General features: G+C 44.0%; 61 protein-coding genes, 1 pseudogene and 1 riboswitch (1 of these 63 only partly in view). Of the genes and pseudogenes, 36 read left to right on the top strand and 26 right to left on the bottom strand.

Features of this window, described 5'->3' with window-relative positions:
- On the top strand, positions 1–2044 hold the 3' portion of the coding sequence (locus tag T541_RS20775) for a sensor domain-containing diguanylate cyclase (protein ID WP_026653149.1). It extends 116 nt beyond the left edge of the window; 2044 of the gene's 2160 nt are visible here — the last part of the coding sequence; the start codon falls outside the window, past its left edge; it ends in the stop codon at positions 2042–2044.
- A gap of 40 nt (positions 2045–2084) precedes the next feature.
- Here T541_RS20775 and pta read toward each other — a convergent pair whose 3' ends face one another.
- The gene (gene pta / locus T541_RS0113060) at positions 2085–3068 is read right to left on the bottom strand and encodes a phosphate acetyltransferase (protein WP_026653148.1); all 984 of its coding nucleotides are present in this window, start codon (positions 3066–3068) and stop codon (positions 2085–2087) included.
- A gap of 253 nt (positions 3069–3321) precedes the next feature.
- On the opposite strand from pta, the gene T541_RS0113055 reads away from it, so the two are divergent.
- Entirely contained in the window at positions 3322–3558 is a 237-nt protein-coding gene (locus T541_RS0113055; protein ID WP_026653147.1) for a hypothetical protein, read from the top strand.
- Between the two features lie 8 nt (positions 3559–3566).
- On the opposite strand, the gene T541_RS0113050 is transcribed toward T541_RS0113055, so the two are convergent.
- A complete protein-coding gene (locus T541_RS0113050) occupies positions 3567–4184 on the bottom strand; it encodes a YgjV family protein (RefSeq protein WP_278247050.1) in 618 nt (205 codons plus the stop codon).
- A 97-nt stretch (positions 4185–4281) separates the two neighbouring features.
- Here T541_RS0113050 and T541_RS0113045 point away from each other — a divergent pair, with 97 nt between their 5' ends.
- The 8 genes from T541_RS0113045 to T541_RS0113010 all read left to right on the top strand — a co-directional run bounded on the left by T541_RS0113045 (position 4282) and on the right by T541_RS0113010 (position 11043).
- Entirely contained in the window at positions 4282–4923 is a 642-nt protein-coding gene (locus tag T541_RS0113045; RefSeq protein ID WP_026653145.1) for a phosphoribosyltransferase family protein, read from the top strand.
- A gap of 93 nt (positions 4924–5016) precedes the next feature.
- Positions 5017–6300: an aminotransferase gene (locus T541_RS0113040; RefSeq protein ID WP_026653144.1), complete on the top strand. Its 1284-nt coding sequence runs from the start codon at positions 5017–5019 to the stop codon at positions 6298–6300.
- 63 nt (positions 6301–6363) lie between these two features.
- Positions 6364–6933, top strand: a complete 570-nt coding sequence (locus T541_RS0113035; RefSeq protein WP_026653143.1) for a hypothetical protein — start codon at positions 6364–6366, stop codon at positions 6931–6933.
- 12 nt (positions 6934–6945) lie between these two features.
- Entirely contained in the window at positions 6946–7893 is a 948-nt protein-coding gene (locus tag T541_RS0113030) for a GTP-binding protein (RefSeq protein WP_026653142.1), read from the top strand.
- A 14-nt stretch (positions 7894–7907) separates the two neighbouring features.
- Positions 7908–9815 (top strand): TIM-barrel domain-containing protein, encoded by a 1908-nt coding sequence (locus T541_RS19600; protein ID WP_051538246.1) that lies wholly within the window; start codon positions 7908–7910, stop codon positions 9813–9815.
- 52 nt (positions 9816–9867) lie between these two features.
- Positions 9868–10203: a DUF1622 domain-containing protein gene (locus T541_RS0113020; protein ID WP_051538245.1), complete on the top strand. Its 336-nt coding sequence runs from the start codon at positions 9868–9870 to the stop codon at positions 10201–10203.
- A gap of 95 nt (positions 10204–10298) precedes the next feature.
- On the top strand, positions 10299–10583 hold the full coding sequence (locus T541_RS0113015; RefSeq protein WP_026653140.1) for a hypothetical protein: 285 nt from the start codon (positions 10299–10301) through the stop codon (positions 10581–10583).
- 181 nt (positions 10584–10764) lie between these two features.
- The gene (locus T541_RS0113010) at positions 10765–11043 is read left to right on the top strand and encodes an HU family DNA-binding protein (protein WP_026653139.1); all 279 of its coding nucleotides are present in this window, start codon (positions 10765–10767) and stop codon (positions 11041–11043) included.
- 69 nt (positions 11044–11112) lie between these two features.
- On the opposite strand, the gene T541_RS0113005 is transcribed toward T541_RS0113010, so the two are convergent.
- Positions 11113–12000 (bottom strand): LacI family DNA-binding transcriptional regulator, encoded by an 888-nt coding sequence (locus T541_RS0113005; RefSeq protein ID WP_026653138.1) that lies wholly within the window; start codon positions 11998–12000, stop codon positions 11113–11115.
- Positions 12001–12141: 141 nt separating this feature from the next.
- Between T541_RS0113005 and T541_RS0113000 the strand changes: the two genes are divergently transcribed.
- From T541_RS0113000 to T541_RS21425, 7 genes are all read left to right on the top strand, one after another.
- Positions 12142–13239 (top strand): hypothetical protein, encoded by a 1098-nt coding sequence (locus T541_RS0113000; RefSeq protein ID WP_026653137.1) that lies wholly within the window; start codon positions 12142–12144, stop codon positions 13237–13239.
- 13 nt (positions 13240–13252) lie between these two features.
- A complete protein-coding gene (locus T541_RS0112995) occupies positions 13253–14932 on the top strand; it encodes a glycoside hydrolase family 13 protein (protein ID WP_026653136.1) in 1680 nt (559 codons plus the stop codon).
- Entirely contained in the window at positions 14929–16380 is a 1452-nt protein-coding gene (locus tag T541_RS0112990) for a sugar ABC transporter substrate-binding protein (protein ID WP_026653135.1), read from the top strand. The genes T541_RS0112995 and T541_RS0112990 overlap by 4 nt, the downstream gene beginning before the upstream one ends.
- Before the next feature lie 20 nt (positions 16381–16400).
- The gene (locus tag T541_RS0112985; protein ID WP_026653134.1) at positions 16401–17687 is read left to right on the top strand and encodes a carbohydrate ABC transporter permease; all 1287 of its coding nucleotides are present in this window, start codon (positions 16401–16403) and stop codon (positions 17685–17687) included.
- The gene (locus tag T541_RS0112980) at positions 17684–18511 is read left to right on the top strand and encodes a sugar ABC transporter permease (RefSeq protein ID WP_026653133.1); all 828 of its coding nucleotides are present in this window, start codon (positions 17684–17686) and stop codon (positions 18509–18511) included. The genes T541_RS0112985 and T541_RS0112980 overlap by 4 nt, the downstream gene beginning before the upstream one ends.
- Before the next feature lie 114 nt (positions 18512–18625).
- Positions 18626–18719, bottom strand: a riboswitch (cyclic di-GMP riboswitch).
- A gap of 193 nt (positions 18720–18912) precedes the next feature.
- On the top strand, positions 18913–19092 hold the full coding sequence (locus T541_RS0112975; protein WP_026653132.1) for a hypothetical protein: 180 nt from the start codon (positions 18913–18915) through the stop codon (positions 19090–19092).
- A 13-nt stretch (positions 19093–19105) separates the two neighbouring features.
- Positions 19106–19258: a hypothetical protein gene (locus tag T541_RS21425; RefSeq protein ID WP_155839523.1), complete on the top strand. Its 153-nt coding sequence runs from the start codon at positions 19106–19108 to the stop codon at positions 19256–19258.
- Here T541_RS21425 and T541_RS0112965 read toward each other — a convergent pair.
- Positions 19230–19634, bottom strand: a complete 405-nt coding sequence (locus tag T541_RS0112965) for a hypothetical protein (protein WP_026653131.1) — start codon at positions 19632–19634, stop codon at positions 19230–19232. The genes T541_RS21425 and T541_RS0112965 overlap by 29 nt on opposite strands.
- Positions 19635–19888: 254 nt before the next feature.
- Between T541_RS0112965 and T541_RS0112960 the strand changes: the two genes are divergently transcribed.
- From T541_RS0112960 to T541_RS0112945, 4 genes are all read left to right on the top strand, one after another.
- Entirely contained in the window at positions 19889–20719 is an 831-nt protein-coding gene (locus T541_RS0112960) for a hypothetical protein (protein WP_026653130.1), read from the top strand.
- A gap of 24 nt (positions 20720–20743) precedes the next feature.
- Positions 20744–21328 carry an SOS response-associated peptidase gene (locus tag T541_RS0112955; protein ID WP_026653129.1) on the top strand — a complete coding sequence of 195 codons (585 nt, stop codon included), beginning with the start codon at positions 20744–20746 and terminating at the stop codon, positions 21326–21328.
- 18 nt (positions 21329–21346) lie between these two features.
- Positions 21347–21757 (top strand): peptide deformylase, encoded by a 411-nt coding sequence (locus T541_RS0112950; RefSeq protein ID WP_026653128.1) that lies wholly within the window; start codon positions 21347–21349, stop codon positions 21755–21757.
- Between the two features lie 121 nt (positions 21758–21878).
- The gene (locus T541_RS0112945; protein ID WP_026653127.1) at positions 21879–22391 is read left to right on the top strand and encodes a nitroreductase family protein; all 513 of its coding nucleotides are present in this window, start codon (positions 21879–21881) and stop codon (positions 22389–22391) included.
- A gap of 40 nt (positions 22392–22431) precedes the next feature.
- Here T541_RS0112945 and T541_RS0112940 read toward each other — a convergent pair whose 3' ends face one another.
- The 5 genes from T541_RS0112940 to T541_RS0112920 all read right to left on the bottom strand — a co-directional run bounded on the left by T541_RS0112940 (position 22432) and on the right by T541_RS0112920 (position 25986).
- Entirely contained in the window at positions 22432–22647 is a 216-nt protein-coding gene (locus T541_RS0112940) for a hypothetical protein (protein ID WP_026653126.1), read from the bottom strand.
- A gap of 89 nt (positions 22648–22736) precedes the next feature.
- Complete coding sequence (locus T541_RS0112935) at positions 22737–23180, bottom strand: flavodoxin domain-containing protein (RefSeq protein WP_026653125.1); 444 nt, start codon at positions 23178–23180, stop codon at positions 22737–22739.
- 13 nt (positions 23181–23193) lie between these two features.
- Positions 23194–24006: a hypothetical protein gene (locus T541_RS0112930; RefSeq protein WP_026653124.1), complete on the bottom strand. Its 813-nt coding sequence runs from the start codon at positions 24004–24006 to the stop codon at positions 23194–23196.
- A gap of 34 nt (positions 24007–24040) precedes the next feature.
- Positions 24041–25015 (bottom strand): hypothetical protein, encoded by a 975-nt coding sequence (locus T541_RS0112925; RefSeq protein ID WP_026653123.1) that lies wholly within the window; start codon positions 25013–25015, stop codon positions 24041–24043.
- 188 nt (positions 25016–25203) lie between these two features.
- Positions 25204–25986 (bottom strand): aminoglycoside N(3)-acetyltransferase, encoded by a 783-nt coding sequence (locus tag T541_RS0112920; RefSeq protein WP_026653122.1) that lies wholly within the window; start codon positions 25984–25986, stop codon positions 25204–25206.
- Positions 25987–26146: 160 nt separating this feature from the next.
- Between T541_RS0112920 and T541_RS0112915 the strand changes: the two genes are divergently transcribed.
- Positions 26147–26767, top strand: a complete 621-nt coding sequence (locus tag T541_RS0112915) for a hypothetical protein (RefSeq protein WP_026653121.1) — start codon at positions 26147–26149, stop codon at positions 26765–26767.
- A gap of 24 nt (positions 26768–26791) precedes the next feature.
- Here T541_RS0112915 and T541_RS0112910 read toward each other — a convergent pair whose 3' ends face one another.
- The gene (locus tag T541_RS0112910; protein WP_155839522.1) at positions 26792–27316 is read right to left on the bottom strand and encodes a hypothetical protein; all 525 of its coding nucleotides are present in this window, start codon (positions 27314–27316) and stop codon (positions 26792–26794) included.
- A gap of 262 nt (positions 27317–27578) precedes the next feature.
- Here T541_RS0112910 and T541_RS19595 point away from each other — a divergent pair, with 262 nt between their 5' ends.
- Entirely contained in the window at positions 27579–28580 is a 1002-nt protein-coding gene (locus T541_RS19595) for a glycoside hydrolase family 43 protein (protein WP_051538244.1), read from the top strand.
- A 42-nt stretch (positions 28581–28622) separates the two neighbouring features.
- On the opposite strand, the gene T541_RS0112900 is transcribed toward T541_RS19595, so the two are convergent.
- Positions 28623–29393: an HD domain-containing protein gene (locus tag T541_RS0112900; protein WP_026653119.1), complete on the bottom strand. Its 771-nt coding sequence runs from the start codon at positions 29391–29393 to the stop codon at positions 28623–28625.
- Positions 29394–29637: 244 nt separating this feature from the next.
- On the opposite strand from T541_RS0112900, the gene T541_RS0112895 reads away from it, so the two are divergent.
- From T541_RS0112895 to T541_RS0112850, 10 genes are all read left to right on the top strand, one after another.
- Positions 29638–30486: a MurR/RpiR family transcriptional regulator gene (locus T541_RS0112895; RefSeq protein ID WP_026653118.1), complete on the top strand. Its 849-nt coding sequence runs from the start codon at positions 29638–29640 to the stop codon at positions 30484–30486.
- A 147-nt stretch (positions 30487–30633) separates the two neighbouring features.
- Entirely contained in the window at positions 30634–32088 is a 1455-nt protein-coding gene (locus T541_RS0112890) for an ABC transporter substrate-binding protein (RefSeq protein WP_026653117.1), read from the top strand.
- A 66-nt stretch (positions 32089–32154) separates the two neighbouring features.
- Positions 32155–33069: a carbohydrate ABC transporter permease gene (locus T541_RS0112885; protein ID WP_026653116.1), complete on the top strand. Its 915-nt coding sequence runs from the start codon at positions 32155–32157 to the stop codon at positions 33067–33069.
- A gap of 20 nt (positions 33070–33089) precedes the next feature.
- Positions 33090–33956, top strand: coding sequence for a carbohydrate ABC transporter permease (locus T541_RS0112880; protein ID WP_026653115.1), 867 nt, complete (start codon positions 33090–33092; stop codon positions 33954–33956).
- A gap of 19 nt (positions 33957–33975) precedes the next feature.
- Positions 33976–34869, top strand: a complete 894-nt coding sequence (gene murQ, locus T541_RS0112875) for an N-acetylmuramic acid 6-phosphate etherase (RefSeq protein ID WP_026653114.1) — start codon at positions 33976–33978, stop codon at positions 34867–34869.
- Complete coding sequence (locus T541_RS0112870; RefSeq protein WP_026653113.1) at positions 34853–36013, top strand: anhydro-N-acetylmuramic acid kinase; 1161 nt, start codon at positions 34853–34855, stop codon at positions 36011–36013. The genes murQ and T541_RS0112870 overlap by 17 nt, the downstream gene beginning before the upstream one ends.
- A 78-nt stretch (positions 36014–36091) precedes the next feature.
- Positions 36092–37231: an exo-beta-N-acetylmuramidase NamZ domain-containing protein gene (locus tag T541_RS0112865; protein WP_026653112.1), complete on the top strand. Its 1140-nt coding sequence runs from the start codon at positions 36092–36094 to the stop codon at positions 37229–37231.
- Positions 37232–37245: 14 nt separating this feature from the next.
- Complete coding sequence (locus T541_RS19590; protein WP_051538243.1) at positions 37246–38136, top strand: N-acetylglucosamine kinase; 891 nt, start codon at positions 37246–37248, stop codon at positions 38134–38136.
- A gap of 2 nt (positions 38137–38138) precedes the next feature.
- Complete coding sequence (gene nagZ / locus T541_RS0112855; RefSeq protein ID WP_026653111.1) at positions 38139–39713, top strand: beta-N-acetylhexosaminidase; 1575 nt, start codon at positions 38139–38141, stop codon at positions 39711–39713.
- Positions 39710–40375: a TVP38/TMEM64 family protein gene (locus tag T541_RS0112850; RefSeq protein ID WP_026653110.1), complete on the top strand. Its 666-nt coding sequence runs from the start codon at positions 39710–39712 to the stop codon at positions 40373–40375. The genes nagZ and T541_RS0112850 overlap by 4 nt, the downstream gene beginning before the upstream one ends.
- Positions 40376–40384: 9 nt before the next feature.
- Here the strand turns inward: T541_RS0112850 and T541_RS0112845 are convergent, their stop codons facing one another.
- On the bottom strand, positions 40385–41056 hold the full coding sequence (locus T541_RS0112845; RefSeq protein ID WP_026653109.1) for a hypothetical protein: 672 nt from the start codon (positions 41054–41056) through the stop codon (positions 40385–40387).
- Between the two features lie 279 nt (positions 41057–41335).
- On the opposite strand from T541_RS0112845, the gene T541_RS0112840 reads away from it, so the two are divergent.
- Positions 41336–41929 (top strand): Hpt domain-containing protein, encoded by a 594-nt coding sequence (locus tag T541_RS0112840; RefSeq protein ID WP_026653108.1) that lies wholly within the window; start codon positions 41336–41338, stop codon positions 41927–41929.
- A gap of 57 nt (positions 41930–41986) precedes the next feature.
- Here T541_RS0112840 and T541_RS0112835 read toward each other — a convergent pair whose 3' ends face one another.
- A complete protein-coding gene (locus T541_RS0112835; protein WP_026653107.1) occupies positions 41987–43132 on the bottom strand; it encodes an ATP-binding protein in 1146 nt (381 codons plus the stop codon).
- A 173-nt stretch (positions 43133–43305) separates the two neighbouring features.
- On the opposite strand from T541_RS0112835, the gene T541_RS0112830 reads away from it, so the two are divergent.
- Positions 43306–43869, top strand: a complete 564-nt coding sequence (locus T541_RS0112830; RefSeq protein ID WP_026653106.1) for a biotin transporter BioY — start codon at positions 43306–43308, stop codon at positions 43867–43869.
- Positions 43870–43901: 32 nt separating this feature from the next.
- Here the strand turns inward: T541_RS0112830 and T541_RS19585 are convergent, their stop codons facing one another.
- Both T541_RS19585 and amrA read right to left on the bottom strand, forming a co-directional pair.
- Positions 43902–44702 (bottom strand): biotin--[acetyl-CoA-carboxylase] ligase, encoded by an 801-nt coding sequence (locus T541_RS19585; RefSeq protein ID WP_034467109.1) that lies wholly within the window; start codon positions 44700–44702, stop codon positions 43902–43904.
- A 56-nt stretch (positions 44703–44758) separates the two neighbouring features.
- Positions 44759–46144, bottom strand: a complete 1386-nt coding sequence (gene amrA / locus T541_RS0112820; protein WP_026653105.1) for an AmmeMemoRadiSam system protein A — start codon at positions 46142–46144, stop codon at positions 44759–44761.
- A 126-nt stretch (positions 46145–46270) separates the two neighbouring features.
- Between amrA and T541_RS0112815 the strand changes: the two genes are divergently transcribed.
- Positions 46271–47281: a tyrosine-type recombinase/integrase gene (locus tag T541_RS0112815; RefSeq protein ID WP_026653104.1), complete on the top strand. Its 1011-nt coding sequence runs from the start codon at positions 46271–46273 to the stop codon at positions 47279–47281.
- Here T541_RS0112815 and T541_RS0112810 read toward each other — a convergent pair whose 3' ends face one another.
- The 11 genes and pseudogenes from T541_RS0112810 to T541_RS21665 form a co-directional block, all read right to left on the bottom strand.
- Entirely contained in the window at positions 47282–47653 is a 372-nt protein-coding gene (locus T541_RS0112810; RefSeq protein ID WP_026653103.1) for a response regulator, read from the bottom strand.
- A 103-nt stretch (positions 47654–47756) separates the two neighbouring features.
- Complete coding sequence (locus T541_RS0112805) at positions 47757–49421, bottom strand: AMP-binding protein (protein ID WP_026653102.1); 1665 nt, start codon at positions 49419–49421, stop codon at positions 47757–47759.
- A gap of 3 nt (positions 49422–49424) precedes the next feature.
- Positions 49425–50180, bottom strand: a complete 756-nt coding sequence (gene accA, locus T541_RS0112800) for a carboxyltransferase subunit alpha (RefSeq protein ID WP_026653101.1) — start codon at positions 50178–50180, stop codon at positions 49425–49427.
- 5 nt (positions 50181–50185) lie between these two features.
- On the bottom strand, positions 50186–51034 hold the full coding sequence (locus tag T541_RS0112795; RefSeq protein WP_026653100.1) for an acetyl-CoA carboxylase carboxyltransferase subunit beta: 849 nt from the start codon (positions 51032–51034) through the stop codon (positions 50186–50188).
- Positions 51034–52365, bottom strand: a complete 1332-nt coding sequence (locus T541_RS0112790; protein WP_026653099.1) for an acetyl-CoA carboxylase biotin carboxylase subunit — start codon at positions 52363–52365, stop codon at positions 51034–51036. Before T541_RS0112790 ends, T541_RS0112795 begins: the two co-directional genes overlap by 1 nt.
- Before the next feature lies 1 nt (position 52366).
- Positions 52367–52798: a 3-hydroxyacyl-ACP dehydratase FabZ gene (gene fabZ, locus T541_RS0112785; RefSeq protein WP_026653098.1), complete on the bottom strand. Its 432-nt coding sequence runs from the start codon at positions 52796–52798 to the stop codon at positions 52367–52369.
- 4 nt (positions 52799–52802) lie between these two features.
- The gene (locus tag T541_RS19580; RefSeq protein WP_034467106.1) at positions 52803–53243 is read right to left on the bottom strand and encodes an acetyl-CoA carboxylase biotin carboxyl carrier protein; all 441 of its coding nucleotides are present in this window, start codon (positions 53241–53243) and stop codon (positions 52803–52805) included.
- A 62-nt stretch (positions 53244–53305) separates the two neighbouring features.
- Positions 53306–54544 carry a beta-ketoacyl-ACP synthase II gene (fabF, locus tag T541_RS0112775; RefSeq protein ID WP_026653097.1) on the bottom strand — a complete coding sequence of 413 codons (1239 nt, stop codon included), beginning with the start codon at positions 54542–54544 and terminating at the stop codon, positions 53306–53308.
- On the bottom strand, positions 54537–55277 hold the full coding sequence (fabG, locus tag T541_RS0112770) for a 3-oxoacyl-[acyl-carrier-protein] reductase (RefSeq protein WP_026653096.1): 741 nt from the start codon (positions 55275–55277) through the stop codon (positions 54537–54539). Before fabG ends, fabF begins: the two co-directional genes overlap by 8 nt.
- Positions 55270–56205, bottom strand: a complete 936-nt coding sequence (locus tag T541_RS0112765) for an ACP S-malonyltransferase (RefSeq protein WP_026653095.1) — start codon at positions 56203–56205, stop codon at positions 55270–55272. Before T541_RS0112765 ends, fabG begins: the two co-directional genes overlap by 8 nt.
- An 8-nt stretch (positions 56206–56213) precedes the next feature.
- Positions 56214–56445 (bottom strand): annotated as a pseudogene (locus tag T541_RS21665) (enoyl-[acyl-carrier-protein] reductase FabK); the annotation flags it as partial.

The following is a 56445-nucleotide window of genomic DNA, read 5'->3' as shown; positions in this document are numbered from 1 at the left end:
TTCTAAGGATTTCATTGATGAAATAAGATCTATTGGTTTTAAGAGTCTTTCTGAAACAGAAGAATACTTTAATAGGCATGATACAGGTATCTATGAGGGACTTCTTGCGTTTGCGAAAGAGTGTGTTTCTTCAGGACAGGTTGAAGAAAAAGAGTTTGTTAATAACGGTGCATACTGTTGCCTCAAAATGAGATGTTGGATACCTGAAGAAGATAAGGAGCAGATAATCTGCAAGCTCTTATTACGCAATATGTCTAATAATTCTTTGTCTGAAAAAGTGTCAGAGCTTGATAAGTATTTAAGATATCTATATTCTTTCTATGATAATATCTGTACAATTGATGAGGACTTCAAGGAAATAAAGGCTTTATACAATAACGAGCGTTATGGAAAGGCTGATAAAAAAGACTTCGTTGATTTTGCAGATTTTACCAGTTTCTATGCAGAAAACTATATTCATCCGGATTCCAGGCAGATATTTATCGATTATTATTCCATTGATAGTATCAACCATCTATTTTCTGTTGAAAAAAATAATTTCCTGATCGCCTATTACAAAACAATTATGCCTGATGGAGCAGATGAGTGGAAGGCTTATCTCTTGCTAAGACGCATTATAGAAGGCAAGATGGTCTACTTTTTCTGTGTAAGAAGCGTTTGTACAGCGACTGAGCACATTCTTATTAAGGATGACTATGTTCAGCTGTTTAATAAGCTTCCTGTAGCATATTCTGTATTCCGCGTTGTTCTTGATGAGAATGAGCAGGTTTCGGATATCTATTGCATGTATGCAAGCGACCTGGTTTCAAAGGTAATGGAGCTGGATGAGGAAGTTCTTTTTGGAAAATCAATTATGTCTACCTTTAAGACCAAGAAGGAATTTTGGTGCGACATTCTTAAAGATGCTGCCTACAATGGTAAGAAGAGTAAGGAGACTATCTATATTCCTCACACAGGAAAATGGATTTCAGTAATTGTAGATCAGGCCGCAAGTAAAGGAAAAGTTGCAATAATTTTCGAGGATGTCACAAAAGAAAGAATGACATCTGAAAGGCTGGGCAGAGAGTGGCGTACAGATGACCTTATCATTAACTGTACGAAGCTTTTACACAGTGGAATGCCTTATGAGGAATCAATACAATCTCTTTTACAGACTGTCGGCGAAGCTATTGGTGGAGAGAGGCTTTACATTGTTGAAACTACTGATGGAGAGCACTTTAGTCAGACCTTTGAGTGGTGCGATGAAGGTGTTGAGACCAATATTGATAAATTCCAGAATCTTACCAGAGAGAATATGATCAACTGGGAAGATGAGTTTATTGGTGCTTTTAATATTATCATTGATAACCTTGAGAATCTGAAGGATAGCCATCCTAGAATGTATAGAATTCTTTCAGAATACAATATCAAAAACCTTGTAGAGGTGCCTATTTATGACGAGGGTCAGTTGATGGGCTATCTGGGTGCCACTTTACATAAGACAAATATTGGCTTTGATATCAGACAGCTGGTGGAGACCATTTCTTATTTCCTTTCATCTGTCATTAGTCGTAAAAGACTTTTGGATGAGCTTGAGGAAAAGAGTGTATATGACAGTCTCTGCGGCGTAAAGAACAGAAATGCCATGGAGCTTGTGGTGAAGAGGCTAAAAGAAAGACATTCAGAAGTTGGTATAATGTTTGCGGATGCAAATGGACTGAAACATGTAAATGATACTCAGGGTCATGAAGCAGGCGACAGGCTGTTAAAGCGTCTTAGCAAGATGCTGGAAAACGCCTTTGGAAAAGATTATGTATATCGTGCTGGTGGCGATGAATTCGTGGTTATAGCTACTAGATACGACAAGGATACGTTTGAAAAGATGTGTCTTGACGTAAGACAGCAGTTTGAAGATGCCGACGGTATTTCTGTTGCCACAGGCTGGGCCTGGTCATCATCCTCGGTAAACATTGAAGAGGTTACCAAGGAAGCAGATAAGGCCATGTATGAAGATAAGGCCAATTATTATAGGAAAAATAATAGAAGACGTGAAAGAAGCTCCTGATGAACAGGAGCTTCTTTTATCAATAACATATGTAATTAAATTACGCAAGAGCTGCAGTGATGATAGACATTGAGTAAACCTCAATAGCGTTGCATCCACGAGAAAGGTCATTGATTGGAGCATTAAGACCAAGAAGAATAGGGCCATATGCTTCAAAGTTACCCATTCTCTGAGCAATCTTGTATCCAAGGTTACCAGCGTTAATGTCTGGGAAGATAAATGTATTAGCATGTCCGGCAACAGCTGAACCAGGAGCCTTCTGCTTAGCTACCTTTGGAGAAACAGCTGCGTCAAACTGTAATTCGCCATCGATTGGGATATCAGGATATCTCTCCTGAGCCTTCTTAGTTGCGTTCTGCATCTTTGTTACTGTGTCGTCCTTAGCAGATCCCTTTGTAGAGAATGAAAGGAAAGCAACCTTAGGATCTACGCCAAATCTTCTAGCGCATCCAACAGTCTCGCCACAGATCTCAACAAGCTCATCCTCGTTAGGATTGATGTTGATACCACAGTCAGCCATTGCAATAACCTCGTTCTCGCCTGTAGCTGCAGGACGAACAAGGATAAAGCATGAAGAAACGATAGAGTTCTCAGGCTTTGTCTTGATGATCTGAAGAGCTGGTCTTACAGTATCAGCTGTTGAATATGTTGCTCCTCCGAGAAGACAGTCGCCAAGCCCCATCTTTACAAGCATTGTTCCAAAATAGTTAGTCTGCTTAAGAATAGGAATAGCCTTCTCAGGAGTCATTCCCTTGCTCTTTCTTAATTCGCAGAACTGCTCAACCATCTCATCGAACTTTTCGAAGTTCTCAGGGTCGATAATCTTAGCACCTCTGATGTTGTATCCAGCAGACTCTGCTGATTTAATAATCTCTTCCTCGTTACCTAAGAGAATTGGTTTAATAAAGTTTCCAGCCAGAAGTCTTGAAGCTGCCTCAAGAATTCTTGGGTCAGATCCCTCTGGGAAAACGATAGTCTTTGGGTTAGCCTTAAGCTTTTCAATCATATCACCAAATCCGTACATTTATTTATCCTCCTTTTTATCGGGTTTAATCTATGTAAGCGCATACATTTCTTAAGCGCAATTGGGATTATAGTCCTTATAAAATCAAAAAAACTTGATTTCAGTCAAAAATAGTGAAAAATATAGTGATAATTCCCAAAAAACATTGATTATTTTTTAACTATATTATATACTTTGACTATTTTTTAACTATAATAATCCAATCTGATTTGTGTTAGAATACTCTTATTATAACTGAAAGGAACGCTAACTTATGAATATGAATCCAATGATGCTTATGCAATTACAGCAAAGGCTTGGCCTTTTTCAGCAGGATCATCCCAAGGTAATGCCATTTTTCCAGGCTGTAGCAGCTAATGCTCTTGAAGAGGGCACTATCTGTGAGATGAAAGTCGTTACTCCAGAAGGCAAGACACTGGAATCCAATGTTAAGCTTACTGCTAATGATATCGAGACCCTTAAGATGCTTCACGATATCAACAAGCCTTGATAAGACAATTATAGCTCTTTTTCATAAAAACCGCCCTTGTCCACAAAGCCAACATGTGAAAGGTAAGCTTTGTGGTTGAGGTCGGAGCCTTTGTAAATAACCTTGCTTATTCCTTCCTGGGCAAGCTTTTCATATAAGAACTTTCCGATTGAAAAGTCCCTGTATTCTGGGATTGAATAGTCTAATAACAGTTCAAGATTCTTATCTTCTTTTTTTCCTACAGCAATTCCAACTGGTTTTCCATTATTGCAGATCATATAAGAAGCGTTAGCGCTATCAAAGTTTGTGTCAATTCCAGGGAAACATTTCTCGATGTCCTGACGATAGAGATCAACAAGATAGTTAAAAAGAGATCCGCGGTCATCAGTTTTAACAAAATCGTAGCTAACCTTGGTATTACTGAGTTTGATAAGGTAGTAAATGTTGATAAGCACAAGGCAAAGATTCATAAGAGCTGTTGGATATGAGTGGATAATAAACGCATAGATTGTGAAAATTGTGCTTCCGATGGTGTTAACTATTCTAAGCTTAACAACTGATACCATTAAGAATGATACCAGCACCAGAGCAGAGCCCAGATATCCAAAGGCTTCAATAAGTGTTGATGTGTTCATAAGTACCTCCAAAAACAAGAATAAACTTAATATTGTATCTTAATACACAATTAATGGTATTATTAATATGTATCTATTGTCTAGCGTAAATGCTTTAGGAGGGTAAAAAATGCAGGATTACCAAAAGCTCCAATACTCTAGAAACAGCAACGTAATAATGAGATATACCAAAGGACATTTTATTACTCCACATTCACATGTCAACTACTATATTGATATGTGCGATGCCAAGGCAAGAATGAAGGAAGCAAGAGCAGCCGGCGAGTCATTGGCTGAGATGTATATGTCTTCAGACGTTATTGATACTATTTTGTGTCTGAATGGCACAGAGGTTGTGGGCTCTTATATGGCTGACAAGCTCACTGAAGCAGGAATTCTTTCCATGAATTCCCATAAGACAATGTATATTACAGGACCTGAGTACACAGGTGATGGCCAGATCCTTTTTAGAGAGAGCAATCAGCATATGATAAGGGGTAAAAAAGTCCTTATCCTTATTGATTCTGCTACTACAGGCGGAACTTTAAGAAGTGCTCTTGAATCAGTAAGATTTTACCAGGGCGAGATCGTGGGAATTTCTGCGATTTTCTCAGTGGCTACACAGATTGAAAATATTCCGATCAGAGCTCTTTTTACAATGAGAGATCTTCCGGATTATGCTAGCTATGCTCAGGATTCATGCCCACTTTGCAGAGAGGCAGTTAAGATAGATGCCATCTGTAATGGCTTTGGTTATTCAACATTTCAATAATTATGCAAAAAAGCCTTTTCTTTTGAGAAAGATGTGGTAATGTATTTAGAAGAAACTAAATAAAAATAAGTAGTAAGTGCAGGGGAATTTATTATGAAAAAATACAGCGAAATGACTGCTGAAGAGCTTATTGCTGAAAAGACCAAGCTTTCTCAGGAGTACAAACAGTGGCAGGCCAAGGGACTTAAGTTTGACATGAGTAGAGGCAAGCCCTCAATTGAGCAGTTGAACCTTTCAATGCCTATCTTCGATATCCTTGATGGCAAATCACTTATGAAGTGCATGAATGGTGTAGAGACCAGAAACTATGGTTGCCTTGAGGGAATCGTAGAAGCACAGCACCTGATGGCTGAGATTATGGATTGTCAGCCAGAGCAGGTTATCGTATGTGGTAACTCATCTCTTAATATCATGTTTGATACTGTTGCCCGTGGCTACATGTTTGGCTTTGGCGGCTGCACTCCATGGTGCAAGCTGGACAAGGTTAAGTGGCTTTGCCCTGTTCCGGGTTATGACAGACATTTCGCTATTACTCAGCATTTCGGCTTCGAAATGATAAATATTCCTATGTTGGAAGATGGTCCGGATATGGACATGATCGAGGATCTTGTTTCTAAGGACGATTCCATCAAGGGTATCTGGTGTGTTCCTAAGTATTCTAATCCTCAGGGAATTGTTTATTCTGATGAGGTTGTTCGCAGAATGGCTAATCTTAAGCCTGCTGCTAAGGATTTCAGAGTATTCTGGGATAATGCCTACGCTGTTCACCATCTGTACAAGGAGAAGTGCAAGATTCTCAATATTCTTCACGAGTGTGAAGAGGCAGATAACCCTAGCCTTGCATTTATGTTTGCTTCTACTTCAAAGATTACCTTTGCAGGTGGAGGAATTGCAGCTATTGCCTGCAATAACTTAAACCGTCAGGAGCTCAAGAAGACTCTGACTGTTCAGACAATTGGTTTTGATAAGATCAATATGCTCAGACATGCCCGCTACTTTATGGACGTTGAGTCTGTAGAAGAGCACATGAAGAAGCATGCTAAGATCTTAAGACCTAAATTTGAGCTTGTTATAAGCACTATGGAGAGAGATTTGGCGCCAGCAGGCTGCGGATCATGGATCTCACCTAAGGGTGGCTACTTCATAACTTATGATGCACCTAAGGGTACAGCTTCACGTATCGTAGAGCTTGCTAGAGAGGCAGGAGTTATCCTTACTCCAGCTGGAGCACCATTCCCTTATCATATGGACCCTAATGACTCAGTAATAAGATTTGCACCATCATTACCTCCAATCTCAGAGTTGGAGCAGGCCGCAGATATATTTACCGTTTGTGCAAGGATTGCGTATATTGAAAGGCTTCAATATTCTAAGTAAAGTATGAAAAAACATCCGATTTATTATAGTTTAGTAGTTTTAACAGTGATTTTGGGAGGGTTATTGTGGTACTACAATGACCCTATTTTTGATGGAAAGAGCAAGGACGCAGCTTTGGATAGTACTAGCTCTTTTCTTGACGAAGAATTTTCCAAAGAGGCGGAGGCCATTCTGGAATCAGCGTTATTCAAGTCTTCCGAAGACGTGACAGTTATTACTGGTGAGGACGAGGATGAGCTTGTTATCGAAGTGATTTCTGCAGATGGCGGTGAAAAGAACTATACCTTTGTTTATTACGACGAGACATTTTCTGCTATTTATACCCCAGATCACTGGAAGATTATCGATTCTTATAAAATAACAAGTGCTTCTGATATGGAAGTGATCTGTCAGGCTCTGATAGACATTCACCCTGTTCATGGAGCTGATATGGTTAGCTACAGATCAGCCGATGATATGGCCTATGAATGGCTTCAGCACAATGTGGCCTATGAGTATCTTCCAGAAGACAACGCTTGGCGCGCAAAATGTAAGGACGTGGATTTTAACCCTGAGGATCAGGGCAAGACCTTCTATGAAATCTATGAAGAAAGAACTGGTGAGGAGTTCGACTTTAGTTTATTTGTAAATTAAAGGATATATAGAATGATAAAAGTTGACCTTGTGACTGGCTTTTTGGGGGCTGGTAAGACAACATTTATAAAAGAGTATGCTAAATTCCTGAAGGATTGTGGAGAAAAGATCTGCATAGTTGAGAACGATTACGGTGCTGTCAATGTTGATATGGTTCTTTTACAGAATCTGCTTGATGATAACTGTAATCTGGAGATGGTTGTAGGCGGAGATGGCAAAGATGCTCATCAAAGGCGCCTTAGGACCAAGCTCATATCGATAGGTATGAGTGGCTATGACAGAGTGATAATCGAACCTTCGGGAATTTTTGATATGGATGAATTCTTTGACATTCTCCACGATGAGCCACTGGACAGGTGGTATGAGGTGGGCAGTGTCATTGCTGTTGTGGATGCGACCTCTTGTCTGGAGGTCTCAGGAACCTCTGAGTACGTTTTTATGTCTGAAGTAGCTTACGCTGGCAAGATTATTCTTAGCAAAAGCGAAAATGCAGATTCTGACAAGATCTGTGAGCATATCAATTCGGTCATGGAAAAATATGACTGTAAATCAAGATTTGATGCTCATCAGGATTTCTTTTCCAATAAAATCAATGAATTTAATGAAGACGACTTTAAGAAGATTCTGGACGCCGGCTACAGAAAGGCTTCCTTCGTTAAGCTCCCTGTAGAAGAGGACGCCTATGATTCTCTTTTCTATTTTGATGTGGAGATTGGCACAGCCAGATTACAGGAAATCGTAAAAGAGCTATTTGCAAAGCCTGAAGTTGGAAGAGTGAGGCGAGTAAAGGGAGCTATAAATACTGACCAGGGCCAGATTGAAATTAACGCCACCAAAGAAATCACCAATATCACGCCGTTAAAGAGTGAAAAGAGTATATTGATAGTGATTGGAGAAAAATTAAATAAAGATTATATAAACAGCCTATTCGCTGATTATTGCTCAGTTGTAAGTTTATAAGGGAGAAAGAGGATATGATCAAAAGGTATAAAATAGGGAATCCAATTCCAACAGATTCAGTGGTAAAAGAAATTGAGATAGAGCAGGGAAACATCCCTTTTTGGAATGTTGACCAGAATGGTAAATCTATTTTTTGTTCTCTTGATGAGGATGAAGTTGTATATGGACTTGGAGAAACAATCAGAGGAATTAATAAAAGAGGATGGATCTATGTGAGCAATTGTTCAGATGATCCAAATCATACTGAGGATAAGAGATCTCTTTATGCTGCTCAGAATTTCTATGTTATATACAGTGCCAACAAGAGCCTTGGTATGTATGTTGATACTCCTGGAAAAGTCACATTTGATATTGGATATAGTGATCATGACACTTTCAAGATTACGTTTGATGATTTTGATGCGAACATATATGTAATTGAAGGAAATGGCGTAAAAGAGATTATCAAAGAATTCAGAGAGCTGATTGGCAGAAGCTATGTTGCTCCAAAGTGGGCCTTTGGTTTTGGACAGAGCAGATGGAGCTACATGAACGAGGACGAAGTTAGAGAAGTTCTTTCTGAGTATGAGAAGTGTGATATTCCAATAGACAGTATCTATCTTGACATTGATTATATGGAAAGATATAAGGACTTCACGATAGATAACGACCGTTTTCCTAAATTCCCAGAATTTGTCAGTGAGATGAAGGCTAAGGATGTTCATCTTGTTCCAATTATAGATGCCGGAGTTAAGATTGAAGACGGCTATGATGTATACGAAGAAGGCGTTAAGAACGACTACTTCGTTAAGAAAGAAGATGGAGAGCGCCTGGTTGCGGCTGTTTGGCCTGGCAAGGTACATTTCCCGGATTTCCTTGATGAAAATGCAAGAAAATGGTTTGGCCTTAAGTATAAGAGGCTTGTGGATATGGGAATTGACGGCTTCTGGAATGATATGAATGAGCCTGCTATTTTCTACACAGAGGATCATTTACAGGAAGTTTTCCAGAAAATCAAGTGCTACGAGAATCAGAATCTTGATATTAACAGCTTTTTTGACTTCAGAGGCTGTGTAGAGTCCATCAGTAATAACGATGAGGATTACAGAAGATTCTATCACAATTACAAGGGCCAGAAGATCAGGCACGACAAGGTCCACAACCTCTACGGCTACAACATGACAAGGGCTGCGGGTGAGGCCTTTAAGGAAATCGCTCCAGATAAGGAAATCCTCATGTTCTCAAGATCTTCTTATATAGGAATGCACAGATACGGCGGTGTTTGGTGCGGAGATAACAAATCTTGGTGGAGTCATCTTCTTCTTAATATTCAGCAGATGCCGGGACTTAACATGTGCGGATTCCTTTATTCTGGCGCAGATGTTGGCGGATTTGGCGCTGACGTTACAGAAGATCTGATGCTTAGATGGGTGGCCTTTGCAATATTCACACCATTGTTCAGAAATCACTCAGCTATGGGCACCAGAAGGCAGGAATTCTACAGATTTAAGAATAAAGAGGCCTTTAAGAATCTGGTGGAGCTTAGATATTCACTGATTCCTTACCTGTACGAGCAGTATCTTGAGGCCATTAATGGCAATAAGCTCTTGTTTACACCTCTTTCCTTTGAGTATCCAGAGGATAAAAGAGCTTTTGAAGCAGAGGATCAGCTCTTTGTGGGCGACAGCATAATGGTGGCACCTGTTTACAAGCAGAATACAACAGGTAGATATGTCTATCTTCCAGAGGAGATGAAGCTCTTTAGATTCAGGTCTTTTGAGGACTATGATGAAGAAGTCCTTGGAAAGGGCGATCACTACGTGAAGTGCGGATTAAATGAAGTCCTTATTTTTGTGAGAAAGGGCTGCGAACTTCCACTTTACAAGCCTGCTAAGAGAGTAGCTCTTTTGGATAAAGAACCAGCCAAGACAATCAGTTTTTGATGTACAATAAATATGTAGGGATAACTTTGTTTTAGCAAAGGAGGCCGGGAATATGGAGTCGATGTATCAAGGGGCAGAAGGGATGCTTCGGTATCTCGTTGAATTTTCAACGCTACTACTAGAGCTATTTGGTATCTGTATTTTGGTATTTACTGCGGTCAAGAGCTTTATCTTTTGGCTTAAGAAGGATGATTCCATCAGACTGCAGCTGGCGCAGGGAATTGCGCTGGCGCTGGAGTTTAAGCTTGGAGGAGAGGTTCTAAGGACTGTTGTGGTGCGAGAATGGGCAGAACTAGGCATTCTTGGCGCCATCATAATCCTAAGAGCCATGCTGACCTTCCTTATTCACTGGGAAATCAAGAACGAGAAAAAAGAGCTTGCAAAATAGAACAAACGTTCATATAATGATATTACATCGAACAGATGTTTATCGCCATAGGGACATCTGATTTGAGGAATATCGATGTAGAATGGTTTGTTGATATGAGTAGGATTATTGATAATGTAGATGTTATATGCGAGCACAAGGCAGACGGAAGCGTTATTCCTATGCGGTTTCGGCTGATGAACGAAGACGGCATTTATGAGGCTTACACCATCAAAGGGTATAGACAGATCTTTCGCAAGGAATGCTACACAACCCCAGATGGAGTCACGGTTTGCAGCAAGGATAAGGTGTACGAGTGCAGAGTGCTTATTCTTGACCTGTATAGGACGGTCCGACTGTACTTCAACACTGATAAATGCTCCTGGAGGATCGCGATTTAGGTTCATTTACTGGGTTAACAGCATGTTTTTTTAAATAATCCCACAAATATGGGAAGAAATGTTCATTTTTTGACGAGAAAGTGGTTGACACAAGGTTTTAAGTGGTATACGCTTTAATAGTAGTTTATTGTTCGTTAAAACAATAAAGTGTTTTCAAAAAACTTATGAGGAGGTTCAGAGAATGAACAAAACAGAATTAGTAGAAGCTATCGCAAAGCAGACTGGCCTTACAAAGGCTGCATCAGAGAAGGCTGTTAAGGCTTTCACAGAGACAGTTACTAAGGAGCTCAAGAAGAAGGGCAAAGTTCAGCTTGTTGGATTCGGAACATTCGAGACTGCTAAGAGAGCAGCTAGAACAGGTAAGAACCCTCAGACTGGCGCAGCTATCAAGATTCCTGCAGCTACAGTTCCTAAGTTTAAGGCTGGTAAGGCTCTTAAGGACGCTGTTAATAAGAAATAATTAAAACAAATAATTAGCCGGGGTGTATATTTAATATGCACCCTGGCTTTTTTGTTGCCCTTAATTTCATTAAATCTTGTATTCATGCTTGATATCAAATTTTCTTTCGAGAGCATTCATCATAATGCTCATGGCCAGATTGGCCTTTTTCTCCAGATCATTGTGTATAGATCTAAGGCCCACACCATAGGGCTGATCATTGTCATCCCCCGATATAACGAGAATATTGTCAGCTGGCGCATATTGCAAAAGAGCTGTACCTAAAAATGTACCCAGAGCCAGGAGCTTTTTGTTCTTTAAGGATGATAGCTCTTTTTTATTAAGCTCTGAAAAGATCAGGGCCCTTCCTTTTGGAACCGCTGATGAAATGTAGGTCTGATAGCCTTCATTGTGGTATTTGTCAGTTACCAGATAGAAATCCTTGCCTAAAGTGTCGCCGGCCTTATTTACAAGCTTCTCAATATCAGAGTGGATCTGGTAAAAGAGAAAGTCGTTGATCATCATATCAAGGCAGAGCACAGGAACGTAGTAGCTTCCAGAGATCTTCTTGAAATCATGCTCCTTAAGATCTATGGCGATGATGCCGTCTAACCCTTGAATTGGCTCGTATTCCTCAAGATCGGGCTCAATAGGAAGAAGGAGGCAGTTAAACTTCATTCTTCCGAACCTTTCTGCCAGCAGGTTAACAAGATTCATGATCTCGATATTCCTGGAGGGAGTAAGGGAATCCAGGCTATAGATAATGCCAAGAGAATAGGAATTCTTCTGGCTTCCTGTATTCTTATATTTCTCTGGAATGCTGTAATTAAGAAGATTGGCCACCTGAAGAACTTTTTTCCTGGTAGCTTCGCTTATCTTGGTGCCTTCCTTATCGTTTAATACATATGAAACTGTAGCCACTGAAACTTCAGCCTTTTTGGCGATATCTCTTACTGTTGCCTTCTTTTCCTGTGCCATGGTGTCTATCCTCGCTTGGGTTAACATGTTAACCTAATGGTATCAGAATTATCGGATGTTGACAAGAGGCTCCCAAAGTGTTATGAATAATTTATCAGTTAAGTTAACAAGGTTAACAAAATCCAAAACGGAGGGAATTTTATGAAAAAGGGAAGATTTTTGACTAGAGTAATGACACTTGTAATCAGCACAGTTCTTACAGTTTCTGCATTAACCGGTTGCGGAAGCAAGGCATCAGCAGAGGGTACAGACAATACCAACAGCGCTGGTGACACAATTACAGTAACATTCATGAACCAGGATGAAACTCTTGGAACAGCCACAACAACTTCAGGCGTAGCCCTTGATAAGTCAGCTTACGAGGCATTTGAAACAGTAGATGGCGCAGAATTCAATGGCTGGTTCGAGACACCTACATATCTTGAGAGCAGCAAAAAAGATCCATCAGTAGATACATTTACAAAGGACACCACACTTTACGGCGATTTCAGAAGCACAAACGTAACTGAGGATACACGTAAGTGGTATATCGCAGGCACTTCCACAAAGGGAACCCTTGCACTTAACAACTGGGCGGCTTCTCTATCTGATGAGGAAAAAGAGCAGTTTGAGCTTAAGGCAACAGGCAACACCAATGAATTTGTCCTTACAATAGATCTTTTCGAAGGCGATCAGTTCCAAATCATTCCTGATTGGTCATGGGATGGACAGAAGGGATTCGGCAAGTTCACTGATATTGACGAGTCTCAGATGGAGAACGCCGGAGGACTTGGCGGAACAGCAGATACATCTAATGTACAGGTTAAGGTTGATGGCAACTACACAATCACTCTTACAACAAACCCTGATAACGCAGCCCAGGACACACTTTCAATTGTTAGAAATTCAGATCCTTTGACAGATGGCGCAGAGGTTGAGAGTGAGCCATTTGCTCCAACAGAGGACACCAAGGTATTCGTAAAGGGCAGCTGGGTAGCTGACTGGTCAGATCTTCAGGAGCTCGATAGAGAGGCTGGAACTAACACTTACACAATCACAATGGACCTTAAAGCTGACACAGAGCTCTGCTTCTCAGTATTTGAGAAGGATGAGGACGCAGGAGTTGTTCTTAAGGAAGAGAATGTAACTTCTGACAAGGCTCTCCTTGCAGAAAACGGCAACAACATCCAGATCCTTGAGGATGGAACATATACATTCACAGTCAACCTCGATGATATGACTGTAGAAATTACTAAGTAATCGGGGGACCAGAATGAAACAGCATGCTTTACAACACATCGTGGATTCGGCGTATTGCTTCCCTGTGTCCAAGGATGAGATCACAATAAGGCTTAGGACCGCCACAGGCGACGTTGAGAGGGTCTGGGTTATCTACGAGAGCAAGTACAAGATCGCTCAGTCCCAGGAAAAGCTTGAGATGGCCAAGGCCTTTGAGGGTGAGCTATTTGACTACTACAGCGTGACCCTTAAGCTTAAGGACACGCGCCTTGCTTATGTTTTCTACATCTACGATGGCCAGGATTACTACTATTTCTCAGAGGACGGAGCCACCAAGGACTACGATTTTGAGAAGAGCTACTACAACTTTTTCCAGTACCCATACATCAACGAGGCAGATATTCTCGGCAAGGTTAACTGGTTAAGTAACGCCAGCTTCTACCAGATCTTCATCGACCGCTTCAACATCGGCGATAAAGACAAGGACATGAGCTATATCAACATGAAATGGGGCGATAAGCCCCTTCCCAAGAGCTTCGCAGGCGGCGATCTCAAGGGAATCATCGACAAGCTGGACTATATCAAGGGAATTGGCTGCGATGCCCTATATCTGACGCCAATCTTCAAGTCTCCATCCAACCACAAGTACGACATTGTGGACTATTTCCAGGTGGATGAACAGTTTGGCAACAGTCAGGATCTCCATACCCTGGTAAAAGAGCTACATAACCGAGGAATGAAGATCGTGCTGGACGCAGTATTTAACCACGTCAGCGAGCACAACGAGAAATTCGCAGATGTTGTCCAAAAGGGCAGAGAATCTGAGTATTTTGACTGGTTCGTGATAGACGGCGACCTGCCCACCAAGGAACCTCTTAACTACGAGGTTTTTGCAGGATGTAAGTACATGCCAAAGTGGAACACCTCTAACAGCGCTGTACAAGACTACCTGATGTCGATAGCTCTTTTCTACATCAATGAATTCGACATAGATGGCTGGCGCCTTGATGTATCAGACGAAATCAGCCACGACTTCTGGAGGAGATTCAGGAAGGAAGTGAAGGCAGCCAAGAAGGATGCGGTGATCATCGGCGAAAACTGGCATGATGCCTCCAACTACCTTAGGGGTGATCAGTACGACAGCATCATGAATTACGCATTTACTAAGGCAGCCCTTGACTATTTCGCATATAATAAAATGGATGCGGCCCACATGGCCCGCAAATTGAACGATATCCTTGCCCGCAACACAGATACTGTCAACGACATGATGATGAATCTTTTGGACAGCCACGATACAGACAGATTCTACAGTGAGGTAGGAGAGGACAATGACAAGCTTCACGCAGCGCTGGCTCTTTTGTACCTGTTCCCAGGCGAGCCTTCAATATTCTATGGCACAGAGGTCTATACCCCAGGCGGCTATGATCCTGACTGTAGACGGTGCATGGATTGGGAGGCTGCAGGCCAGGACCTTGAGGTAAAAGAGCTAATTAAGAAGCTTTCAGACGTCAGAAAGAAATGCGAGTTTTCTTCTGAAGGAACAAGAATCTATGCTTCAGAGGATGGAAGGCTTTTGTGCATCGAAAGACATGGGAAAAAGTCAGATGCAAGGCTCTACATCAATCAGACAGATAAACAGGGTATAGATAGAGAAATACAGGTAGATCCCATGGGATTTAAGCTGTTTGTAAACGGAGGAGAGATGGTATGAAGTATATGAAAAAAGCAATAAGCCTTGTGCTGGCATCATCTATGGTGGTAAGCATGGCGGCTTGCGGAAAAAGTACAGACAAGACTTCCGGGGATGCTACAAATGGAGACGTGATAACACTGCGAATACTGGAAAATGATACAGCTAAGCAGGAAGGATACCTTGATGAGCTTATAAATGCGTTCAATGAAGCCTACAAGGGCAAGGGAATCCAGGCTGTCGACGCCAATATGGACGAATACAGCAATCTGGCGGAAAACGGCCCTTATGGCTATGGCCCTGATGTTCTTTATCAGGCCAACGACAAGCTTATGACCTACGCAGAGGACAAGCATATCCTGGCTCTTAACAAGGACGACTTCGAGTGCGCAGCGTATACTCCAGATGAGGCATGGGATGCTTTCACAATTTCTGTGGATGGAAGCCAGTACACCTGCGCTGTTCCTGTAAATGTTCAGGAGCCTATGCTCTTTTATAGAAAAGACATGCTTCCAGAGGATTGGGAGCTTAGCTGGGATAATAACGGTAATCAGACTCCGGATTTCTTCGAGGATTTCAGCTTCCTTTATCGTTATTCCAAGCAGATCTACGATGAATCAAATGGCCAGAAGTTTGGCCTTGTTGCTCCTTGTAATGACCTTTATATGATGGCTGAGTTCATATTCTCCTATGGTGGATATGTGTTTGGCAAAGATGAGAATGGCCTTTATAACGCAGAGGACATCGGTTTTAACAAGGGCGAAGCTGCCAAAGGAATGCTTGCTCTTAGACAGTTTGCCGGTGTTATGAGCGAAGAGTGCATCGATGATTCCATTGGGCAGAACAGATACTCCAAGGTGGCAGATGGTACGTATTTCTGCTCTATATCTACACCTGACACATATGTCTTATTCCATGACAGACTTGTCGATGTTTATAAATCTGAGGGACTTGGTGACGAAGAAGCGGACCAGAAGGCCACAGAGAATCTTGGAATGATTGAGCTTCCACGCTCAATGCCTGGAGATGGAATTCTGTCAGGCGAGTCACCTGTAGTAGACACAGTTGTCATGGGCGGAGTTAATGGCTATGGAATTAGCGCCTATACGGAGCACAAGGAAGCCTGCATCGAATTCGTGAACTTCGCAACAAGCCATGAAATGATCAAAAAAAGATCAGAGATCTTAGGAATTGCGCCTACAAGATCAGATGTAGCCCAGGAAATGGGTGGCACAACCGAGATGATATTTGAAAGCCTCAATGCCGGCCACATTTACCTTATGCCTTCAATCAAGGCTGTAGACCAGATCTGGGACCCAATGCGCACGCTCCTTAGTGATGTGGCAAAGGACGCATTCCGTGAGAAAAACGGAGAGGCAATAAAATACCTGGATGACGCTACTATGCAGGATGCACTGGATAACGCATCAAACAGTATCTACGATGCGATCTTTACCCTGTCTAACTAAGTACCAAGGGAGCAAGACTTATGAAATCTAGCAAAATTAAGACCAAATGCTCCTATATCATCATGGGGCTTGGTCAGTTCCTATATGGACAGAGGATAAAGGGCCTTCTCTATATGGCTATACTTGCGCTTTATTTGTGGTATCTTTTCACCGCAGGTATCAGCGATATGGCAGGATTCTTCACTCTGGGAACGGTAGAGGGTGATCCCTGGTTGGGAATTAAGGGCGATGACTCAATCATAATGATGCTTAGAGGAATTCTCTCATTTATGATTTTCATCGCAGTGATTATCTTCTATCTCTCCAACCTAAAAGATATAAAGAATACAGAAAAGCTGGTGGAACAGGGCAGACCTGTTCCTGGCTTTTACAGATCACTGATTTCCTTTGTGGACAGGAAATTCTACGTTGTAGCTCTTTTCCTGCCTGTTGTGGGAGTCGCCATATTCAACGTCCTTCCAATCATATTCATGATACTCATCGCCTTTACCAACTACGGCGGAGATATCATTCCTCCTAAGCTTGTGGACTGGATAGGACTTGGGAATTTCAAGCAGATCCTCTCACTTTCAGGCATTAAGGATACTTTTGTTAAGATCCTTGGCTGGAACATCACCTGGGCTGTCTGCGCCACCGCCCTTAACTACTTTGGTGGTCTGTTCTTAGCTCTTTTGCTCAATAAGAACTGCGTAAAGGGCAAGACCTTCTGGAGAGCATTTCCAATCATCGCCTACGCGGTGCCAGGATTCATCACGCTTCTGGGCTTTAAGTTCATGTTCTCCTACGGCGGCCCCATCAACTATTACATTAAGATGTTCGGCGGCAACAGCATAGGCTTTCTTGATATCGACGCAGGCTGGATGGCCAGAATAATCGGCCTTCTCGTCAACGCCTGGATCTCGATTCCAACGTCCATGCTGCTGGCTACGGGAATTCTTTCTAATATGAATAAAGAGCTATATGAGGCAGCCAGCCTTGACGGCGCCGGAAGATGGAAGATGTTCACCAAGCTGACGCTGCCATTTGTGGTCTTTTCAACTACCCCAACCCTGATCACAAGCTTTGTGGGCAACTTCAACAACTTTGGCGTGTTCTACTTCCTAAGAGGCGGAATGTACCTTGACGACTACTTCCTGGCCAGCGACACGGACCTTTTGATCAACTGGCTCTACAACCTGTCCATAGACAACAACTACTATGGCATCGGAGCCGCTGTCAGCCTCATAATATTCATTATCACGTCCGTAATCTCTCTGACAGCCTACGTTAATTCATCAGCATTTAAGAAGGAGGATACATTCAGATGAAAAAAGAAAAGCTATCTGAAGTCATAATCACATATGTGGTTCTGATACTGGTTTCCTTCGTGTTTTTCTTCCCAGTGCTGTGGCTTGTCTTGGCTTCATTTTCCGCATCGGGATCAATCTACGATTTTGACGGATTCTTCCCAAAGAGCTATAGCGTAGCGACCTACGTTAAGCTATTTAGCGACACTGCCATGTACGATTACCCCAGCTGGCTTAGGAATACACTGTTCGTGGCTACATTTTCCTGCGTAATCTCTACGGTTCTGGTGATACTAACTGCCTACACCATGAGCCGCTTCAGATTCAAAATGCGTAAGCCCCTCATGAAGACCACCCTGGTCCTTAGCATGTTCCCAAGCTTCATGGGAATGACCGCTGTGTACCTGATCATGATCAACTTCAACATGATCAACAACCTCTGGAGCCTTATCCTGATCTATTCAGCCGGTGCTCCAATGGGATATCTGGTGCAGAAGGGCTACTTTGACACCATCAGCAATTCAATATATGAAGCAGCCAGAATCGACGGGGCGTCAAATCCAACCATATTCTGGAGGATCACACTTCCTTTGTCCAAGCCAATCCTGGTCTACACGGCACTGACCTCATTTGCATGGCCCTGGAGCGATTTCATCCTTCCTAACATGCTCCTCAAGAACCGAGACCTGTGGACCGTGGCTGTAGGGCTTACCCACCTTGGAGAGACTGAATTCTCAAGGTTCGCAGCTGGCGCCATATTTATCGCTGTGCCAATCGTAATCCTGTACTTCTCATTGTCCAGATTCCTTGTGGCAGGCGTATCCGACGGCGCTGTTAAGCAGTGATCACGATTGACATTCACTGAGATGAGATTGGGTAAAAGAACTATGAAATAAAGATTAATTAGAAAAGACGGCTACTGTTATATGAACAGCGGCCGTCTTATTTATATGTATAAGTTATATAACTGATATAACATATATATTATGCTGACATGTTAAAGTCCCTATAGCTTTGCGCCACAAGCTTTCGCTTGCTTTGCCCAATATTCAAGCCTGAATGAGTATATGATTTTTATAAACGGTTTGCAATACATTTTTGGATTAATTAACGGCGTTTATAGAGGGGACTTTGCGGACAAAGAGCTGGCTAAGAGGTTTTTGAAGAGCATAAAGTGATTTGAAGACAGTATTTGCCGATATTTGTTATATAATATAATATATAACGCTTTATTGGAGGGCAGCTCATGCGTTCAGAAGACGAAATCAGAAAAAAGCTTCAGGATGAAATCGACATTTATCTCACATGTCCCAAATTCTCAGTGGACGAACATGCGCATAACATCACTATGCTGGCGTGGGTAGTTGACGTGTCTGACCAGGAGCTTAGTGACATGATCCGAGACGCAGAGAGCGCATTTTCATGATAGGAGCGCATTTATGGATAAAAACCTACCATCAAAGCCCGCCAAAAAAGAAATCAAAATAGACCCCAACTCCAAAGTGGAGATCATTAAAAGAGCCCCCGATGAGCTGATTGCCATGGCTATCCGCGATACGCTTCTTAAAGATGAAGAAAAGCGAAAGCGATAGCTATAGCACAAATAATAATAACTAAAAAGAGCATTACTACTAAATCTCTTGTTAAGTAACAGTATTTGTCTGGTAAAACCTCAAAATCACCATCTTTATCTTCTTTAATGTGTACATCCAGATGATCTCCTGGTCTTAGGCTAGTCTCTGAAGTGTACACATTTTCTTTATACGTATTGCCTTTATAGCAGAACTCTACTTCATAGGTTTCGTAATATTCAAGACCATATCTGTAATGGTGTGTATCTGTTCCAAGACTTCTAATAACTTTTCCTTCGCAAACAACCGCCGTTTTAAACCTGATAATCTGAAAAAGATGCCAGAATACAAATGCGGCAACAAACGGAATACCTATTGCATATGATGCGTTTGACATTTTCTATTTGTTTCCCTCTAGTTTCAAAATGATAATTAACTATCCTACAGCCTTTCCTCATAAAAATCAATTGTATAAAACACCATCTGCAACATTTCCCAGCGCTCATCTGTATTATAATTAAAGGGTCTATGATAAACAGGACTCAAAAGGAGATTCGAAGATAGTGTTACACTTAACCATAAAACAATTCGCCAAACAGTTATATGGCGTAGTCTTTGCCATATTCCATAGATTCTAGGGGGAAAAGAACTTTGAAAAGGACCAGAAGATCTATTTCGGATATTTCCAAGCTGAAACTAGCGCTTTCACTAGCTTGCGGCGTTGCCTTGATATTTCTTTTAGCAGGTTGTGGGCGTAGCCAGGAGGAGAAGAACAACCAGGAGATCAAGGAAGCCATGCTGGGCAAGTGGGAGAGCCTTGATAAGGCCTATATCCTTGAAGTGGAGCAGGACCAGCGCCTGACCATCACCCAGAGCCTCTATAATAATGGAAAGCTGGTTCAGCAGAACAACGTCTATCGTGATGACTACGGCTATGCCAATGAACACCTGGATATGAGCTATGGCAACGCGTACTATCTTCTGTATGCTGGGGAAATGACGGCCTTTGCGCCTTTTTATATCGATGGCGACAAACTTCTATTTGAATATGAAGGTGAGTGGATCCGCTTTAATAAAGTCACAGAATCCGGCGCGGCCGCAGGTCATAGCGACCTGTACATCGATATGAGGCTTAAGATTATTGGATTCTGGGCTTCGAAGGATAGAGACTTCTTCCCGAACTTCATGAATGGCGATGGAAACGGTAAATTCATCCTGTGGCTTCCCAAGGGCACAGAGGACGGCCAGAGTGAAAGCGAGAGTGAATACTTTGAAATTACAGATATCGTCCCAGCTTCAGATCTTCCAGATGTAGATGCCAGGGGTCTTGATTACATCATAGTGACCCAGAAGGTTGATGAAATGGGCAATATAGTTGACGGCGAAACCATCTACTACCCTATGTCCTGTGATGATGACACACTGACAATTGTGTATGATGGTGCAATTAAGGAGTGCGAATGCTTGCTCCATGGATATTGATGGCGACAAGCCAAGAGAGGTCATATGTGCGGAAGATATATTTACAATGACAAGGTAACCAAAGAAATTCAAAGATATCTAGAGCTGGAAGGCTCATATACATATAACGACAGCGTCATAACTCCAGCCATGAACGCAGTATCCTTGGTAAAAGACAAAAAGCTTTCAGAAAGCATCGCGATAACAAGCCTATTCTGGGGAATTGTGGGCTATGACAAGAAGCTCATCATTAACGCTAAGTCAGAGTCTGTTGCTGACAAAACCTTGTTCGCAGACAGCTTCATGGCGCGAAGGTGCATATTGCCAGCCGCAGGCTTCTATGAATGGGACAAATCCAAGACCAAATACGAATTCAAAAGAGAAGATACAGGAAGCATCTACCTTGCAGGCCTGTACGACCTTAGTGACAACAAGGACTCCTTCGTGATCCTTACCACCTCTGCGAATGAGTCAATGAAGCCTGTCCACGATAGAATGCCAGTGATGATAGATAAAAAAGACGTCAAAGAGTACCTTTTGGACGCCTCATCAGCACTGGATATGATCAAACAACCAATGCCTCAGTTGGTTAAGTCCAGCGAATATGAGCAACTGAGCTTGTTTGATTGAGAAAGGAAATAGTGATAAATGGTAAAAGAAATAGTAAAAGACCCAATGTTCCTTCAGCAGAAATCAGATATAGCCACAAAAGCTGACAAACAAGTCGTCGAAGACTTGCTTGATACACTGCGCGCCAACCAGGATAGATGCGTTGGAATGGCCGCAAACATGATAGGCGTCCGCAAAAGAATCATCGTCGTAGCGATGGGACCCTTCATATTCCCCATGATCAACCCAGTGATTACAAAGAAAAGCGGAGAATACCAGACGGAGGAAAGCTGTCTTTCCCTGGAAGGCGTGAGACCTTGCACCAGATATAAAGAGATTGAAGTCGATTACCTGGACCAGGACTTCAAGCCACAGCACGGGAAATACAAGGATTTCACCGCGCAGATAATTCAGCATGAAATCGATCATTTCGAGGGAATCTTGATCTAAAAGCTGTTAAAATCCATTAATAAGAAATAACTTATTGCCATCAATAACCAAAATGTATTGGAAATCCATCTCCAATACTGTTAATACTAGTATGAATCAGTATAGAAAGGGGAGTTATACAATGGAATTTAAAGACGTAGTTAAGAACCGTTATTCATGCAAAAAATACAGCGACCGCAAGGTGGACAGAGCAAGACTCAACGCCATCCTTGAGGCAGGCAGACTTGCACCAACCGCCAAGAACCTTCAGGAACAGCGCATTTATGTAGTTGAAACCCAGGAGAACCTCGCCAAGATCGACAACGCGACTCCATGTCGATACGGCGCGCCAACAGTCCTTGTTGTGGCCTTTGATAAGAACAATATCTTCACATATCCAGGTGGCAAAAGAGATTCCGGCGTTGAGGACGCTTCCATCGTAGCAACCCACCTGATGTTGGCGGCAGCCAACGAAGGCGTGGACAGCTGCTGGCTCAACTTCTTCGACCCTGAGAAACTTGCGCAGGACCTGGGCCTTCCAGAGAACGAAGAAATCCTGATGCTCCTTGATCTTGGCTATGCGGCAGAGGGTGCAGGCCCTCTTGACAACCACAACAGTAGAAAAGAGCTATCAGAGACAGTAAGTTATATTTAAGAGAAGTTGTGGCAATTCTATGAGAATAAAAAAGCAGGGGTCAATTCCCCTGCTTTTTTTGTGCTTCTTGTATTTTATCTAGATATTCCATGGCTTTTTCAGACATCTGAGTATTGAATGACATCTTTGATCCACAATGTTCGCATGTTATCTGCGCACCCATGAAATCTCGTGGAATAGCAATGGGCTTACCACATGATGGACATGGAACACTGGCTACTCTTTGAAGTTCTCTTTCTGGCCTATTATCTGGCATCTTCAATCCCCCTAAAATAAAAGACATCTATTTACAAAATATTATAATTCTAACAGACACTATTGCGCCACCATGGGTAATCCTCAATTTCAGAGATTCTTATAGAATTCCACAGCGCCGCTTATTTCGTCTTCTGTAGGATGGCCTTTCTGAATGCCGCCTACTAGCTTGAATGGACCGAAGGTGTCGAAGCCTTTGCACATATAGCGGCCAAGCTCGTTACATTGCTTTTCGGCGGTTATGTCTGCAATGGCGTTGAAGTAGACCTTTACCGGATTTCCTGCAGTGCATATGAAGAATACACCTTTTTGCTCAGGGAGATTGACCTTGGCAAAGTTAAGGAGTTGCTCTGCGAATTTGCTGTAGTAGGCGCCGGAGGCAAAGCCGATTCTATCATACTCTGTCAGGTTGGCTTCGGGCTTTTCTGTGACGTCAATGAGCTCAAGGTCTGGATCAAAGGACTTGATAGCGTCCAGGAGCTTTTTGGTGTTTCCGTGGTGCTTGCTGTAATATACGATTGCTGTCTTTTTCATACGGTTCCTCCTATTATCTTACTGGCGCTGTAACCACCAGGTCCATTGTACCATCGTCGTAGAAGAGCGCAACCATGGGATAATCTGAGTGAAAGTTATTGAAAGCAGATTTGCCAAATTGGTATATGTTAAGCGCATGCTCTGTGTTAAGTCTTTTGCCATAATGCTCAGCCACGGCAAGGAGTTCTTCGTTGCCCAAAAGATAACCGTAGGATGGGGAATTAGCTCTTTTGCCTATGATAGAAGTGATATCCATTATGTATTCATAGTCTGTAACATGAGGAACTGCCTTGGTTGTCTCTTCCAGGGCGGTGTTCACGTAATTAACTCTTATTTCCTGATATGTTCTTGGATAAATGCGATGAATATTGCTAACCGTGGCATCTACGACTTTTTGGCCTATGTAGTCACAAATGTAGTCATATTCTGTCCAGCGGGATTTCATATATCGAGAGCTGCGCGACTTCCTTTCATCTTCCAGCCAATCGGGGTATTTCTGAATGGAAAATGCGTTCTTACCCGGTGTCATCAGGATTTGGCGGCCCAGGGTGTTGTATAGTTTCCATAATACGATTACCAGGACGAGCGCCAGGATAACGTATTTGATCATCCATCTGTGATTGCTATAGAGCCAGGAAAACAGGCTGATGGAAGCAAGTATTATAGGCGGGCCCCAAACCGATATTTTCCATACCATTACATAAAAAATAGCTTTACCAACGGCATCTATGCCTCCAGTGGGTGCAAACTTGCGCGCCAGGGCCCACATCAGGATGTGGCCTACGATAAGCCAGACTATGGCTATGATTAGTAGTGTTTTTAGCATAGTTGAATGTAATCCCCCAATAGATTCTAGCTTTTTAGAATGTCTCTCCTAAAAGGCCTGTTCCCCATTCAAATGGGTTGGACTCGTCTGCTTCGTCGTAGAGCTTTGAGACGATTTCATTAACAGAATCCCAGTCACCTTCTTCTGCATATTCAGCTGCGTAGGACTTGAAGTGACTCTGTGTCATAACGCCTAAGCTAAGCTGGTTTATAAGAAGCTCGCCGTGGTAGAATGCATCTTCGAACTGTTCCTGTGTGAAGTCCTCACCTGTTGCCTCGTTAAAAGATGCTCTAAGAAGGCTAGTGATGTCCTCATCACCAGAGCCCGCTGTTCTATCGTTGTAGTAGTAGTCAAGGGTTCCGTCCTCACAGATCTCAACCAATGAAAGCTCGTAGTCTACGCCATCACCGAAGGTGTATGCACTAGATCTGGTCTCGATGATGATAGTATCCTTTCCATTAGCAAAGTCATTGGTCTCAGCGATAAGAACCTGGCTTTCGTCAGCAAACTTGATGAATTCTTCAATTTCAACGGTATCCACTACTTCAACTTCGTAGTTATCATCGATGCCAAGAAGCTTAATCTCAAGTGCATTCTTTTCCGCATTGAAATTGAAAATAATATAATTCTCATCGCCGTTCGCAAAGATGCCGGCGATTGAACCACTCTGGCCATCAACTGAAGTAAACAAGTTGCCCTTTTCATTAAAGTATGCATTTAAGGTAAAGTCTGTACCATAGGCACTAACGTAAGCATCTGAGCTAACATAATTAGTAAAGATCATCTTAGGATCTGTTTCTACTTCCTCATCCTCTTTGTCGTCAGTGTCGTTGTCAGCTTCCTTTTCCGCTTTATCGGCTTCTTCATCCTTGTCAGTTGCGTCATTGCTGGCGTCGTCCTCACTGATGACCTCGTCAGCGTCATCCTTCATAGTGAAGCTAAATCCACATCCGCAAAGGCTGAATGTCATGATGCCCATCATCACAAGGGCTGCAAATCTCTTTTTCATAATAATTCCTCCAAAAAATCTTCGATGGGAAGTATTATATCACATCCGAATATATTACAATTTGCTTAATTAGTATTGGGAAGAAACTTGGGGAAACGGGGAGTGTTGTTTGGTGGGGCTAGGATTTTTGGATAAATTCATAAGTAAATAATTAACAGGTCGATCACATTCCGTGACCGACCTGATTTTTATTTCCTGTTCTTTTCAATCCAATCAACTGCAAAATCCACAATATCACGCTGGTTCATAAGCCTTAAAGTAGCATCTCCAAGCAGTGTCTTCTTAACATCGCCAGAATTCTCAAAGTCTCTACCAATATCCTGGAAATCCTCTCCATCAACAAAAAGAGTTTCATAAGCCTTCCACACGCGCTGTCCATTTTCCATAACCGCGCTGTGCTCAACGCTGGTGTGCTTGCTAGGATACTCCGCTCTGGCGTCAGCCAAGTGTATCGAAGTGTTCTTGTCGTAAGCAACACCGATCAGCAGCACTTTTCCATCTAACTCATACAGCTTACCGATTGGTGATCCATCACCAAATATGTTGGAAAGATCATGATTCTCTGTAAGATAAGCCGCATGTTTCCCCCAGGCTGCAACTGATCTTGCCGGATGGTCGCTTCGCTTAGCCCCTGGCCAGGTCCTGAACATCTCCGCCACAGAGCCCATAGTATTGGTTGGAGTTATAGCCTTGTCGTATGCAGGCCAGTTCTCCCTTATGATATCCCAATCGCTTTCATCAACTACCCAGTGGACTCCAACCTCAGGATCCAGATTCTTCCAGGACTGCGTTGGCATCATAATGGTGCCTTCTTCCCCCACAGTTTCAATAAGCGCTTCAATCACAGTCTGGCCCCCTCCGCACACATATCCGATCTCCTTCATGGAAGTGTGCACCATCACAGCATCTCCGCGCTGAAGCCCCAGTTCTGCAAGGGCATTCTTGATATCAGCTTTAGTAATAACTTTCATAATATTCCCCTCTTTTAAGTCTGATTTTATAGTAACTAATATCCATGATAGCCGATATTACTGCACCTGGTCAATGGAAAACGTTTTCCTAAATACCAAAAATTGATAATAAATCGCCGATTGGTATAATAACTATCAAGAGAGTTTGGGGGACAAATATATGATGAACATAAGTAAAGGCCGCACATATAAGGCCACATCTATGGCAATGGCAATTCCATTTCTGGTTGTCACAATTATCCTTGGGTTAAAAGAACTATTGGAAGAAGCTCTCAATTACTACTTTAGTGGTAGTGGGGTAGCGGATTCATACCTGCAACTCGTAGGCAGAGTGCCGGTTGTAGTGGTTGGAGTCTTTATCTTTGCAGCTCTTTTAAACAAAAGAGATACCTTAGTTCCGGTGGTTCTGTCTGGAATAATAATGGCACTGGATCTGATTCTTCTGTGCATCAACCTTAGCGCTCTTACTAATTACAGACACGGGGCTGGAACAGAAGATGCTCGTACTGTGCTTGTCGCAGATGTTCTCATAAATCTGGTAATATTCCTGGGATTTCTTTTTGAAAGAAAGCAAACAATAAGGGAAGCCAGATGGCTCCCCTATTTAGGATTCATAACATGCGTTATCTTTATAATTGATCAGATTGTTTACTTCATCTTATTTGAAAAGAACATTCGAATCTTCCTAAGAAATAACATGTTCGACATTTCATTCTATCTGGCTGCGCTGATATTGTTCTCCCTTGCCTTTATGTTCAGGCAGAAGTGTGTCTGGAAGTGATTCCTTTTGGATTTGTTTGTTCTGTTATTTTGACTGCTTGAACATTACGATCACGACAACGAGGATGATAAATCCGATGATTCCAAGTACCTCGAGCGCAGTGTTCTTGCTGCTTACTTTCTTCCAGCCATCTGGAGTGAAGATGTAGTGCAGTTCCTGAGGAACGCTGTGTGGGTCGTTGTACCACTTGTCGTAGAGATACATGTATTTCCTGCTCTTGGTAAACATTGCCACGATGGATGCTACTAAGAAGAGGGCAACCCATAAAAGTGGTGATGTCATGAGGATGAACAGGCCATATTCGCCTTCAGCGTTGGTGGCTGCGCTGTAGAAGAAGAGCGCCAGTGAGATGATCACTGTAAGGGCCAGGGCGATGAGTGGCACGAGGGTCATATTTCTTTTTGCCTTGCGATAGATGGCGTATTCCTCGTCGCTGATTCTGTTGGTGTCATGAAGTGACTTCATGAAATTGTGCTTTGATATGTTCTGGGCAGCGTTTCTTGCGCGAGATGCGTTGGCTGCACCGTGCATTAAACCTAATAAAGACATATATTGCTCCTATTTCTATAAAACTCGTTTGTTGATTGTCGCTATCAAAAACAGCAAACGTAATACTATAACATTTTGGTCGAAATGTGAAGAGGGAAAATAATAGTGCAAAAAACCGGCAATTTTAACTAAAAAGTTGCTGGTTTTTCTTTTTACTATTCGATACCATGGAATTGGAACACCTGGATAACGATGATTCGGTGATACATCACATGAGGTAACACCGTATCTGAGAATGTACAGTATTATAGAGGTATAACCGATGTCTAAGAAAACAGATGTTATTGAAAATGGGGCCGCTTTTCCCTACAGTATAAGGGATGTTCATATCAGTGACCCTTTTATTTTGGCTGATGAGAAGTCAGGGTTTTACTACACTTATGTTCAGTTCGTGGATACAACAAGATTTCCGGAAGCCAAGTGTGACGAAGCCTGTTTCTATGTGCTTAAGTCAAAAGATCTTTTGAACTGGTCTGAACCTAAGGTGTGCTTCAAAAAGGGGAATTTCTGGGCAGATAAAGACTATTGGGCACCTGAGTGTCATATCTGGAAGGGTAAATACTATATCATTTCCTCCTTTAGAGCAGAAGGAAAATATAGAGGATGCCAGTGCCTTGTGGCTGATAATCCTGAAGGGCCATTTGTTCCTGTTGGCGAAGGCCCTGTTACTCCGAAGGGCTGGCACTGCCTGGATGGAACGCTCTATGTAGATGAAGAGGGGAATCCCTGGATGGTATTCTGTCACGAGTGGATGCAGGTTTACGATGGGCAGATATGTGCCGTTAGATTAAATGATGATCTATCCGAGGCTATATCTGAGCCAATTATCTTGTTTAGAGCTTCTGACGCCCCTTGGCGCGGCAATAATGCTGCTGATGGTGGCCTTATTACTGATGGACCGTTTCTTTACAGAATGGAAAATGGCTCTCTGATAATGCTTTGGTCCAGCTTCTCAGAAAGAGGCGGCTATACAGTAGGTTATGCAAGATCTGCCACTGGAAGCATTCAAGGGCCCTGGATTCAAGAGCCCATTCCACTGTACGCTCTTGATGGTGGTCATGCTATGCTCTTTAGAACCTTTGAAGGAAAGCTTATGATGTCCCTTCATTGTCCCAATATTCATGAGAAAAAGAGGATTCTTCTTTTCGAGATGGAAGAGATGGGCGATAAGCTGGCTATTATAAATGAGATCACCGGAAACTGGTACAATAATGCCGGCGGCGCAGCCGAGAGATGGCGTTATAATGAGCCCCTTGAGCAGTGATAATAGTGTTAAGAAATAATGCGGATATGACATTTGCAATAATCATTTTTCACTATAATACTTATCCAATTCAGCCTTGGTTTCGGCCAGGGCTTTTATTGTGGATTCATTTCTGGATGGGAACTGGAACATTTTGTCCAGGTAGCCCTGTTCCTTGGTTAATTCCCAGCTCTTTGGGAAGGCAAGTTCAAAAGATAAGGCGATATGGCCGATTACACGCTCGGCAGGAGAGAGGGGGACGTCACGCTTGATTGCTACGTGCTGTCTAACCTGATTCATTACTCGCTCTGAAACGCCTGATGTGAGGAGCTCTTCTTCCGAAACGTTGTAGATGTCCTCCAGCGGTGTCTCAATATTAACTCTGAGAATATCGATTTTATCAGCATCGCGAAGAATCTCGCAGAAGGTTTTTGTTCTTTCTGTAAGATCTTCGCGCATCCTGTACTTGTTGTGCTGCCTGATCACGATGTCCATTACATCGTCCAATGACCTGTCATTCGTGTACTCTTTTACCAGATTGTCAGGGCCAAAGAGGAGATCAGCGCCGAACTCCGCGTGGTCCACGGACTCTGAGTCGATGAAGGTATTATATCTTTTAACCTGCTCGAATCTGCCGATATCGTGGAGCATACCCGAAAGCCAGGCAAAGTCCACGTCCTCATCGCTCATGCCAAGAGATCTGGCGATCTGCTCGCAGTTGTCTGCAACGCGGTAGGTATGGGCGATCTTGAGAGCAATTTTAGGATCCGCAGGATCGTAGTTATTTGTATATGAAGCAAAGGCTTCTCTGACTTTTTGTCTGTTGATGTTCATATCTTTTATCTCTACTTATTTGAATCTTTGTATATATAATGGGCACTTGCTATTTATACTAGTATTTACAGCTTTTTTCAAGTTTTTCTAATTACGGATGTCTAAAGGAAAATTTGTTTCTTGAAATCTTCCAAATTCGTGAAAATCGGTTTACACTAGAATTAAAAAAACGACAGTTTCATCACGAAATCCACAAAGAGAACATGGCAAAAGAGCTATAGAATCCCCAATAGGAGGCAATCCCATGAAGAATCCCCTTTTAAGACTAAGAGAAATGCAAGGCTACGTCGGAAGCGCAGAGAAGATGGTGGCAGAGCGCATCTTGAATGACCCAAATATCGTCATCGAGAAGGGCGTCCGTGAGCTGGCCAAGGAAGTGTATGTTTCACCAGCCACAATAGTAAGACTTGCTCAGCACCTGGGCTTTGACGGATACAAGGAATTCAGGCAGGCTGTGCTCTACGAAATGGCCCAGTACAACGGTAAGCAGATCGATACCAGCGATAGCATCAGGAAAGACGATACTATCAAGATGATCATCAACAAAACCACCAATAAGAACGTGGTGACGCTTCAGGAAACCCAGAAGCTCCTTGATATAGACAGAGTAGAGGCGTGCACCAAGCTCATTGCAGATGCCAGGAGCCTTCGCATGTTCGGCATGGGTGCTTCTCTTTGCGTAGCAGAGGATGCCTACCTTAAATTCCTTAGGGTTAACAAGCTCTGTCTCATCGCCCAGGACTGGCATTCCCAGTACCTGATAGCCAAGAATTCCCAGCCAGAGGACGTGGCAATCTTCATATCCTATTCCGGTGAAACCTCAGAGATGATTAAGTGTCTGGAAGCTGTGAATCTCAATCACACCCCAAGCATCCTTATTACCAGGTTCGCGCCCTCCACCATGTCTAAGATGGCGGATCAGGTGCTGTATACACCAGCCAGTGAATCACTGTTTCGTAGTGGCGCCACATCCTCAAGAATAGCGCAGCTTAACATAGTCGATATCCTGTTTACCGCCTATGCTACCGCCAACTACGATTATTGCATGAGTCAGATAAATAGTACTCATATTGAAAAAAGATCTGAATCTTAACCAAAAATCATCTTAAAAGTAGCAAAACAAGAAACACTGTTTCATAATTGTGTACACACATTGAAAATCTGTTTTCAAAAGACTAACATTTAATTATAGTTATTCGGTTTCTATTACAAATGCATTACCTATTTAAGGAGGGAAGGTATGAAAATTAAGAAGGTTTTAGCAACCGTATTGTCTGTAGCTATGGTTTCAAGTGTTGTTGCCTGCGGCAATTCTGCTCCAGAATCAGCACAGAACACAGGAAGTGAGACATCAACTACTACAGCGGGGGAAACACAGGCAGAAGAGACTGCCACATCATCTGACGTTACTGATACCATCACTATCATGGTTCCACCAATTACCGGTGACTATGTAGATCTTTTGGATGGATGGATCAAAGAATTCAATCAGGATTATCCAAATATCACAATTGAAGTAATCGCAACCAGCTGGGACGATCACACAGAGAAGCTGACAACTATGGCTCTTGCAGGCGAAGCTCCTGATATTGCAGAGGTTAGCTACGCAGCAATCGGAACCTACGTTGAGAACGGCACAGCCATCGATATTTCACAGTACATCGAGGCAGACAGACTTGCTGATTACGACCAGAATGCGCTTGATTACATGACTCTTGAGGGCACACTTTATGGCCTTCCTCTTTACATCACAATCCAGGCTCTTGGCGGAAACAAAGAGATGCTCGAGGCTGCAGGTGCAGATGTAGAGTCTATCCAGACAAAGGGCTGGACATACGACGAGTTCCTTGAAGTTATCAAGAACGGAACAGTTGACGACCGCTACGGCTTCGTATTTGCCAACGCTGGCGCAACAACTCAGGACTTCATCAACATCTTTGGTGTATCTGCTGGTATCACATCCAGCTTCACAAGCGATCTTAAGTACGCTTACACTTCAGACAACATGCTGTCCCTGCTTCAGGCAGTTGAGACAATGACATCTTCAGGTTACATGCCTAACTACGCTGTGGAAGCTGGTCAGAGACTTGTAATGCTTCAGACAGGTCAGACAATGCTCACAGGTAAGGCAATGCCTCTTTTCGAGAACAACATCAAGAGAAACATTGAGAAAATGCAGGCTAGCGACCCAGAAGCTGTTGAAGGCACAATCGAGATGGAATATGTATTCCTTCCAGTTCCTACAATGGACAATGCTACAGCATCTGTATTCGGTACAGTTGACGGTATGATCGCTCTTAGAAACAACAACACAACAGACGAGCACCTTAAGAACGTTCTTCTGTTTATGGATTACCTTTGCTCAGGCGAAAGAGCTGCTACAGTAGACAACGCAGTTTATCTTACAGGCGTTTGCGAATCAGCTAGAAAGGCTCAGGAGAGCTTCGAGCTTGATCAGTCAGATGCTAACGCAGCAGCTGTTGCTTATGCAATTTCTAAGGTAGTTGCTCCTCCAACAGGTATCACAGCAGAGCAGAGCGCAAATGCTAAGACAATGATGGATGAGACTATCGTTCCTAAGTTCCAGGCTCTTCTTGCAGGAGAGACAACAGCTCAGGATGTTTACGATGCAATCTGCTCAGAAGCTTACAACTTATTCGGCGAAGAGAATTGTGCTTCTGGTTGGATCAAGTAATTAAAAGATGTATTCTAAGCCCCGCCTGCACAGAGCCGGTGGGGCTTATTTAAAAGGAGCGTTACCTTGAAAACACAGGAAAGACAGAATAAAAGACTAGCAAAACCAAGATATCATATGGCAGATAACATAAGCGGATGGGGTTTCATCGCAGTGGCGGTGGCGATCTTCGTAATCTTTACCCTGTACCCCGTTATCTCAGCTATCATAACCAGCTTCCAGGAATACAAGCCCTTCGGCTCAGAATGGGTGGGCTTTAAGAACTATGTGACAGCCATGAAGAATGACCTATTCTGGAAGTCCATTAAGAATACGCTGGTTTACACGGTTGTGGTAATTCCGCTATCACTGATCCTTTCATTTTCTATAGCGGTGATGATCATGCCTTTTACAAAAAGAATTCAATCCTTCTTTAAAGGCATCTACTACCTGCCAGGAATCGCATCAGGTGTTGCCATCTCCGTAGTTTGGCTCTGGCTCTACGATGCGTCTCCAAATGGAATCTTCAACAGGGTTCTTGCGCTTTTCGGGGCAAGCTCACAGAACTGGCTTTCATCCAGTAAGACAGCCATGTTATCCCTTATCATCATGGCTCTTTTATCAAGTCACGGTGCTAACATCATCATCTACATCGCAGCTCTTCATGGAATCGACAATACCTACTACGAAGCTGCAGAGATGGACGGTGCCAGATTCTTCCAAAAGATCCTGTACATCGTGCTTCCAATGTGCAGACCAACCACACTGTTTCTTTTGGTAACAGGTGTTATTGGTTCCTTCCAGGTATTCATGAACGCATACATGATGACTGGTGGCGGACCAGACAATAACACAACTATGATAGGTCTTTTGATATTCAACAATGCGTTTACCTACGGAAAATATGGTCTGGCGTGTGCACAGGCAATATTGCTGGCCATAGTAATTGCAGCCCTTACGACGCTGCAGTTCAAGCTTATGGGAGAGGACATCGAGTACTAATTAGTTAGGGGAAGACAAATATGGCTACGGGACTTTATTCTCAACACTTACATAATAGAAAGATCTATCACTTAAGGAACCTGCTGATCGCAGTATTTCTCATATTTTTTGCAGCTGTATCGCTGTTTCCTATAGTTTACATGTTTGCATGGTCCTTTGGACCTGCGGTGGAATCGGCCTCCACGTCCTACAACATTTTTCCGGGGCGCTGGTCCTTTGATTCCTACAAGGCTTTCATCAATTTCAGTGACTATTCACTTAAGTGGATATTGAACAGTATCATCGTTGCGGCGATTACCGTCCTGGGAAATGTGATATTTGCTGGCATGGCTGGTTACGCCTTCGCCAAGATCAACTTCAGGGGCAGGAGCATTCTCTTTTTCGTGATCCTCCTATCCATGATGATTCCTTATCAGGTAACTCAGGTTCCGCTGTACATCCTCATCGTTAAGAATTTCCGCATGACCAACACTTATCCTGCGCTGATTCTTCCGGGAATGTGCACCGCTTACAACATTTTCATGGCTAAACAATTCTTTACCGGAATTCCCACAGCGCTTATTGAAAGCGCCAAGATTGAGGGCTGTAGCCAGCTTATGATCTTCAGAAAGATCATCCTGCCGCTGTCCAAGACAATCCTCTCAGTTATGGCCATCAACACGTTCCTGAACTCCTGGAACACCTTCTTTTGGCCATTCCTGGTTACCTCCAAGGAGGAGATGTACACGATTCAGGTGGGACTTAAGACCTTTAAGTTTGCTAACGGATCCCTGCTGTCACCTATGATGGCGGGTGCATGTATTTCAGTAATACCTATGTTTATTCTATTCTTCTCATTGCAGAAGTACTTTTTGGAAGGTGTAACTGTAGGTGCTGTAAAAGGCTGACACTAAGGAGCGGATATACATGGAACTTTCAAATATAGCAACAGAGCAAAGAAACGAAAGAACATTACATATAGATAAGCTGGACACACTGGAAATGGTGAAGCTTATAAATAGTGAAGATAAATTAGTAGCCCTGGCGGTGGAGAAGGTCCTGCCACAGGTGGCTGAGGCCATCGACGCTGCCGCAGAAAGGCTTAAGGTGGGCGGAAGGCTCATCTATATTGGCTGTGGAACCTCAGGAAGACTGGGCATTCTGGACGCTGTTGAGTGTCCTCCTACCTTTTCAACAGATCCGTCCATGGTTCTTGGGCTTATCGCCGGTGGAAACACTGCCATTTTCCAGGCGGTAGAGGGTGCCGAGGATTCCTTTGAACTTGGAGCAAAAGACCTAAAGGATACCAATCTATCTGACAGAGACCTGGTAGTTGGTATCGCTGCTTCCGGAAGAACCCCATATGTCATCGGGGCTATGAAGTACGCAAGGAGCATAGGCTGTAAGGTGGTAGGCCTCACATGCTGCCCTGGTTCTGAGATTGACGAGCTGGCGGATATCAAGATCGCGCCTGAGCCAGGTCCAGAGGTAATTACAGGCTCCACAAGGCTTAAGAGCGGAACTGCGGAGAAGATGATCCTTAACATGATCTCCACAGGCACCATGATCAGGCTGGGCAAAGTCTATGGAAATCTCATGGTGGACGTTAAGGCTTCCAATGAAAAACTTGTCAGCAGATGCGAAACCATTGTAGAAAGAACTACGGGCGTATCAAGAGATGAAGCTGTGGCCACACTTAAGAAGTGCGATTACAGACCAAAGGTAGCAATTGTTATGATTAAGAAGGGCGTAGATGCAGAAGAAGCTCAGTCTATGCTGGCTAAATCAGGAGGGATGATAGCTGATGCTCTTTCAGAATAAAAAGCTTGCAATCGGCATAATGAGCGGAACCTCCATGGATGGAATTGATGTGGCGCTGGTGGATATGGGGGCCGAGTGTGTTAAGGCGGAACTAGTGGCCTTCGAGACCTATCCCTATGCGCCTGAGGTCAGATCTCGTCTCCTAGAGCTTGCCAAGGGCGATAACGCCGGGGTAAAAGAGCTATGCCTGATGCAGGAACTTTTAGGAAAGCTCTATGCTAAGGCTTGCCTTGATCTGTGCAAAAAGGCCAAAGTTAAGCCTTCTAACATAGACTTCGTTGGCTGCCACGGACAGACTCTCTGGCATCAGCCCGAGGTTATCGAATATTTAGGTGAAAATGTAAGGGGATCTCTTCAGCTTGGAGATCCCAGTTTCATAAATGAGGCGTTTTCGTGCCCAGTAGTCAGTGATTTCCGCTTAAGGGACATGGCTGCAGGTGGGCAGGGAGCGCCTATTGTGCCATACACCGAGTTCCTGTTGTATCGCGGGAATGAGGCTGTGGCTCTTCTTAATATTGGCGGAATTGCCAATATCACTATATTACCGGCTGGTTGTAGGCTTGAGGACGTGCTGGCTTTTGACGTAGGACCTGGAAATGTCCTTATCGACAAGATGATAAGCTTTTACACCCAAGCCAAGTTCCCCTACGACAGAGGCGGCAAGATTGCACTGTCTGGAACTTGTAACGAAGCCCTTCTTCGCTTCATAATAGGAAGAGATGAATATCTTGAGAAAAGACCTCCCAAATCCACGGGAAGAGAGCACTACAACTGGGATTATCTAAAAGAGATATATGCTTTTTGTAATGACAACAATATAGATGAAGTGGACGCAATTGCCACTGTCACTAGGTTTACAGCAGAGTGCGTTAAGCAGGGCATAGAGGATTTCGCTCCCTGCATGCCTGGTAAGCTCATTGTAAGCGGAGGCGGATCTCACAACGAAGCAATTATGGGGCATTTGAAAGCTCTTTTACCAGAGTGTCAGGTTATGACAGCGACAGAGGCTGGCATAAATCCTGATGCCAAGGAGGCGGTAGCCATGGCGATTCTGGCTGGAGAGGCTCTAAAGGGGCAGTGCAACAACGTTCCATCTGTGACTGGGGCTGAGCATCCGGTGGTTATGGGACGGGTTTCATATTAGTTTTGGTATAGAGCGGATGGATGCTCAAATTTTGGAATTATTTGCACTAATTTATGCGTTTTAATGAGGTACAAAGCTATGGTTTTATGCGGTGCTGATCGTTTAGAAGAATACAGAGAATACTTTGAAGGCGGGAGAGTTGGCCTTATCACTACACCCACAGGAAGACTCGTAAACGGCCGCAGTACCATCGATGCGTTAAAAGAGCTATGCGACCTGCAGGTTCTGTTTGGTCCGGAGCACGGAATTCGTGGCGACATTGAGGACGCTGGAAATGTTGCTAAGACCGTGGATAAGAAGTCGGGACTTCCTGTTTACAGTCTTTACGAAGGTCAGCGTCGCAGAATGACAGAGGAGATGCTTGATCTGTTCGACATCATCGTCTATGACATTCAGGACGTGGGAAGTCGTTACTATACCTTCATTTCTTCTCTTAAAAACGTGATTGAGGATTGCGCAAGCCACGGAAAGCGTGTGGTGGTGCTGGATAGGCCAGATCCCTTAGGAGGCGTGATCACTGAGGGAAATGTTCTTGATCCTTCTGAATATAGCTTTGTTGGGTGCTATTCTCTGCCAGTCAGATATGGTCTGACTCCCGGGGAATTCGCTCTTATGGTTAATAAGGAAATGGGCCTTGGTGCTGATGTTAAGGTGGTTCCATGTGCTGTATGGGAGAGAGATAGCTCTTTTGACAGGACAGGGCTTAACTGGGTTATGCCAAGTCCTAATATTCCTAATCTGGAGACTGCGCTGGTGTACGTGGGAACCTGCCTGTTGGAGGGCACTAACATGTCGGAGGGCAGAGGAACTGCCAATCCGTTCCAGGTCATTGGCGCGCCCTATATCCATGACCCGGAGGAGCTTGCTGAGGCCTTCAATCAAAAGGGCTTTGCTGGAATCAGCGCTACGCCTTATTATTTCGTGCCCTATACTTCCAAGCATCAGGGAAAGCAGTGCGGGGGACTACACATTCACATCAATGATCCAGCTGTGGCGCGGCCTTTCGAGATGGGGCTTACGCTTCTTGAGATGCTTAATACCAGGTACGAGGAATTCCTGTTCCTGCCTCCAGTTGCAGGTAGGGATAAGCCTTTCATCCAGATGCTTAGCGGCATGAAGCTACACATGGGCTTTAGCGCTTCGGAAACACTTGAAAAAATACGAAAAGAAAATGATACTTTTATTAGAAGAAAAGAAGAGTTTCATTTATATAAATAAATGGAGTGAGCAAAATGGGGTATTACGTTGGAATTGACGGAGGCGGCACGGGAAGCCGTTTCTCCATAGCTGGCGACGATGGAGTGGTGTTTCATACTGGCGCCGGCGGTGCACTAAATGGGAATGGTCTGTCTATTGAAGGCCTTAAAGAGAATCTTGGGGCGGTGATTGATGAGTGCATCAGCGTTGCGGGGCCTGTTTCTGACTGTGCAGGGCTTGCTATCGGCGCTGCCGGAATTACCAACGCTAAGCTTAAGGGCGAAATCTCTGCGTTCCTGTCGGAGCGCGGCTTCACAGACTTTGGAATATATGGTGACTACGAAACTGCCTTTGCCACTGCCTTTCCGGAGGGCGAGGGAGTTCTTTTAATATCCGGAACCGGAAGCATGTGCTACGGAAGGACTCGTGGCGGATTGTCTGCAAGATCCGGTGGCTACGGGCATCTTATCGACGATAAGGGAAGTGCATACGACATTGCTGTTCAGATCATGTCTGCGATTGTGCAGGCCGAGGACGGACGCGGCGAGGGCACATGCCTTAAGGACCTTGTATTTGAGAAGCTCGGAATATCTGACGTTGGAGAGCTGGTAGGCTTTGTCTACGCCGAAGACACCAGCAAGGGCAAAATCGCAGCGCTGGCGCAGGTTTTGTCTGATGCTCTTGAAAAGGACGATGCCTGCTCAATCAGCATCGCTGAGAACGTGGCAAAAGAGCTATCGGCACTGGTTAAGGCAGTAAAGACGAGGCTAAACCTTGGTGATGCCCCTGTAGCTCTTTGGGGAAGCGTACTTCAGAATAATGAATATATCCGTGGGCTACTATCTAAGAATCTTGGAGGTTCCACATTTCTTCCAGATAAAGATGCTTCAGTAGGGGCTTTACGCCTTGCTATGAAAAGAGGATAACCATGACACTTGATGAGATTATCGGCCAGAAGCTGGTTGTGGGCTTTCAGGGCTTCACAATTCCAGAGGAATTCAGGACAATCGTCAAACAATATAAAGTTGGAAACGTGATTCTCTTTAGGGAGAACCTTAAGGACGAAGCCCAGATAAAAGAGCTATGCAGTGAAATTCAGGACCTGGTCACTAAAGAGACCGGGGTTCCTGCCTTTATCATGATTGATCAGGAAGGTGGCATGATATCAAGACTTCCTGTCAGCATGGTGAATATTCCAGGTGCCATGGCGATTGCCGGCACTAAGGATCCAGAGAATGCACACGTCTGCGGCTATTACACCGGACTTCAGCTCCGTAGCCTTGGTTGTAACTTTAATCTTGCTCCTGTTATGGACATCAATTCTAATCCAGCAAATCCTGTGATTGGATGCAGAAGCTACGGTGAAACCCCTGAGGCTGTCAGCACTTTTTCCATGGAAATGGCTACGGGTCTTGAAGAAGCTGGTGTTGTGTCCTGCGGAAAGCACTTCCCTGGCCATGGGGATGTTTCACAGGATTCTCATCTGACCTTGCCTATGGTGGACAAAACCCTGGATGAACTTGAGAAAATGGAGCTTATTCCTTTCGCTAATGGGGTTAATAATAAAATACCAGCTGTTATGTCTGCTCACATTCTGTTTCCAAAGGTAGAAAAGAACAACGTTCCAGCCACCATGTCCAGAACAATTCTTACTGGAATCCTCAGAGAAAAGCTGGGATTTGAGGGCATGATCTTAACTGACTGTCTTGAAATGCAGGCAATTCAGAAATTCTACGGCACTGAAAATGGCGCAGTGGCGGCCTTTAAGGCTGGCGCTGATATTGCCATGATTTCCCATACTCCTTCCTTCGTGCCTAAGGTAGTTGCCATGGTAAAAGAGGCTGTAGAAGCTGGGGAGATAGAACTTAAGGAGATGGAGACTAGTGCTAAAAGGGTGCTTAGTTATAAAGAAAAGTATCTTATGAAAGAGAACCTAGAATCCAACAATGCTCATAACAACGATGAGAACCAAGCACAGAGTAGCATCGAATTAGCAACAGATCAAATTGATGATTTGAAGTGTAGAATAGAAGATATAAGACATCAAACCGTGAAACTCGTATCCCAGGCTGATTACCCACTGGAAACAGGCGACAAACCTCTTTTTATCAGCCCTTATCCCTTTAACGTCAGTCTCGTTGGAAATGTAAAGGATGAGGAACACGGTTCCTTCTGCGAGATTTTAAGTGGCAGACTAGGCGGAAAAGCATGCCCTATCAGCAATAATCCGGATGCTACTGAAATAGAAGAAGTGCTGAAGGCTTCAGAAGATAGCTCTTTTATCATAATTGGAACCTACAATGCCCATGTATACAGGGGCCAGCTGGATCTGGTCAGCAAGCTGGCACAAAAAGGCAAAAAAATAGCCGTCTTCGCCCTTCGTAATCCTTACGATTTAGGCGAAATCAACGGCAATGTCTGGAAATTTGCAGCCTTCGAGTACACCAAACCAATGATAGATTATATAGCTACCATCATTGAAGACGGAGGAAGAATTCAATGAAAAAGGGCGCTTTGAGAACAACCTTAACCCTTGCATTAGTTGCTGTTTTTCTGGCTGCGCTGTATTTTCTTGTGGGAAAACCAATGATAAAGTTCGTCGGTGACCCACAGAAGCTTAGCGAATTTGTAAAAAGCCAGGGAATTCTGGCTTATCTGGTATTTGGATTATTTGTCTTTGTTCAGACCATGTCTACTTGCATTCCGGGGCTTCCATTCTATCTGGCCGCAGGATACCTCCTTGGCGGCGTTAAGGGTGCGCTTTTGTGCGACGCCTTCGCAACCCTCGGAAACACGGCAGCTTTCCTCATTGGCAGGAAGTATGGTCGAAGCTTTCTATGTTATCTTTTCCCGGAAAACAAGCTAAAACAGGTAGAAGAACTGGTGGAAGAGGATAATCCAACCTTTATCCACATTCTTTTCATGTTCCTTCCGCTGCCTAAGGACACCTACGCCTGGCTTGGATACTACTCTGAAGAATCGCTCCTAAAATGGGTATTCATCACCTTTATCGCCAGATTCCCCCATATTTTCCTCTATACCTATGGCGGAGAAAAGCTTATGTCCAATCAATACGGGTTACTGATCGCCGGCGGAATCTTCGCTGTGATCCTGTACGCTTTTGTAATTGTTTTCCTTAAGAAAAAGAAGAAAAATCTACACTAAAAGGCTCTATTAAACTACTTTAAGAAGCTTATTCTTTATGCAAACCTTAGCAGCTAAGATCTTTTCAAGGGAATCCTCGAATTCAACGATAATCTTGCCTGTTGCTACAGACTTGATGGTTCCCTGACCGTACTTGGCATGCTCAACTGTGCAGCCTTCTGGATATAGCTCTTTTATCTCATCGTCAGACAGCTCTGGCTCTACAATCTTAGGAGCTACGTAAACAGGCGCTGCCACCTTAACCTTAGGCTTGTAAGCCTCCACAAGGCAGTCCAGGATTAGGTCCAGGTTCTCGTTGGTAAAGAAAATAATCTCGTGAGGCAGGTTCTTGTCAGTTTCGTTGAGCTGAATGAGTCTGTTACCGTTCTTAACAAAGAGGATAGCCTTACTACCAACCTCCTCGTAGCCTGTGATTACGTCCTCGATCTCGTCCTTATCAGTCTCTCTAAGCACGATTGCAAGGTTCTCTGACTCAGCCATTCTCTTGATGGCGTTGTAGTCCTTCTCAGTGGCGTGAATCTGGTATCTATCAAACAGAAGAGTATTAACATTGAGGATTGATCCGCGATCGCCGAACTGACAGATCTTGTTAAGATCCTCGTCGCGTCTCATAGACACCTTAATGTCCTTGCTTTCAATGATTTCGCATACTTCTTCGTAAGTGTACAACTGATTTTCCATGATAAAAAACTTCCCTTTTCTTGAAATATATATGATTTGCTTAGCAAATGTTGCTCAGAACTGTAGATTCACGGAAATTACCGCGCAAGAATGTATATTACAACACACGGAGCCTGCTTTCAATATGGAATTTTTGAGCATTTTTTGTTTGTTTTTCGAATGAAATACAGGTCTGATCTTGCGCCAATAGATTGTCCAAATTTAGACCTTGGAGTACAATTAATGTAGTGTTGTGGAACAAAGATATCATTTGTTATTATAGGGGTGAACAGTATTATCATGAAGGAAATTGAGGGAATATCCATCTCGGATGGCCTTAAATACTGCGGAAGTCAGAAGGCCTTTGAGAAATTTCTTACTTCTTTCTACAATTTCATAGACAGCAAGTCTGCAGAGATTGAGGACGCCTACAATCGTGGAGATATTTCTTTTTACACCACCAAGGTCCACGCCCTCAAGAGCTCCAGTCGCATAATTGGGGCAAAAGAGCTATCTAGCCTCGCGGAGTCCCTGGAAAAGGCCGGAAATGGTGGAGATCAGGCCTTCATAGATGCGAATACCGCTGATTTACTGACTTTGTATAGAAGCTATAAGGATAAAATGGCTGAGTATATAGGCGGATCTCAGGCTGGCTCTCAGAGTGACGCCAGCGATAAGAAGCCTTTACCTCAGGATGTACTTACCGAAATCACCAATGCCATGAAGGAATTGATTTCTTTTGAGGACTATGATTCCGTGGAAATGGCGATTAAGGATCTAAAACAATATCAACTTACTGATGCACAACAAGAAACCTTAGATGTCATAGATATGGAACTGAAACAACTAAACTGGGATAAGCTCGGAAAACTAATAAAAGCCCTTGTTACCTAGCGTAGCAGGGGCTTCATAATACATATCATCTTTTTCGCAAAATTTATGTTTTGCGCATTATTTGTCGTATTCATCCAGGAAATGATGTCTTTTACCATCTGGAGTCTTGTAGCCGATAAGGGCGTTCATGTGGACGTTCTCAACACTCTTAAAAATGTTGGCCTCAATATAAGGACTTCTTTCGCGAAGCTCAGAGATAAGAGTCTTGATCTCGGCACGCTTACTGCCTTTATCAGTTCCACCACAGCTTGCGCAGCTCTCAGTAAGTCTGCATGCGCAGTTGATAAAAGTCAGGTTGTTGTAGTGCATCCACTTCTTGATGTCTTCCTCTCTAATAAGATAAAGAGGTCTGATAAGCTCCATTCCTTCGAAGTTAGTGCTGTGAAGCTTAGGCATCATGGTCTGAATCTGCCCACCATAGAGCATCCCCATAAGAATAGTCTCAATAACATCATCGTAGTGGTGTCCAAGAGCTATCTTGTTACATCCTAGCTCTTTTGCCTTGCTATAAAGCGCTCCTCGACGCATTCTTGCACAGAGATAACATGGTGATCCATCCTGACCTGCCACAATATCAAAGATATCAGAATCAAATACAGTGATTGGAATCTGCATAAGCTTGGCATTATTGATGATGGTGGTATAGTTGATGTCGTTGTAGCCCGGATTCATTACCAGATAAACAACTTCAAAGTTCTTTTTACCATGCCTTGAAAGCTCCTGGAAGAGCTTCGCCATAAGCATAGAATCCTTTCCGCCTGAGATGCAGACAGCGATCTTGTCTCCGTCCTTGATAAGCTCATAGGTGTTGATTGCCTTGGTGAACTGGCTCCATAGCTCAGGTCTGAACTTCTTGATGATGCTACGCTCAATATCCTTGCACCTTTCCTGAGCTTCATTATCCTCAAGCTGTCCCTCTATCTGAACTCGCAGATAGCTATAGATTCCACCTTCAATGCTGTAGATCTCGTATCCCTTTGGTGTCAGATCCTCGCAAATCTCCACGGAGTGCTTACCACTGTAGCAGATAAGGTAGATTGGCTTATCCTTTGGAAGCTCGCTTTCGTGCTCACCAAATTGCTGCCATGGAAAGTTCAGGGCAGCTGGGTAGGTATTCATTTTATAATCTTTTTCTTCTCTGACGTCGATGACGAGCTTCTCTCTCTCATCGGACATCATTTCTTCTATCGTTTTAGTATACATAATGTCACACTTTAGCATAAAAGAGCTATATTGTAAACTTGTTATGGTTCTATTGTCACCTTGTCACAAATATATGGTTGACAATACCTCTCAAATTCATTACTATGTTAAAAGACCTAAATCTATATCGGTCATTTACTACCAAATCATCAGACAGGAGAATTTCAGACATCATGAGTTCAAAAGAAAGCACAATCACTTCCAAACCATCTATATCCACAAAGCGCCTTGTAATCTGCGCTCTTTTCGCCGCTCTTCTCTGCATCAGCGCATATTTAAGTATTCCTACCCCACTTCCAATGGCACCTAAGATCACTATGATCAACTTTGTGGTTATTCTCATAGCTCTTTTATTCCCAGTGCAGGAGTCCTTCCTTATAGTACTGGTGTGGTTCCTACTTGGATGCGTAGGACTTCCGGTATTCATCGGAGGCGGCGCGGGAGTTGCTTATCTGGTGGCTCCTTACGGCGGATACACTATGTCTTATCCAATAATATCAATTGTTATTCCACTTATTCGTGGATCTAAATACAACAGAATCTGGTACACAATCAGCTCCATTATCGGAATTGTTCTCATCGACATCATAGGAATGCTCTACCTTATGCACGCCATGAGCTACGATCTGGTAACAGGCTTTACACTGGGCGTTGCTCCGTTTATTGTTTTGGACGTAATAAAGGCTGTGGTGGCAGCCCAGATAATTCCTCAGTTTAGGAAAGTCATCGCCGAATAAGCATAATTAAAGGCAGTAGCGCTTAAATAACGTTACTGCCTTTCTAATATCCTCTTATAAATCTCAGCAATCAGCTGATTCTTGGTCACTGTGGCCTTTCCAGGCTCAAACACTGAGGTGACAATGGTCCTAAGCTCCTTAGGAAAACTGCTCACATTTGAATCAAAGTTAATTCCAATTCCCACAACTATCCACTGCACAAGGCCTGAGTCAAACTCCTGCCCCGCTTCTGTCAGGATTCCGCAGATCTTCTTGCCGTTGACGAACAGGTCATTGATGGGCTTGATAACTGAGGCTACTCCGCATAGCTCTTTTATGGAATCCCGGACTGCTTCGCCGGTGTGGGTGGTAATCACATCTGGCTCAAGACTCTGTAGCCTTTCCGGAGACAGAATCACGCTCATGTAAATGCCGCCCTCTGGTGAAAAGAAGCTATGGTCCTTTCTTCCGCGACCCCCGTCCTGAGTCTTGGCCACCACCAGCGTGCCATGGGAAGCGCCTTTAATGGCCATTTCCTTGGCAACCTTGTTGGTGGAATCCACGGTGTCGTAAACCCGGATATGTTCTGCCAACTTATCACTGCCAATGTTGCTGTCAAAAGAGCTATCAAGATAGGAAATGATTCCCTGGGCCGAGATGATGTCGTTACCTGTGCTCAGCATATATCCGCGCTTACTGACGGCCTCAACATCATAGCCAGCCTTACGAAGCTCGTTGATGGCCTTCCAGATAGCATTTCGAGAGAAGCCCAGCTTCTCAGCCATGGCCTCTCCTGATATGTACTCTCCTCTATTCTTTTCAAGAAGTTCAAGAACCTTTTCTTTGGAACTCATCTATATTCTCTCAAATCTATAGTCTTGCAATTCTGCGCCAGTGCGCTCTCCCTGGATCAGTAATGTCTCACCACTTCAAATCTCTGGAGGCTAATTTTGTCGTAATCACTGATGCCGCCTTTTCTTTTGGCAATCTCCACCTGCTCTTCCACAGTGTCCACGCCGTCAAGGTTAGGAAGCAAAAGACCTCTCTTCATTCCGCTGGTGACAATGACTCCGTATCTCTTAACATCAAGCTGGTCCATGGAATCAATGTCTTCAGGCTCTGCCAGCACGTCAACGCTGATCTCAAGCCAGTTAAGCTCATCCAAAGTGATTGGGTCAAATCGTGGATCCCTTGTGGATGCACTGACTGCGTTCTGGATTATCTCACTGGCGATATTCTCAGTTGTAGGCCCTATTGTACCAATACACCCGCGAAGTTTGTCGTGCTTATGAATGGAAACAAAGACTCCCGCCCTGTTCTCAAGCATCTCCTCAGGGAGCCCTGCTGGAACAGTAATGGTCTTCTTATGTGCAATATAATTCTCCACAGTCTGGTAGGCCAGCTGTACGTAAGGATCGCTCTTCTCACGGCTCTTCATTAGCTCTTTTTTCTTAGCCTTCAAATAGCTATCAAGGAAACATCTCTTTTTATCCGGCTCCGTAGGATAGAAGGTGCAGATGCCGTAGCCCACGCCTGTAACGTCCTGGTGGGACAGCTTGGTAGGAATAACCTTCATTCCATCCAGAGTACCAGCCATTATGACAAAAGATCTATGACCGCACTCCGCAGCCTTTTCGCAGAAGTTCTCATCAAAATCAAAGAGCTCGCCAAAGGCTCCTCTTGAGCATACATCCATGATCTTCTGATCATATACAGGGCCCTCTACTGCGTAGCCATAGGGTCCGTAATCCTGAAGTTTATGGGAAAGATCGCCACTTGCCACGATGACAACGTTTCTTCCTGTGGCTTCTATGGCGTCCTTAATTATCATTCCAAGTCTGTAGTGATCTGTAAGTGGAAGTCCGGAAAGGCCGATTCTAACTAACTTTCCCCCTTTGTACTTACGTCTTATAAACCAAAGAGGCACCATGGTTCCGTGATCAAGCTCTTTGTCCACGTTTCCAAGGGTTCCTGCGGGGAAAGACAGCTCTTTTGCCTTATCAGAGATGGCACCGATCAGCTCAGAGTCGTACTCCTCAAGGAATTTAACACCGCCAGCGCCGAAATTAGCAAAGGATCCCAGAGCAGCGTTTCCTGAAGAAATGCTAAAATAATCAGCGTACATGGTGGCATGAGGACTCGTAACCAGGATGGTCTCTGGGGCCAACTTGGCAATCTCATCTGCAACCTGCTCATATGCTGTTATTGTCTCCTGGACCTGTTTCTCTGAACCCCTTCCAATCTCAGGAACGATAAGTGGAGGGTGAGGAACCATAAAGGTAGCTAGAACTGGCATGATCAATACCTCACATTTGTTTACTTACTTAATCATATCACAAAGGGCTTGAAACAGGGGTTTTTATAATTCCATAACAGTAGTTATTTTGCTAAAATTATGGTGTATGAAAGAAAGGAAAGATCTATGCCTACAAATAATGTTAATTATACAGATAAGATAAATGAGCTACTTACGGAAATGCCTGACTTTGTCACGGATTTTATCTACAATTTTGGCCGTGTTGAGAACTACGCAACCAAGCTTGAGTACTGCCGTGATATCAAGGTATTTCTTGAGTTTATGGTGAATTTCCTTCCAGAATATTCAGATAAGACAATTAAAGATATCACTTTAAATGACATTGCAAACGTAGAGATTTTGGATATTAACAGGTTTCTGACCACACTTTCTGGTAAGCACAAGGAGACAACTGTTAAGAGAAAACGTGCATCTCTTTCTAGTATGTATGGCTTCTTTGTCAGCACTGGCAAGGTTTCCAGGAATCCTATCGCTGCCACACATACTATCAAGATTCCGGAAAAGGAAGTTATCTATCTTACAAATGATGAGCAGAGGCTCCTTCTGCAGACTGTAAGAAGCGGAAACAGGCTAAGCGACAATGCTTCCAAGGTTCACTATATATATGAAGACAGAGATTCAGCTTTATTCCTGCTTCTTTTGGATACGGGGCTTCGAGTTTCAGAGATGCTCTCCACTGACATTCAGGATTACAACCTGGAAGACTGCAGTGTTGTAGTTGTCAGGAAGGGCGGAGATACGCAGATTGTGTACTTTTCCGACGAATGTAGAGACTATCTTGATGTGTACTTTTCTGCCCAGAAGGTTAAGTACAGCCTAAGGGATCTCAGATTCCCTGCCTTTACCACCTCCACCGGAACAAGGCTTGGTGTCAGGGCTGTGGAAATGCTGGTAAAAAAATATGTGACAGCATGTCTTCCTGAAAAAGCAAAGATCATATCGCCACATAAGCTAAGATCAAGTTTTGCCATGAGCTTTTACGCCGCCAGCAACAACGATATTCTTTTGTTGAAAAAGAAAATGAATCACAAGAGCATCCAGACCACCAATATCTATGCCAAGGCATCAGATACTGCCATGAAGGAATCCAGGTCCATCTTGCAGGGTCTTAGATGATCAGTCTTCATCTCCAAATATCTTTTTAACCGCAAGGATAACATCAGAGGCTGTAAAGGGCTTTACTACAAAGTCCTTTGCGCCTTTTTTAAGTGCCATAACGATCATGTTCTCGTACTTCTGATCAGAGCACATGATGACATTGGCCTTAGGATCGATCTTCATAACCTCTGTGAGGGCGTCGATTCCGTTCATTTTAGGCATATTAATATCAAGGATAAGAAGATCTGGCTTCTTTTCCTTATAGAAATCCACTGCTTCCTGGCCAGTTACTGCTTCGCCAACAATTTGATATTTCTCAGGATCAAGAGCATTCTTTAGCATCTCACGCATAAGGATTGTATCATCGGCAATTAGAATCTTTTTACGCATAGCTTTTCCTCCGTCATAATTGTTGGAACAATTCTATTATCATGCCAAACCCTCATTGATTTCAATAGGAATTAATCTAAAAAAAAGATAAATTGTTACGTGATTAAGTAGTTTTCAAATTCCTGTAGTCTGCCTCTCTGATCTTTGCACGGCTGATCTTTCCGTTGGAGGTACGAGGAAGCTCTTTTACGAATTTGATGATTCTGGGGTACTTATAGATCGCAGCTCTTTTCTTAACAAATTCCTGGACCTCGGTCTTAAGCTTATCGCTGGCTTCAAAGCCCTTGTTGAGGATTATGCTGGCCTTAACTACTGATCCGCGGTTTTTGGAGGGATATGCCGTCACAGCACATTCAAAGACCGCTCCATGCTGCATAAGAATATCCTCAACTTCCGACGGACCGATTCGATAGCCGCTGGACTTGATGACATCGTCGTTACGGCCCACGAAATAGAAGTATCCGTCCTGGTCTTTGGTGGCCTTATCACAGGTGTGATAAACTCCACCGCGCCAAACCTCCTCATACCTCTCCTGGTCCCCAAGATAGCCTTTAAATATGCCGATGGGATTTAAGTCTCCCTTGGGTCTAATGATAATTTCGCCCTCTTCTCCGGGGCCAACAGGATTACAAGCTTCGTCCACAAGCTCTATCTCATAAAGTGGCGATGCCTTTCCAATTGAGCCATCCTTCTGCTCTCCATCGATGGGAATGCAGATCTGAAGGGCTGTTTCTGTCTGTCCAAAACCCTCTCTGATAGTGAGTCCTGTCTTTTCTTTAAACTTACTTGAAACCTCTGAAGGCATTGGTTCACCTGCTGTTGTAGCATAACGCAGGTTATGTAAATTGTATTTCTCAAGATCCTCAAGGATCAGGTACTTGTAGATTGTAGGTGGTGCGCAGAAAGTATTGATCCTCTCTTCTTCCAGAAGCTTTAGCATATCAGCAGCGTAGAACTGCTCATAGTCATAGACCATTATGCAGGTTCCCATGAACCACTGTCCATAGAGCTTGCCCCAGGCGGACTTAGCCCACCCTGAATCTGCCACGGTCAGGTGAAGCCCAAAGGGGATAACCCCGTGCCAGTTCCGGGCTGTGTAGATGTGAGCAATCGGATAGGAATAATCGTGAATTACAGCCTTTGGTTCGCCGCTGGTGCCAGAAGTGAAGTAATAGAGCATATCGTCGGTGGCTTTGGTAGGAACTCTGTCCCAGCTATCATCTGCATTCTTAAGCATTTCATCAAAGGATGGACAATCTCTGTAGCCTTCTCCCACCACGATCTCTAGTATTTCTCCCTCAAGACCCTGAATTGCTGCGGTGACTTTATCGCAGATATGCTCTGAGTTTACGCAGATTACAGCCTTTATCCTGGCCATCTGAGCTCTCTCCCTGATGTCCGCTGCAGAAACCATGTGGGATGTAGGAATCGCCACAGCTCCCAGTTTGTGAAGGGCAAGGATGCTGATCCAGAATTCGTATCTGCGCTTAAGTAGAAGCATTACCGAGTCGCTTTTACCTATTCCTCTAGTTTTCAGAGCATTGGCAGCTTTATTCGTTAGCTCTTTTAACTGTTTGAAGGAGAATCTGGTAACCACGCCCTCTGCTGACTTATGCAAAAGAGCCAGCTTATCAGGATAGTGCTCTGCATACCAGTCCATTACGTCGTAGGCAAAGTTGAAATCCTCCGGGTAATCGATCTGAATGTCAGTAATGGCGCCAGATTCGTCCTTTATTTCTTTGTAGTACTTCTCATATATAAGTTCCATAGCTTAATACCCAACTTTCCGAAATCTTCTGTATCTGGCCTCTAAAAGGTCGCTCTCTGACTGGGCCAGAAGGACTTCGTATTCAGAAACAAGGCTCTCCTTGAGCTTACTCATGTTTTTGCCTGACAAGATTCTGTCGATAAGCCCCAGCTCGTAGAGCTTCTTGGCAGTCAGTCCCAGTGATTTAGCAGCATCTGCGGCTCTATCTATGGTCTTCCATAGAATGTTGGCACAGTTCTCCGGGGAAACCACGCTAAAATAGGCATCTTCCAGCATCCAGATCCTGTCTGAATGTGAGAGCGCAAGGGCTCCTCCGCTACCACCCTCTCCTATCACGATACTGATGACAGGAGTTCTAAGGGTGGACATCTCGTAAAGGCACTCAGCGATAGCTCTTCCCTGGCCCCGTTCCTCCGCATCAATTCCGCAGAAGGCACCGGCCGTGTCCACAAGGCACAGGACAGGCCTTTTAAACTTCTCCGCCTGCTTCATAAGACGCAGAGCCTTCCTGTAGCCCTCAGGATGAGCACTTCCAAAATTCCGATAAACTCTTCCTTCTGTACCCTTCCCTTTTTCTACACCTATTACTGTAACCGGCATATCTCCTAGGCTTCCAAGACCTGCAATTATCGCTTTATCGTCTCCAAAGAGTCTATCCCCGTGAAATTCCAGAAAATCAGGAAAAAGAGCTGCAATATAGTCGCTAGCTACCTTCCTGTCCTCTTTTCTGGCATTTAGAACAATCTCGTAATCTTCCATAACGCTTAACTCCTCATTTTATGGACGCCGTGGAGTCTAAGAAGCTTTTCTAAGTATTTCTTTTGCTCCGGCCTTGGTACTATGGCATCGATGAAACCGCACTCCAGGACCCTCTCTGCCCTCTGGAAATCCTCAGGAAGCTTGGTTTTCAGCGTCTTTTCGATGACGCGTGGACCAGCAAAGCCAACTCTTGCGCCAGGCTCAGCCAGTGTCACATCTCCGAGCATGGCAAAGCTTGCGTCAACACCTCCAGTGGTGGGATTTGTTAAAAGAACTATGTAGAGATTTCCTCTGTCACTATGGCGTTTAACCGCCGCAGAAACCTTAGACATCTGCATCAGAGAGATCATGCCCTCCTGCATTCTGGCTCCCCCTGACACGGTAACGCCGATCACAGGCAGGTTCCGACCTGTGGCATACTCAAAGAGTCTTGCTATCTTCTCTCCCACCACAGCTCCCATGGAGCCCATCATGAAATTGGCGTCCATGGCAAATATACAGGTTTTGTAGCCTCCGATTGTTGCTGTTCCGCAAATCACGCCCTCTTTTTCACGGCTCTTTTCCATAGCCTGGGAAAGCTTTTCCTCATATCCTGGAAATCCCAGAACATTCATGGACTGAAGGTCTCTATCCAGCTCAAAAAAACTTCTTTTATCTGTAAGCATCAGAATCCTTCTGCGAGCCCTGACAGTCATGTAGGCTCCGCACTCAGGACAGATGAAGTTATTCTTCCGGATCTTAGAGACAGGAACGATGTTCTGGCATTTCTTACAGGTAATACGCCTGCTCCTAGCCCTTACACCGGTGCTTTCCAGCTCGTTATTTGGTTTTAAAAAGAATTTCTTAAGTTCCATTATTGCAGCACCTTCTGACAGATTGTGGTGTCATAATTGCCCATTAAAAAACGATTGTTATCCATAAATTTCATGTGCATTTCGCGGTTGTTACTTACTCCAACCAGCACAAATTCTGACAGTGCACATTTCATTTTCCTTATGGCCGCTTCCCTTGTATCTGCGCAGACTATAAGCTTTCCTAGCATAGAATCGTAGAAGGGTGTGACCTCGTAGTCCTGATAAAGCGCAGAATCGAATCTGACGTCAACACCGCCTGGAATGTGCAACAGCTCAACCTTGCCCGTTGAAGGCATGAAACTGTCTGGTGTTTCAGCACATATCCTGCACTCGATGGCGTGGCGCTTTCTTGTTATATCTTTTTGCTCAAAAGAAATAGGAATTCCCGCAGCGGTTCTTATCTGCCACTCAACAATGTCAATGCCGCAGACCATCTCGGTTACCGAGTGTTCCACCTGGAGCCTAGTGTTCATCTCCATGAAAAAGAACTCATCGCCCTGAACCAGGAATTCTATGGTTCCCACAGTGACATAACCAACAGCCTGTACAAGCCTTTTGGAGGCTTCATACATCTTTTCCCTAAGCTCCTCTGAAAGGACCGGGGCAGGGCACTCCTCGATGAGCTTTTGGCTCTTTCTCTGAACAGAGCAGTCTCTGTCCCCCAGAATAATCACCTTTCCGAAGGCATCAGACAGGATCTGGACTTCCACGTGCTTGACATTTTCCAGATACTTCTCCATAAATATGGCGTCATCGGAAAAAGAGCTACCGGCTTCCATCTTCACCTGATTAAAAGCCTCAGGCAGGTCATCTCTTGATCTGACGATTCTAATACCCTTTCCTCCGCCTCCAGCTCTGGCTTTAAGAATAACTGGATAGCCAATTTCTTCAGCCCATTTTAGGACGTCCTCTTCATCCTTAAGAATCTCGCTTCCCTTGGCAATATTAACGCCAGCCTTTGTGGCGATTTCCCGGGCTAGCTCTTTTTGCCCCATCTTCTCCATAACTTCCCAGGATGGACCAATGAGGGTTATGCCGTTTTCCTTGCATTTCTTTGCAAATTCAGGGTTCTCAGAAAGCATGCCGTAGCCAGGGTGGATGGCCTCTACCTCCAATTGCCTGGCCAGGGTTATATAGGCATCCATGTTAAGATAGCTGTCTTTAGCCAGAGCTCCGCCTATGCAGTAGCTTACATCCGCCATCTCAACGTGAAGGGCGTCTTTGTCTGCTTCGGAATACACCGCAACAGTCTCTATTCCCATTTCCTTGCACGCTCTGATGACTCTTACTGCAACTTCTCCCCTGTTGGCAATCAGAATTTTAGAAAACATCTTAGTTTCCCTCGCTTTCCTCAAGGATGGCAAAAGAAAAATCGCCGCTCATACATCTTTTACCATCAACCGATAGTTCGCCGTGTAGCATGTACAATGGATGCATTACCTTAGTGAGCCTGGTTTCGATCTTAATAAGGTCTCCAGGGGTTATCATTCCTCTGAATCTGACCTTATCAAGGCCTGTGTACACTGGTAATGATCCTCTCTTTAGCTTATCTGCAAACATTACGCAAGCTGACTGGGCCATTATTTCACATTGAATAACACCTGGTACGATTGGCTTTCCTGGGAAATGCCCCTGTAAAAAGAACTCATCTCCTTTGACTTTGTAGTACCCAACTGCGCTTCCATCCTCCATAAGCTCTACGCTGTCCACAAGCAGCATAGGCTCTCTGTGGGGAAGTATTTTCTTTATTTCTTCTCTATCCATCTGCTTATTCCTCAATTACAAAAAGAACCTGATCATACTCAACCAAAGCTCCATCTTCGACGCAAATCTTCTTAACCACGCCATCCACTGGGGCTTTGACGTCGTTCATCATCTTCATGGCTTCGATGGTACAGATAACGTCGCCTTTCTTGACACTGTCACCTTCGCTAATCTTCTTTCTATCGCCGTTTGAGGCGTAGAAAACCCCAAGAAGAGGTGCTTTTACCTGGGTTCCTTTTAGTTCTGCTTGCTGTGACACTAGCTCTTTTACCTGTGCCTCGTCCTCTGAAGCAGTGCTTCCCATGGTGGCAACGGTGCTATCTGCGGCTGAACCCAAAGCTTCCCTTACCAGCTGAAGCTTAAAATCCCCGTCCTCCACCGTTAGCTGGCTTAGATTTAATCTGGAAAAAAGATCTCCGTAATCCTTAAGTGAATATGTGCTCATTGTTTCCTCGTTTTCTGGTAAACCTTGTATTTTACTTGACTGTTTCTTAATTGATAGCTCTTTTAGGCGTCAATCTTCTTAAAGGCAATGCAGGCATTGTGGCCGCCAAATCCAAGGGATGTGCTAAGAGCATACTGTAATGGTGCTTCAACGGCCTCATTTGGTGTGTAGTTAAGGTCGCACTCTTCGTCCTTTTCCTTGTAGTTGATGGTTGGTGGAACTATGCCATTTTCCAGAGCCAGCACAGATGCAATAGCTTCAACAGCTCCTGTTGCACCCATCATGTGGCCTGTCATAGACTTGGTGGAGCTGATATGGATCTCTTTTGCCTTATCTCCAAAAACAGCCTTGATAGCTTTGGTCTCCATGGCGTCATTTAGATGTGTGCCTGTGCCGTGGGCGTTGATATAGAGCTCTGGCCCCGCTGTAGCACCGGCTTCCTTGGCTGCCTCGGTGATTGCTCTGATAGCGCCTGATCCCTCTGGGTCTGGAGCTGTGATGTGGTATGCGTCTGAAGTGTTACTATAGCCCACAGCCTCAGCAAATATCTTGGCTCCTCTATTCTTAGCATGCTGATATTCCTCAAGGATCAGCACTCCAGCGCCCTCTCCCATTACGAAGCCGCCCCTTCTCTTATCGAACGGAAGGCTTCCTTCGCTAGGATTCTCGGCAAGATTAAGAGCCTGGCAGTTAATAAAGCCCGCCATAGCCAGCTCATTTATGGATGCTTCGCTTCCGCCAGCGATGATGGCGTCTGCGTAACCGTGCTTAATTGCTCTGTACGCCTCGCCAATGGTGTGTGTTGATGTAGCGCAGGCCGTAACAATTGGAAGTGTGGGGCCTTTAGCGCCAAATTTGATAGACACCGCACCGGTAGCCATATTGCTGATCATCATTGGAACAAAGAAAGGTGAAACCATCTCTGGGCCCTTTTCTGTCAGCTTCTGAGCCTCTCTAAGTGTTGTGTTAATTCCTCCAATTCCAGAGCCTATGTAGACTCCAAAGCGCTCCTTATCCAGATCTCTTTCGAGGATTCCGCTCTGGTCCACAGCCTGTCTGGCCGCAGCCATAGCATACTGCATGAAAAGATCTGCCTTTCTGATCTCAGCCATTGAGTCATAGTATTTCTTAGGCTCAAAGTCCTTAACCTCCGCATCAAGGCTCACTTTGAGGCCTGACGCGTCAAATCTATTTATCTTATCAATTCCGCAAACGCCGTTTTTAAGGCTGTCCCAGAATTCATCAACTGTATTTCCAACAGGCGTAACCACGCCCATTCCTGTCACAACTACTCTACACATAAAGTCCTCCATCTACCTTGATGACTTCGCCAGTGATATATCTGGACCTGTCACTTGCAAGAAACAGCGCAAGATCTGCCACGTCCTTGGCGCTACCAAGCCTTCCCAGGGCAATCTCTTTTGAAATCGCTTCAACCTGCGCCTCGTTTAGCTTTGCAGTCATATCTGTTTCAATAAAGCCTGGTGCGATCGCGTTGCATCTTATGTTTTTTCTTCCGTATTCCTTGGCCACAGACTTGGTAAATCCAATGATCCCGGCCTTTGAAGCAGCATAATTAGTCTGTCCTTTATTGCCCATAAGGCCCACAACAGAGCTGATATTTATGATATTTCCCTGCTTCTTTTTCATGAAATTCCTGATGAAAGCCCTGGTAACCAGCATTGTTCCCTTAAGATTTGTATCAAGAACCTCCTCAATATCTGTAATTGAAAGGCCAGGCAGAAGATTATCCCTTGTAATTCCTGCGTTATTTACGAGGATGTCAATCCCCTGGCTCTTTTCAAGTATTTCCTTCGTCATTGCTTCAACAGCGTCGTTATCCTTAACATCACATGGGAAAAAAGCTACTTCACATCCAAGAGCCTTTATCTCTTCTACTGCGTTCTTAGCCGCTTCGCTCTCTCTGGATGCCACCAGGAAAAGATTTGCCTCTTCCTGAGCAAAGGTCTTTGCAATCTCGAAGCCTATTCCCCTTACACCGCCTGTAATAACGACATTTTTCCCTTTAAGCATCTTTTTCAAGCTCCTTAAGTGTATTCTCCAGACTTGTCATGTCTGTAACGCTGAATATCCTTGCCTTTGGCAAAGTTCTTTTTACAAATCCAGCTAAAGTCTTGCCTGGGCCACATTCTATGAATGTATCCACACCGTCCTTATCCATGTTCAGCAGTGTGTTCTCCCACTGAACGCTGCTAACTACCTGCTCTGAAAAGGTGTCTATCATCTCATCAGCGCTATCTGGGTAGCATTTGGCAGTCTTGTTGGAGTAGATCGGTATATCTGACTTATTTATGTTATATAACTTGTTGGTCCTGAGCTCTTCCTTAAGGCCTTCCATAGCTGTCTTCATATATGGAGTGTGAAAAGAGCCACCGACAGCCAGTTTGGCGTATCTAACCTTCTGTTCATCCAAGAAAGCAGTGAACTTCTCAATCTTTTTCTCCTCTCCGGAAACCACGATCTGCCCTGGGCAGTTGTAATTTACCGGATAAACCTCGTATTTTTTGCAAGCTTTCTCAAGCTCTTTTTTATCCATCTTAAGAACCGCCACCATAGCTCCCTTCGTGGCTGTAGCAGCCTCCTGCATTAGGCTTCCTCTCTTGCACACAAGCTTAAAAGCCTTCTCTTTAGAGAGGACCCCGCTCTCAGTTAAAGCCACAGTTTCTCCAAGAGAAAAGCCCGCAACAGCGTCAGGATGTACTCCTCCGGCTCTTAATGCCAGCGCAGCTGCGATGTCTGACAAGAATACCAGTGGCTGCGTGTTGTCTGTCTGCTTAAGCTCCTCCTCTGAGCCAGCAAACATCTGTGTAAGGGTGCCTGGGCGGATAGCCTCAGCCACGCCAAAGAAATCATGAACTTCCTTGACATTTTCATAGATATCCCTGCTCATTCCCGCATACTGGCTACCCTGTCCATCAAATAAAAAAGCTATTTTTCCCATGCACTACCTTACCTTCCTAAAAGCTCGTAAGCTCTTTTGCAAATCCCTTCAACTATTTCCGCGCAGGTATCCTCTGTATTTACAAGGCCTGCGATCTGGCCACACATACAGGATCCGGTTTTCACATCTCCATCTTTTGCAGCTCTTCTGAGGGCTCCGGCTCCCATCTTTTCAAGCTCTTCAGGCAGAGTTCCTGGAGTTGTCTCCATGGCAAGAAAGTCTCTTGTCATCCTGTTTTTG

The organism is Butyrivibrio proteoclasticus P6B7 (genome assembly GCF_000622085.1).
Lineage (GTDB): Bacteria > Bacillota > Clostridia > Lachnospirales > Lachnospiraceae > Butyrivibrio > Butyrivibrio proteoclasticus_A.
Note: the sequence above shows the minus strand (reverse complement) of the source record. Positions and strands in the feature narration are given on the sequence as shown.

Bases quoted from the DNA above. Each gene is read 5' to 3' on its own strand.
- pta (WP_026653148.1), bottom strand. From the start codon at position 3,068: ATGTACGGATTTGGTGATATGATTGAAAAGCTTAAGGCTAACCCAAAG.
- T541_RS0113055 (WP_026653147.1), top strand. From the start codon at position 3,322: ATGAATATGAATCCAATGATGCTTATGCAATTACAGCAAAGGCTTGGC.
- T541_RS0113045 (WP_026653145.1), top strand. From the start codon at position 4,282: ATGCAGGATTACCAAAAGCTCCAATACTCTAGAAACAGCAACGTAATA.
- T541_RS0113040 (WP_026653144.1), top strand. From the start codon at position 5,017: ATGAAAAAATACAGCGAAATGACTGCTGAAGAGCTTATTGCTGAAAAG.
- T541_RS0113030 (WP_026653142.1), top strand. From the start codon at position 6,946: ATGATAAAAGTTGACCTTGTGACTGGCTTTTTGGGGGCTGGTAAGACA.
- T541_RS19600 (WP_051538246.1), top strand. From the start codon at position 7,908: ATGATCAAAAGGTATAAAATAGGGAATCCAATTCCAACAGATTCAGTG.
- T541_RS0113020 (WP_051538245.1), top strand. From the start codon at position 9,868: ATGGAGTCGATGTATCAAGGGGCAGAAGGGATGCTTCGGTATCTCGTT.
- T541_RS0113015 (WP_026653140.1), top strand. From the start codon at position 10,299: ATGAGTAGGATTATTGATAATGTAGATGTTATATGCGAGCACAAGGCA.
- T541_RS0113010 (WP_026653139.1), top strand. From the start codon at position 10,765: ATGAACAAAACAGAATTAGTAGAAGCTATCGCAAAGCAGACTGGCCTT.
- T541_RS0113005 (WP_026653138.1), bottom strand. From the start codon at position 12,000: ATGGCACAGGAAAAGAAGGCAACAGTAAGAGATATCGCCAAAAAGGCT.
- T541_RS0113000 (WP_026653137.1), top strand. From the start codon at position 12,142: ATGAAAAAGGGAAGATTTTTGACTAGAGTAATGACACTTGTAATCAGC.
- T541_RS0112995 (WP_026653136.1), top strand. From the start codon at position 13,253: ATGAAACAGCATGCTTTACAACACATCGTGGATTCGGCGTATTGCTTC.
- T541_RS0112990 (WP_026653135.1), top strand. From the start codon at position 14,929: ATGAAGTATATGAAAAAAGCAATAAGCCTTGTGCTGGCATCATCTATG.
- T541_RS0112985 (WP_026653134.1), top strand. From the start codon at position 16,401: ATGAAATCTAGCAAAATTAAGACCAAATGCTCCTATATCATCATGGGG.
- T541_RS0112980 (WP_026653133.1), top strand. From the start codon at position 17,684: ATGAAAAAAGAAAAGCTATCTGAAGTCATAATCACATATGTGGTTCTG.
- T541_RS0112975 (WP_026653132.1), top strand. From the start codon at position 18,913: ATGCGTTCAGAAGACGAAATCAGAAAAAAGCTTCAGGATGAAATCGAC.
- T541_RS21425 (WP_155839523.1), top strand. From the start codon at position 19,106: ATGGATAAAAACCTACCATCAAAGCCCGCCAAAAAAGAAATCAAAATA.
- T541_RS0112965 (WP_026653131.1), bottom strand. From the start codon at position 19,634: ATGTCAAACGCATCATATGCAATAGGTATTCCGTTTGTTGCCGCATTT.
- T541_RS0112955 (WP_026653129.1), top strand. From the start codon at position 20,744: ATGTGCGGAAGATATATTTACAATGACAAGGTAACCAAAGAAATTCAA.
- T541_RS0112950 (WP_026653128.1), top strand. From the start codon at position 21,347: ATGGTAAAAGAAATAGTAAAAGACCCAATGTTCCTTCAGCAGAAATCA.
- T541_RS0112945 (WP_026653127.1), top strand. From the start codon at position 21,879: ATGGAATTTAAAGACGTAGTTAAGAACCGTTATTCATGCAAAAAATAC.
- T541_RS0112940 (WP_026653126.1), bottom strand. From the start codon at position 22,647: ATGCCAGATAATAGGCCAGAAAGAGAACTTCAAAGAGTAGCCAGTGTT.
- T541_RS0112935 (WP_026653125.1), bottom strand. From the start codon at position 23,180: ATGAAAAAGACAGCAATCGTATATTACAGCAAGCACCACGGAAACACC.
- T541_RS0112930 (WP_026653124.1), bottom strand. From the start codon at position 24,006: ATGCTAAAAACACTACTAATCATAGCCATAGTCTGGCTTATCGTAGGC.
- T541_RS0112925 (WP_026653123.1), bottom strand. From the start codon at position 25,015: ATGAAAAAGAGATTTGCAGCCCTTGTGATGATGGGCATCATGACATTC.
- T541_RS0112920 (WP_026653122.1), bottom strand. From the start codon at position 25,986: ATGAAAGTTATTACTAAAGCTGATATCAAGAATGCCCTTGCAGAACTG.
- T541_RS0112915 (WP_026653121.1), top strand. From the start codon at position 26,147: ATGATGAACATAAGTAAAGGCCGCACATATAAGGCCACATCTATGGCA.
- T541_RS0112910 (WP_155839522.1), bottom strand. From the start codon at position 27,316: ATGTCTTTATTAGGTTTAATGCACGGTGCAGCCAACGCATCTCGCGCA.
- T541_RS19595 (WP_051538244.1), top strand. From the start codon at position 27,579: ATGTCTAAGAAAACAGATGTTATTGAAAATGGGGCCGCTTTTCCCTAC.
- T541_RS0112900 (WP_026653119.1), bottom strand. From the start codon at position 29,393: ATGAACATCAACAGACAAAAAGTCAGAGAAGCCTTTGCTTCATATACA.
- T541_RS0112895 (WP_026653118.1), top strand. From the start codon at position 29,638: ATGAAGAATCCCCTTTTAAGACTAAGAGAAATGCAAGGCTACGTCGGA.
- T541_RS0112890 (WP_026653117.1), top strand. From the start codon at position 30,634: ATGAAAATTAAGAAGGTTTTAGCAACCGTATTGTCTGTAGCTATGGTT.
- T541_RS0112880 (WP_026653115.1), top strand. From the start codon at position 33,090: ATGGCTACGGGACTTTATTCTCAACACTTACATAATAGAAAGATCTAT.
- murQ (WP_026653114.1), top strand. From the start codon at position 33,976: ATGGAACTTTCAAATATAGCAACAGAGCAAAGAAACGAAAGAACATTA.
- T541_RS0112870 (WP_026653113.1), top strand. From the start codon at position 34,853: ATGCTCTTTCAGAATAAAAAGCTTGCAATCGGCATAATGAGCGGAACC.
- T541_RS0112865 (WP_026653112.1), top strand. From the start codon at position 36,092: ATGGTTTTATGCGGTGCTGATCGTTTAGAAGAATACAGAGAATACTTT.
- T541_RS19590 (WP_051538243.1), top strand. From the start codon at position 37,246: ATGGGGTATTACGTTGGAATTGACGGAGGCGGCACGGGAAGCCGTTTC.
- nagZ (WP_026653111.1), top strand. From the start codon at position 38,139: ATGACACTTGATGAGATTATCGGCCAGAAGCTGGTTGTGGGCTTTCAG.
- T541_RS0112850 (WP_026653110.1), top strand. From the start codon at position 39,710: ATGAAAAAGGGCGCTTTGAGAACAACCTTAACCCTTGCATTAGTTGCT.
- T541_RS0112845 (WP_026653109.1), bottom strand. From the start codon at position 41,056: ATGGAAAATCAGTTGTACACTTACGAAGAAGTATGCGAAATCATTGAA.
- T541_RS0112840 (WP_026653108.1), top strand. From the start codon at position 41,336: ATGAAGGAAATTGAGGGAATATCCATCTCGGATGGCCTTAAATACTGC.
- T541_RS0112835 (WP_026653107.1), bottom strand. From the start codon at position 43,132: ATGTATACTAAAACGATAGAAGAAATGATGTCCGATGAGAGAGAGAAG.
- T541_RS0112830 (WP_026653106.1), top strand. From the start codon at position 43,306: ATGAGTTCAAAAGAAAGCACAATCACTTCCAAACCATCTATATCCACA.
- T541_RS19585 (WP_034467109.1), bottom strand. From the start codon at position 44,702: ATGAGTTCCAAAGAAAAGGTTCTTGAACTTCTTGAAAAGAATAGAGGA.
- amrA (WP_026653105.1), bottom strand. From the start codon at position 46,144: ATGCCAGTTCTAGCTACCTTTATGGTTCCTCACCCTCCACTTATCGTT.
- T541_RS0112815 (WP_026653104.1), top strand. From the start codon at position 46,271: ATGCCTACAAATAATGTTAATTATACAGATAAGATAAATGAGCTACTT.
- T541_RS0112810 (WP_026653103.1), bottom strand. From the start codon at position 47,653: ATGCGTAAAAAGATTCTAATTGCCGATGATACAATCCTTATGCGTGAG.
- T541_RS0112805 (WP_026653102.1), bottom strand. From the start codon at position 49,421: ATGGAACTTATATATGAGAAGTACTACAAAGAAATAAAGGACGAATCT.
- accA (WP_026653101.1), bottom strand. From the start codon at position 50,180: ATGGAAGATTACGAGATTGTTCTAAATGCCAGAAAAGAGGACAGGAAG.
- T541_RS0112795 (WP_026653100.1), bottom strand. From the start codon at position 51,034: ATGGAACTTAAGAAATTCTTTTTAAAACCAAATAACGAGCTGGAAAGC.
- T541_RS0112790 (WP_026653099.1), bottom strand. From the start codon at position 52,365: ATGTTTTCTAAAATTCTGATTGCCAACAGGGGAGAAGTTGCAGTAAGA.
- fabZ (WP_026653098.1), bottom strand. From the start codon at position 52,798: ATGGATAGAGAAGAAATAAAGAAAATACTTCCCCACAGAGAGCCTATG.
- T541_RS19580 (WP_034467106.1), bottom strand. From the start codon at position 53,243: ATGAGCACATATTCACTTAAGGATTACGGAGATCTTTTTTCCAGATTA.
- fabF (WP_026653097.1), bottom strand. From the start codon at position 54,544: ATGTGTAGAGTAGTTGTGACAGGAATGGGCGTGGTTACGCCTGTTGGA.
- fabG (WP_026653096.1), bottom strand. From the start codon at position 55,277: ATGCTTAAAGGGAAAAATGTCGTTATTACAGGCGGTGTAAGGGGAATA.
- T541_RS0112765 (WP_026653095.1), bottom strand. From the start codon at position 56,205: ATGGGAAAAATAGCTTTTTTATTTGATGGACAGGGTAGCCAGTATGCG.